Genomic DNA, 57,671 nt, shown 5'->3' on the forward strand with positions numbered 1-57,671 from the left:
TCGGTACCGATGTAGTTGTGGTTGAGCATCCTGGCCTCTTCCTGAGCCAGAACAACAACCCGCCGCGCGCGGTCGGTGAACCTCTCGAACATCTCCTCGCTCCTCCCGGGGGTGCCGGTTACTATTAGATTCTAAAGTGTTTTGCCGAGGATCGGTGGCTGTTCGCAGTGGGCGTAAGAACTCGGGGCGGCCCCGGTCCCGGCCGGTCCTCCGTCCGCCGGCCCCGACCTGGAAGGGACCCATGTCTCTCGAGAACCATCCCATGGTCGACGCGCTCGTTCCCGGATCCGCCGATCGACCCGACGACCCGTACGAGCGGCGTGGGCGTCCGCGACGTCGATCGGGACCCGGTCCGGCGGCGCGGCGGCCGTCCCGCGAGAGCGGCCGCGGCGCTGCCGCGTCCTCCCGGTGCGCCGGGTGGGCGTCGGGCATGAGCATCCCGAGCGCGATCAGTCCCGTTTGCGGATCAGCGTGACGCCGTCCCCGATCGAGAGGATGACCGCCTCGACCCGGCCGTCCGCGGCGACATGATCGTTGAAATCGCGGATCGCCCGGGTGTCGGCGTCTCTCGCGCGCCTGGTCGCGGAGACCTCCGCGGGGGGAGCGTCGGTGACGGGGTCGACGACGTGGCCGCGCCACAGGACGTTGTCCGCCAGGACGGCGCCGCCCGATCGCATGCGCGGGAGCAGCTCCTCGTAGTAGGCGACGTAGTTCTCCTTGTCGGCGTCGATGAAGGCGAGATCGACGACCGGATCCGGGGCGAGCGCCCGTAGCGTGTCCAGCGCGGGGCCGAGCCGCAGCCGGATCCGGTCGGCCACGCCGGCCTGCGCCCAGGCCTCGCGGGCGATCCGCCCCCATTCCTTGTCGACGTCGCAGCACAGAAGGTGGCCGTCGGAGGCGAGGCCCCGGGCGATGCACAGCGACGAGTAGCCGGTGAAGGTGCCGATCTCGATCGCCCGGCGGGCGCCCATGAGCCGGGCCAGCAAGGTCAGGAACGCTCCCTCGTCGGGACCGATCTGCATCCGCGCCACCGGGCCGAGCCGGGCGGTCCGCTCCATGAGACGGCGCTGCGCGTCGTCCGGGGGGAGGCTGTGCGCGGTGAGGTAGCCGTACAGTTCCGCCGTCACCGGCGTGGTCTTGAGCGCGCACATGGCCCCGGCCTCTCCGTGGTCTCCCAGAAACTTTAATAAATTATAGCAACATCCTTCTCATTTCCGGGGTGCCCATGCCGCCCTTTTCTCTCCGCCGTGCTCGCTTTGAGCTGGTCAGTTAAGTGCCCACTGAAATCCTCGACGGCGCGGAACCCCGATGGCGTCGTTCGGAGCAGGGGTTGACGACGAGGAATCGCTATATAAAACTTCAGCGACAGGGCCCCGTCATCGATCCGCGGACCAGGCAGTGGCCCACCACACGTTCTCGACAGACGCTGGAGGTGTCTGGTTTGAGCTCTCTCCGTGAGACGTACGAGTCCCTCAACCTCGAACCCAAGCCGATTCGTCCGCACATCCTCGCCGCGGCCACCGTCGTCTTCGGTGACGACTACTACGGTGGCCGGCGCGAGACCATCAACCTGTCCGGCTTCGTCCAGCTGAACAAGTGGCCGATGCCGGGCTTCGAGCACCGGGTGGACGAGAAGGGCTACGCCGAGCTCGAGACCGAGCTGATCAGCGCGCCGGAAGTCGGCATCAAGGGGTACAGCTACGAGCTGGACGACCGCATCCAGGTGCTGTCCAACCCGTTCCTCCCCAACTCCGGCCACGTGCGCCAGATCGTCCCGGGCAAGAACTTCCCGGCCGAGTTCTACATCCGGCGCTTCGGCATCCTGGAGACCAGCACCCTGCGGCTGGCCCACCGCAACGTCATCGACATCTTCGGCGTGGTCGACAGCATCCCGCCGTACAAGAAGCCGCTGACCGGCCCGTACCTGGGCAGCCCGCGCGGCGACGGCCCGTTCGACGTGGTGCAGGCGCCCAACGTCGTGCGCGGGACGACCCTGCCCGAGGCCTGGTACCCGGCCAACGACCAGAACGAGCCGGTCGGCCTGACGCCCACGGTGTTCTTCGCCGCGAGCGCCGGCCCCTGCATGTCGATGCTGGTCGACCCCTCCATGATCATGCAGGTCTCCATGGAGGGCCGGATCGAGGTCGAGGTCAACGGCAAGACCGAGGTCATCGAGCTCGAGGGCGACTACCGCAAGGCGGCCGGCACGGAGATCCTTCTGTTCGGCCCCGACAAGCACGACGAAGGCCAGGGCGTCCTCGCCCAGATGGCCCGCGTCGCCCTCGTCGGCCACAACGAGGCCCTCGGCGGCCGCGTGATGCTGCGGGCGAGCTGGCCGCGGCCGTCCGGCGGCACGCTGGGCGACGGCACCGAGGACAGCCTCAGCCGGGTCAGGTTCCCGAGCGAGCTGCACATCGACGCCGAGCTCGAGATCGTGACGCCGCACGGCAACCTGTACGCGGCCAGCCCGGCCCACATCGCCGGCAAGCTCAGGGACCTCGACGCCACGGGCAGCGAGCTGAGCATGGTCGGCGCGGACGCGCCGCTCGTCACCACCGACGGCACGGTCAAGGCACGGCTGACCGGCGTCCGGCTGGCGATGCGCGACGCCCACGTCGGCGAGACGGCGGCGGTCAACATCTGAGGTTTCCCGCGAGCCTCTTGACGTGTCCGGCGGGACTGGATCTGATGGAAATTCCGATAGTTCCAGTCCCGCCGGGACGTGCGTGCGGCCCGCGCCGCCGGCCGTGCCGGGTACCTGCGAAGGGGAGGCGTCGTGGACCAGCGACTGCTGCTGATGCACCAGGCGATGCTCGCCGACCGGCCCCGGCTGGAGGCCTACGAGCGGGCGCTCGAGGACGCGATCCCGCCCGGCGGCGTGGTGGCCGACGTCGGGGCCGGCACGCTGGCGCTGTCCATGCTCGCGCTGCGGTGCGGCGCCGAGCACGTCTACGCCGTCGAGGCCGACCCTGAGATGGCGGCGGTCGCGGCCCGGATCGCCGAGCAGAACGACCTCAAGGGGAGGCTCACCCTCGTCCAGGGAGACGCGCGCCGGGTGCTGCTGCCCGTCAAGGCGGACGTCGTGGTCTCGGAGATGATGGGCAACCTCGGGCCGGAGGAGCAGATGATGGAGGTCCTCGGCTCCTTCGCGCGGCGCAACCTGGCCCCGGGCGGCCGGGTCGTTCCGCAGCGCCTGGTCACACAGCTGGCGGCCATCGAGTTCGACGGCGAGGGCTGGGGGATCTGGAACGAGGACTTCCTCGGCTACCGGCTGGATGCGGTTCAGGAATGTACAGCCCCCGCCGCCCAGCTGCACTTCTTCCAGCGTCCGCCCACGATGCTCAGCGAGCCGGCGGCCATCGCCGACCAGCGCGGCGGCAAGGGGTCGCAGCAGCGGCCGAGCCGGCGGCTGACCATCAACCGGACCGGCCGGCTGCACGCCATCGCCGGATACTTCACCGCCACCCTCGCGCCGGGCGTGACGCTGTCCAACCTCCCCTCCTACCCGGGCTGCAACTGGGCGGTCTGGATCTGGCCGCTCCGCCACACCGCGGTGTCGGCGGGGGACGTGCTGCACGTCCGGATGCACCGGCCCGAAGACGTCCGGGTGGCCACCGACTGGCGGCTTGAGTGCGGCCTCAGCAAGAAGGGAGGGCGCTGATGCCTTACGCGGCGGGGTCGGTGCGCGACATCCCGGTTCGCGGCGGCCTGAAACTGTGCGGGCTGACCTGGTCGGGACAGTACCTGTGGTATTCGGAGGCCGTGCAGAACCAGATCGCGGCGATGGACCCTCGGACCGGCGAGGTGGTGCGGCGGATCCCGTGCCCCGGCGTCCGCACGGACCTGACCACGCTCGGCGGCAGCCTCGTCCAGGTGGTGGGCGAGCAGCGGACCCTGCGCGTCATCGACCCCGAGTCCGGGGACGTCGTCGGCGAACTGCCCAACCCGCGGCCCGGGCGGCTCCTGTGCGGGCTGGAGGCCACGAGCCAGGGCGTGTGGACGGGATACGAGGACCTCCAGGTCATCGACCTGCGAAGCGTCGAGGATCTGCGCCTGATCGCCAGCTACCCGGTGCGCCGCCCGGTCGCCGGGGTCACCGTCTCCGACGACTACCTGGCCTACGCCGACTACCGCGGATGCTCCATCAACCTGGTCGATCTGAAGCAGGGGCGCGAGGTGGCGTCGATCACGGTCAACGGCAGTCCCACCGGGATCGCCTGGGACGGCCGCCTGATCTGGTACTGCGACCACGCGACCCTCCAGCTGCGGGCGATCGAGGTACCTGGAATCACCGGAGGCAGGCAGACCCATGACGACGACAGGCGCTGAGCGACGATCGGAGACGGCCCCCGCCGAACCAAAGGCCCCCGCACCGCTCGCGCTCGCCGGCCGGGGCGCGCACGTGCTGGTGATCCTCGCCGTGACCCTGGCGCCGGCCGGGGTCGTCGGGCTCCTCCGGACGGCGTTGCGCGGCCGCGCAGCGGGACGCCGGTACCTCTACCGGCGGACGGCCGTCCTGCTGATGCGGCTCGGCCCCACCTTCATCAAGGCCGGTCAGGTCCTCGGTACCCGGCGGGACGTGCTTCCCGCGGCGCTCTGCGACGAGCTGTCGGTCCTCCAGGACTCGGTGGCGCCGCTGAACCGCGCCGAGACGCGCCGCGCCTTCGCCGAGGCCTACGGCACGCGGGCGATCGAAGGGCGCTTCGCGCACCTCGTGCAGCGGCCGGTCGCCAGCGGGAGCGTGGCCTCCGTCTACCAGGGCACGCTCGCGTCCGGCGCCCAGGTGGCGATCAAACTGCGCCGCCCCGGCATCGACCGGGTGATGAGACAGGACCTCGCGCTGATGAGGGCGGGCGCAGCGCTGGCCGCCCGGCTGCCCGTGTTCCGCGGCGTTCCGGTCACCGACGTGGTGGACAACATGTGCGCCGCCGTCCTCGGGCAGCTGGACTTCGCCCGCGAGGCCGACAGCCTGACGCGGCTGCGCGGCAACCTCGCGCCCGTGCCCCGGGTGTGGGTTCCGCAGGTGCACCAGGCCGAGTCCCGGCCGCGCTGCATCGTCATGGAGTTCATACCGGACCTGGACGTGAGCGCCGCGGCGCAGTGCCCCCTGGCGATGCGGAAGCGGTTCGCGGCGTCGGCGCTGACCGCCATCTACCAGATGCTGTTCGTCGACGGCTTCGTGCACTGCGACATGCACCCGGGGAACCTCTACTTCACCCGCCAGGGGCAGGTCGTCGTGCTCGACGCCGGGTTCAGCGTGCAGCTGACCGAGCGCCTGCGCCGGCTGTTCGCCGAGTTCTTCATGAACATGTCCACCGGCCGGGGCCGCCGCTGTGCCGAGATCGTCATCGAGAGTTCGGCGGGTGTGCGCGACGACGCGGACCTCGAAGGCTTCGTCGTGCGGATGGCCGACCTGGTCGAGCGCAGCCACGGACTGCCGGCCAAGGAGTTCAGCCTGATCGCCTTCGCCACGGAGATGTTCGACCTGCAGCGCAGGTACGGCATCCACGCCGCGCCCGAACTGATCTTCCCGCTGCTGTCCCTGCTCGTCATCGAGGGCACCATCCGCGAGCTCGACCCGGAGATCGACTTCCAGGAGACCGCGAAGCCCGTCCTGAACCGCGGTCTCTTCGGCGCCCGGTAGGCGGTCCCGGCGCACGCCGGTCTCCGGTCGGAGTTCGAGGCCGGGTTATATAAGTTTGCTATTATTGTCCCGTGCATGCGTTCGATGTTCTCGGCGATCCGGTCCGCCGCCGCATCCTGGAACTGCTGTCCGTCGGCGGTCACTCCTCCGGGGAGATCTGCGCCGTCATCCAGGAGGAGTTCGGGATCTCCCAGCCGGCGGTGTCGCAGCACCTGAAGGTGCTGCGCGACAACGGGTTCGCCTCGGTCCGGGCCGAGGGGACGCGGCGGCTGTACGCGATCGACCCGGGGCCCCTGCGCGAGGTCGACACGTGGCTGGAGCAGTTCCGGCGGTTCTGGTCCCAGCCCCTCGACGCGCTGGCCACGGAGGTCGCCAGGGGCCGGCGCGAGGGTCGCGGCACGACAGGGAACCCCGCAACGCGGAAAGCGTGATCCAGGCCGGCTACAGGCGCGCGACGAGGTCGGCGAGCTCGGCGGCGACGGCCGTGGGGGACGGCAGGCCCGCGACCTCCGTGTGGACCTCGGCGGTCGCCGTCCGCAGCGTCTCGTCCTCGAGCAGGCGCTCCAGCATCGTCGCGGTGATCTCGTCGGCCGGCGCCGTCAGCCCGATTCCCCGGTCGCGCACGTCCTGCCCGATGGCTTCGGAGGCCACGTCCTGCGGGTCGAGGGCGACCATCTGCGGGATGCCGGCCTCCACCGCGGTCAGGACGGTGTTGGCGCCGCCGTGGTGCACGACCGCCGAGCACGTCCGGAACAGCTCGCCGAAGGGGACCCAGCCGTCGGCGGGCCGGACGTTCGGCGGCAGCGTGCCGAGGGCGGAGGTGTCGACGTTGCCGAGCGCGAGCACGAAGTCGGCGTCCACCTTCGAAGCGGCCTCGATGACCGGCGGCAGGGTGCCGAGGCCGAAGAACCTGGCCGAGAAGCCGCCGCCGAGCGAGAGGACGACCCTCGGCCGCTGCGGCCGCTGCCGCCACAGCCCGCCCAGGACACCGCCGCCGTCGTAGGAGTGCCCGCCCATGAACCCGCCCTCGGGCCTGGCGTGCAGCATGCTCGGCGGCAGCCGCTCCAGGATCATCGCGGGCCGCGGGATGGCCGGGACTCCGTACTCGCCGCACAGATCCGACAGCAGGCCGGCCGTCAGCTGATGGGTCCGCCCGGTGGTGAAGGGTCCCAGGTTCCGCTGGACGGCCGGGACGCCGAGCCGGGCGGCCGCCATCGCCCCGACCGTGGTCGTCTGCTCGTAGACGACGAGGTCCGGGCGCCACTGGTCGGCCACCTCCATGGTCCCGGGGACCAGCGGGCGGTTGAACCCGGCGAACATGGGCGCCCGGGGAGAGATGTCCCTGTCCGGCCCGACACTCCGGAACCACGTCTCCGCGAACTCGGGATCGTCCTCGAGAACCTTCTGCGCGATCGCCACGGCGTCGTAGCCCGGCGCGACGTCGACCACCGGCAGGCCCGCGTCGGCCGCCCATTCGGGGCGTTCCGCGAGCGCCACGAGCACCTCGTGACCCGCCGAGCGGAAGGCCCAGGCCAGGGGCACGAGCGTAAAGACGTGACCGGCCGCGGGGACGGAGATGAACAGCACGCGCATGGTGGGATCCTCCCTGGGGCATGGACCGAGCGCCGACGAGGAAATCTCCGGTCTACTCCTCCAGGAGATTACTATATATAGTTCAAGTGTCTAGCGAGCTGGAGGAGTTCGTGACGCTGCCGATCTGCCCGCCCGACCTGTCGGCCAGGCCGTACCGCGCGATCGTGGACCACCCCGCGGACGCGCCGGCCGACGCGGTGTTCCGCGCCTGGACGGAGCGGTTCGACCAGTGGTTCGCCCAGCCGGGTGAGGTCGTGATGAAGGCCGAGGTCAACGCGCCCTACTTCTTCCAGACCTGCCACGAGGGACGGCGGCATCCGCACTACGGCCGGTTCCTGCGGGTCGACCCGGACCGGCTGATCGAACTGACGTGGCTCAACGAGGCGGGAACCCGCGGGGTCGAGACGGTGCTGACCGTCGAGATGTCGCCCCGGCCGGGCGGCTCCCTGCTGCACCTGACGCACGCGGGCTTCCCGGACGAAAGGGCGAGGGTAGAGCACGAGACCGCGTGGAGATCGATCCTCCTGAACCGCCTCGATCCCGTGCTGCGGGGGACCGCGGCCTGACCGGTGGCGACGCGCGCCACGCGTTCCCGATCCGAGGAGTGTTCCGCATGGCCACTGCCGAAGAGTACGAAGCGCTCTTCAAGGCTTTCGACCACGACGGCGACGGCATCATCGAACAGACCGACGTCGACCTGCTCGTGCAGCGGTGGTGCCGCGCGCTGCACGTGCCGCCCGGCTCTCCGCAGTGGCTGGCGATAACGCGACCGTCCAACAGGCTGTGGCAGCAGCTGAAGGGGAGCGTCGACGAGGCCGGGGACAAGAAGGTGAGCAGGGAGGAGTGGGTCGCCTCGCACGAGCAGCCGGGCTTCGTCGACAGCGTCGCCATCCCATGGGGTGTCGCCGTGTTCGACATGGGCGCGGACGCCGACAAGCGAGTGTCCCTCCAGGTATGGATGACGACGCATTCGGCGACGGGCTACCCGCAGCTGGAGAGTCTGGCCGGATTCCAGGCGCTCGATGAGGACGGGGACGGCTATCTCGACAGGGATCCCTTCGTGAAGTACATCGAAGACTTCTACCACCGAGACGGCGCCTGACCGGTTCTGGGGCGGCTCCGCCATCGCGCCTGGTGCCGGCCCCGCGAGCGCCTCGGCATGGCGCGGGCGCGACGGCCGCCGGCCATCCGGCTCACGAAGTAATTAGACTTGCCTTATATAAGCCACAGGTTTATCATTTGCCTGGACGGCTCGAACGCGGAGTGAGGGAGGCGGGCGAGATGACGACGTCCCAGCCGGTGGCGGGCGAGAGTGTGCGCGGACCCCTGCTGACGCCCGGCGAGCGCCCCCCGAGGGCGGGCATGCTCTCGGCGTCGCTGACCTTCGCGTTCCGCTCGCTTCTGAAGATCAGGCGGGCACCCGAGGGGCTGTTCGGCGCCCTGCTGCAGGCGGTCATGTTCACCCTGCTCTTCACCTACCTCTTCGGCGGCGCGATCGCGGGGTCTCCCGGCGAGTACCTGGACTTCTTCCTCCCCGGTGTATCGGTCATCGCGATCGTGCTCGCGAGCATGAACACCGGGTTCGTGCTGAACGTGGACATCGACCAGGGGGTCTTCGACCGGGTGCGGTCGCTGCCGGTGTGGCAGTCGTCGGTGCTGGTCGGGGCGATGCTGGGCGATGTCGTGCGGTACGCGGTGGCGTCGGTCGTGCCGCTGCTGCTCGGGCTGGCGCTGGGGTTCCGCCCGGACGGCGGCCTGGCCGGGGTGGTGCTGGCGCTGCTGTTCCTCCAGGTGTTCGCCTTCAGCCTCGCCTGGATCTGGGCCCTGGTCGGCGTGGCGGTGCGCCCGGCGGCGTCGGCGCAGATGCTCATCATCACGCTGGACTCGATCCTGCTGTTCGGCAGCAACATCATCGCCCCGCGCGAGACCATGCCGTCGTGGCTGCAGACCGTCATCGGGGTCAACCCGATCACGCACGCGGCGACGGCCGTGCGCGGGCTGATGCAGGGCACCGAGACCGCGGGCCAGATGGGGCGGGCGTTCCTGGCCTGCGCGATCCTCGTCGCGGTCTTCGCTCCGCTCACGGCGTACGCGTATTCGCGGCGCGGCCGAGGTTAGCGCCGAGCGGGCCGCCGCACCTCCCTTCGGAGCGGGACGGCGGGCTGTGCTACCTTATTTTAAAGTCAGTTCGGTGAGGCGGTGGCGCGACCGCACCCGGTCCGGACGGAGGGTCATGCCTGGCCAGCGCACATCGGGTTCCGCGCCCGCACCACAGGAGCCGGGCGGGCCCCGGTACGTCGCCGACTACCTGGAACGCCTCGGCATCGGCGACCCGGGCGAGCCGTCGCTCTCCGGACTCTTCGCGCTGCACCGGGCCCATGTGGAGCGGGTGCCGTACGAAGTCCTGGAGATCCAGTTGGGGCGGCCGACCACCGCGGACCCGCGTGAGGCGGCCGGCCAGGTGCTGAAGGGGCGCGGCGGGTACTGCGTGCAGCTCAACGGCGCGTTCTCCACCCTGCTGACGGCGCTCGGATACGACGTCACGTGGCACCGGGCCGGCGTGCACGCCGGCCGTAAGCTGCCGCCGGTCGGGCCGGCCGAACCGGCTCCGCACCTGGTGCTCACCGTGAGCGCCGGGGGCGAGTCCTGGATGGTGGACGTCGGCCTCGGCGACGGGCTGCACGAGCCCCTGCCGCTGCGTGCCGGGGCGTACCGCCAAGGACCCTTCACCTTCCACCTCGGCCCCTCGCGGTTCGAGTCCGGCGGCTGGCGCTTCGAGCACGACGTCGGCGGCGCGATCGCCGGGCTCGACTTCTCGATGGCGCCCGCCGGTCCGGCGGACTTCGCCGAGTGGCATCCCTACCTGGCGACCGATCCCGAATCGCGCCTGGTGCGGACGGTCGCGGTGATGCGGCGCGACGCGACGAGCGTCGACAGCCTGACGGGATGCATGCTGCGGCACATCGACGACTCCGGCAGGACGACCAGGGAGCTCGGTACCTTCGCGGAGTGGTACGGCGCGCTCGCCGAGGTCTTCGGGCTCCCGCTGGCGGATGTGGGCCCGCAGGAGCGGACCGCGCTGTGGACGAAGGTCCGGGGCGCCCACGAGGCCTGGCTCGAGGCGAGGGCCCGGCGGGCCGCCGCCCGGGCCTGAGACGCCGTCCGGGCCGGGGCACACCGTCCGGGCGGGGGCACACCGTCCGGGTGGGGACACTCCGGCCGGGCCGGGGCGCACCGATCGGGCTATGCCGGTACCTCGACGCGCGTGTCGTCGCCGACGACCAGCCGAGGCCGGGCCGAGGCGCTCACGCTGGCGTTGCGGCCGATGATCGAGTCGTGCAGGCCGGTGAAGCCGGAGATCGACGCGTTGTCGAGGACGATGGAGCCGGCCACACCGGTGTGCCGCAGGACGCACCCCCGGCCGATCGAGGTGCGGGGACCGATGTGGCTGTCCTCGATGACCGAGCCCGCACCGACGATCACGGGGCCCTCGATGCGGGAGCGCACGATCCGCGCTCCGGCCTCGACGACGACCGCGCCGTCGATCTCGCAGTGCGCGTCGACGTCACCGGCGATGCCGGGCTGCAGCGACTCCAGGAGCCGGCGGTTGCACTCCAGGACGTCCTCCGCGCGGCCGGTGTCCTTCCAGTAGCCGCCGTACTCACTGGCCCGCACGTCCGCGCCCCGGGCCACCAGCCACTGGACGGCGTCGGTGATCTCGAGCTCCCCCCGAGCGCTCGGCTCGATCGCGGCCACCGCCTCATGGATGGCCGGGGTGAAGAAGTACACCCCGATCAGTCCGAGATCGCTCCGGGGCTCTTCCGGCTTCTCCACCAGCCGCTCGACCCGGCCTTCGACGTCCAGCTCCACCACTCCGAAGGCGCGCGGGTCGGCCACCTTGTGCACCAGCACCTGGGCGTCGGGGCGCTGCGCGGCGAAGTCCAGGGCGACGTCGGCGACTCCGCCGGGCAGCATGTTGTCGCCCAGGTACATCACGAAGTCGTCGTCGGCCAGGAAGGAGCGGGCCAGGATCACGCAGTGCGCGAGACCGAGCGGCCTGTCCTGGCGGATGTAGGTGACCCGCGCGCCGAGACGGGAACCGTCGCCCGCGAAGTCGATGATCTCCTGGGCCCGGTCGCCGACGATGATGCCGATCTCCGTGACACCGAGCGCGCGGATGTTGAGAAGGACGTACTCGAGGACCGGCTTGTTGGCGATCGGCATCAGCTGCTTGGCCATGGAGTGGCTGAAAGGACGCAGCCGCATTCCCGATCCACCCGCCAGCACCAGTGCTTTCATCGGTTGCTTCCTCGCAGGCGCATTGAAGGAGCGCCGGTCTCTTGCCAAGGGGACAGGAGCCCGGCGGAGATGGTTTCGGCCATGGTGGGCGCCGCCGCGTCCCTGTCGGACAGCAGCGGCGGGTCCGTGATCCCCCAGGGAAGCGCGAGGTCGGGATCCAGCGGATTGATGGAGATCTGGACTTCGGGGGTGTAGGTGCTGGACAGGGCGTAGCAGATGCAGGTGTCGTCGGTGAGCGCCAGGAAGGCGTGGCCGGCGCCTTCCGGGACGTAGACGCTCCGGCCCGACCCGGCGTACAGCTCATTGACCGCGTGGTGCCCGAAAGCCGGGGAACCGACCCGCAGGTCGACCACGATGTCGCGCACCGCGCCTCTGACACAGGTGACGTACTTGGCCTGTCCGGGCGGGACGGTCACGCTGCGGATGCCGCGGAGCGTGTTGCGCCGCGACGTCGAACAGTTGATCTGACGGGGTACGAAAGGGCGCCCCAGCGTGGCTTCGAGGACGTCGGCGCGCATGACCTCGAAGAAGTCGCCCCGGCGATCCGCGTCGTGGTCGGAGGTGAAGACGTAGGCCCCGGGAACGGCCGTCTCACTGACGTGCATGGTGCGCCGATCGTGGCAGTCGCATCGTGGGGCCGCCTTCAGCTCCGGTCGGCGCGGTACGTCGCACGCAGGGTGGTCGAGGGGGCCAGCCAGGCCATGTCGGCGACGTTGGCGCGCGCGTGGGTCCAGTTCGCCACCAGCCGCCAGCCGCGGGCCCGCATGTAGGCCGTGACGGCCTGCCGGGTCGCCCCGCGGCGGTAGCGGGCCTCCGCGCTGCCCTCGATCACGGCCAGGTCCAGCCGGTCCAGGTCCGCGCCCGCCAGCACGTCCAGTTCCGCGCCCTGGGCGTCCACCACGAGCACGTTGCAGCCGTGCTGGACCTCGCGCACCGGAACGACCTCGGTGGTGTCCAGCCTGGTCACCGTCATCGGCGGCAGCGGCGCCAGCAGGCTGGCCTGCTGGTCGTACTCCGTGACGTGCAGGGTGGCCGTTCCGCGCTCCCGTCCCGCCGCGGCCATGACGACCTCCCGGGAGGGCGGGCCCCCCTCCGGCTCCGGCCGACCGGACAGGTGGCGCCCGAGTTCACGGGCGAGCGCCGCCGAGTGGTCCCGGTTGGGCTCCACCATGACGAGGCGCCGGAAACCGCACCGGACGAGCGCCGGCACCTCCTGCCCGACATGTGCGCCGACCTGCACCACTCCCACCGGTGCCACGCCGAGCCGGTCCATCAGCCCCGGGAGCTGCCGCTCCCATCGGACGTACACCGGGGCGGCGGACCGGTCGATCTCGGTCAGGGCGCGGCCCTGCGAGGCGGGGGAGGACCCGTGGGACATCGACGTACCTCCAGAGAAGACGGACACCACCGCGGTGTTAACTTTAGAAGCATATAGTACAGTGAGGTGGCGCGACCGGCCCGGGCGGTCCTCCCCAGGATCGCGCCGCGGCGGGCTGCAGCGGTGAGTCCGCGCGGAACGCGGGACGGACCGGGGCGCCGTCGGTTGAGGAGTCATACATGGCCTTGCGTGATGTACGTGTCCTGCTTCTGTACCCGCCGAACCAGACCGCCCCGGGGACGGTGTGCAAGCCGAACGGATCGCTCGCCTACCCCAACCTCGGCGGCGCCCTGCGCGACCACGGCGTCGACGTGCGCGTGTTCGACGCGTGCGTCGGCGACGACTCCGACGAGCTCGACGGGATGTTCGACAGGCCCGTCCAGCTGCCGAGCGGCCTCCTGCGCACGGGCGTCAGCGATCAGCGGATCCTGGAAGAGGCGGCGGCGTACGACATCGTGGGGATCACCTCGATCTTCACGGACCAGGAGACGATGGTCCTGGACTGCGCGCGGCTCCTCCGGGCGGCCTTCCCGGAGAAGGTCCTCGTCTCGGGCGGGGTCAACGCCCGGTCGCGGCTGCCGCAGTTCTTCCGGGCCGGTTTCGACGTCGTCTGCCTCTCCGAGGCCGAGGGCACGATCACCAGGATCGTCGACGAGGTGCGCAGGTCGGCCCGTCCGGACTTCGCGGCGATCAGCGGCGTCGCGTTCCTGGACGCCGGTGAGATCCGCGTCAACCCCGCGCGCCCGGACGATGTGGTGTGGGATCTGGACACCCTCCCCATGCCGGCCTGGGACCTACTGCCGAACGAGCGGTACTGGACCATCGCACGGCCGCACTCGGGCGTGTGGGAGTCCGGTACGGAGCTGCGCTATGCGGACATGATGACCTCGCTCGGCTGCCCCTTCCACTGCGCCTACTGCCACATAGCAGGGGAGCAGGAGGGGAGCATGAGCGGCCCCATCGGGCGCTACCGCGCGAAGTCGGACGACCGCGTGCTGCGGGAACTGGACGTCCTGAAAGGGCTGGGCGTGGAGCACGTGATGATCGAGGACGACTCCCTGCTCGGGAACAAGAAGCGCGCCCTGCGGCTGCTGCGGAAGATCCAGGGCGCCGGAGTCGACATCTGCGACCTGAACGGCATCAACATCATCCACCTCCTCAAGCGGTGGAAGCCCGATCACGAGGTGCTGGAGGCCCTGGCCGAAGCGGGGTTCACCCAGCTCAACCTTCCGTTCGAGTCGGGCAATCTCCGGATCCTGCGCAAGTACGCGAGCAACAAGCTGAACATCGAGATGGCCGACATCGAATCGCTGATCGTGGCATTGAAGGACTACGGGTTCAAGATTTTCGGTAACTACATGATGGGTTACCCGGATGAGACCCTGGAGGAGATCCAGAACACCGTGCAGCTGGCCCGCGACCACGTTTCCTTCGGTCTCGACGCCGCGAACTTCTTCATCGTGGTCCCGCTCCCGGGGACGCCTCTGTTCGACACGGCGATCTCGGAGGGGCATCTGCGGAGCGACTTCGACCCGGACACGATGAACATCTACCGGGCGAACATGGCCGGAACGGTCGTGCCGTCCCACGTTCTCGAGGAGTTGCGCAGCCGTGCGTGGGAGGAGGTCAACTCCCCGACATGGAAGAACGCGAAGAGGGCCTGGGCCGCGACGGAGAGCTGACGGCCCTCGGGCAGTGCCGGACCGGCGACGGTCCCGGAAGGGCGGGGCCGTGGCGCAGAAGGCGCAGGCGCCCGGCCGCGCGGCCGAGGTTCCGCGACGCGCGGGCATCCGGGTATACACTTCTAAAGTGAACCTGGGAGGCGGTACGGGTACGTGAATCAGCGTCGGAACTACGGACAGTACTGCGGCCTCGCCGGCGCGCTGGACATCGTCGGTGAGCGCTGGACGCTGCTGATCATCCGGGAACTGCTCACCGGCCCCTGCCGCTACAACGAGCTCCTGGCCAACCTGCCCGGCCTCGGGACCAACCTGCTGGCGGACCGGCTGAAGTTCCTCACCGAGGTCGGAATCATCCGGCAGCGGCCCCGCGAAGGTTCGAAGGTCCGGGTGTACGAACTCACGGAGCAGGGCGAGGGCCTGCGCGAGGCGGTGCTCGTGCTCGCGCGCTGGGGGCTCGGCGTGCTCACGGAGCCCAAGGGCGAGTACATCGTGCGTCCCCGGTGGGCGGTGCTCGCGGTGGAGGCGATGGCGGCCCCGACCGTGGAAGGCCCCGACGAGCAGTACGAGTTCCGCATCGACGACGACGTGTTCCACATCACGGTGCACGAGGGCAAGGTGTCGGTCGCCCATGGGAAGGCGACCACCGAGCCGGCGCTCGTCGTCCACACGGACGCGGTGACCTTCGTCGACATCGGTGCCGGGCGCCTGGACCCGCTGGAGGCGACGCTCACGAAGCGCATCGTCATGGAGGGCGAGGAGGACGCGATCATCCGCTGCTCGCGCCTGCTCGGCCTGGTGGCCTGAGAGCGCTCCTGCCCGGGGAGTGCCGGCGGCCGGCTTCCGGCCTTCAAAGGCAGATCTCGATAGCCGCGCACCCCGTGCCGGTAAAACCGCATGCGTCCGGGGACGCGGTCCTCGGTGCCGCGTTCTACGGCGGATCTTCCGTCGCCGCCCCGCCGGCCGCGACGGACTTGGAAGTCTTATCTTGACGCAGTCGCGGCGATAGCTTTTACTGGCGGCGAGCGCCTCTATTTCCATGACGACATGACGACGACGTTGCATCTCGGCGCAGAGTAATGAGCCCACTACGTGATCGCCATAGACATGAAGCCGTCAGCCGATTCTGATCGCCGATAGGACGGAATGCGAAGAGCGGGTCGCGGCCGTCATCGGGAAGGTGCCATCAGTGGAGCATGTGCGCATGACCAGGCCGGCTCGTCCGAACCTCAGCGCGGGTGGCCTGACATCATACGGCTTCGCCATCGAAGCCGCGATCGGTCGGCGACCCATGCGCTACCTGATCGGCCGCCGTTTTGTCGACCACTCGGCAGTGACCGCCCTATTCGTTCTGCTCCCGCAGATCCTTGCCGGAAGTCATGTCTGGATAACCGAGAACCCCGCTCGCGGTGAATGCGAAGTGGAAACGCATATACCCACGATGAGGAATTCGGTTCGCCTGGTCGAGCGCTACCTGTTCGACTGCCTTCCGCTGACCGATATCGGATATCTGGATCTCATGGCCTGGCGTTATCCGGGGCTCGGTGCCGATCCCGAGAACGTGGCGGTCGACATGTCCTGGAGCCGGTGGTCCGCGGCCGAGCCGCGGTGCTATCTGGGACCGGTCACCACGCCCGGCCTCACCGTCACCGAGGCGATCGACCACGAGACCGGCATGGTCGTCGCGCGTGCCGTCGAGCGTCTCCGGGAACCGTTCCGCCGCTGGGAGGTCGTGGAGATGGGCCGTCCGGACGTGGGCGGGCTGCCCGAGCGGGTCAGGGCCTCCCGCGCGCGGACCGGTGGTTGGACGGACTTCCGCCGTGTCGGGGAGCCGGTCCCCGTCCCGCAGGAGGCCTTCGACGCCGGGCCCGCACGACTCCGGGAGGCGCTTGAGGACGGTCTCTCCGGAACGGCGGCCTGAGGATGGTGGATCGTGCCGGCGCCCGCTCCCTGGCGACGCGAACGGTCCGGATAGGGGCGTTCGGCGGAGCGGCCGCGGCCCGCATGGCGGCCATCGCCGCGTCCTCTCCCAAGAGCACTCGCGGAACGCGGCTGGCCGCCGAACTCGCACGTCTCATGGAACGGCTTGGCGGGGCCTTCGTGAAGGCAGGGCAGATTCTCGGAACCCGCGTCGACCTCGTGGGGGAGACGGTCGCGACCGCGCTCGGCAGGCTGCACGACAGTGTGGAGCCCATGGCCCCCGAGGAGGCGCTGCGGACCATCCGCGCCGGACTCGGGCTGATACCACCCGAGTTCGTGCGGGCGGTCGGAGGGCCGTCGGTGGCCGGCGGCTCGATCGCCTGCGTGTACCGCGCGGAACGCGGGGGCCGGGCGGTCGCGGTGAAGGTGCGCCGGCCCGGAGTGGGCGCCGCGATCGCGGCGGACATGGCCGTGCTGCGGGCCGCCGCCGTTGTCGCCGCACGGCTCCCGGCCCTGCGGCGGGTGCCGTTCATGGAGATCGTCGACCAGGTCGGCGACTGCCTCATGGCCCAGCTCGACTTCGGTGCGGAGGCGGCGAACCTGCGGCGGCTGCACGACGATCTCGCCGAGATGCCGGGCGTCGTCGTCCCGAGGCCGGTCCCCGAGCTGAGCGGGGACGGGGTCATCGCGATGGAGTTCATCGAGGGCCTCGATCGCGGCGCGATCGAGGCCCTCCCCGCCCGGGTCCGCGAGGGGCAGATCACCTCGCTGGTGCACGCCGTCTACCGGATGCTGTTCGTCGAGGGTTTCATCCACATCGACCTCCACCAGGGGAACACCTACTTCATGCCCGACGGCACCGTCGTGCTCCTGGACGCCGGTCTGGTCTTCCGTATGAGCCCCGAGGCCCGGGAGAGGTTCACCGGCTTCTTCGCCGGCATGATCCGGGGAGACGGGGAGGTGTGCGCCGACATCCTGCTGTCGACGGTGCGGCGTACGGACCCGGAGACGGATATTGCGGCCTTTCGTGCCGAGGTATCCGACCTTGTCGTGCGAAATGTCGGTGTGGTGGCCCGAGACTTCGATCTCCCCGCGTTCTGCCTCGATCTTTTCGATCTGCAGCGGAAACACCGCCTCTACGCCGAGCCTGAGTTCATATTCCCCATGCTCTGCCTGCTCACATTGCAAGGTCTGGTCAAGCGTTACCATCCGATGATGGACTTCCAGTTGGAGGCCGCGCCATTCGTGATGCACGGCCTCCTGGTGATGAGCGGCGCGACCGGCTGAGGCGTGGCCCCGGCAGGAGCGCGAGGAGAGAACCGTGCGGGTGCATGGCCAGGGCTCATCGGCGGCGCGCCGGACCCATGGGGCCGGCTGTGAGTGGGAAGCCCCCTCGGCGTGATCTCAGCGACCTTAGGCGGGCGGCTTTGCCGGTCACGGAATTAGCGGCGCGGCGTGGTTTCGGCGATGTGCGCTTTCTCGGCCGGGTGAGGTCTGCCGGTGGGTGGCGCCGGGCGGTCGAGCAGAGGATTCATGGGCTCGTCCCACGGCGGTCCGCCCGCCGCCGTCACGGACCAGCGCGCCGCCGGCACCGCCTGCCGGGGCAGGTCCGCGCCCCGATCGCCGGCGTGAGGGCCGTGTCGCCGGCGCCGGCCGGGCAGGAGCCGGGCCCCGGACCGCACGAATTCCCGGGAGACATCGCGCATGGGCGTGATGAGCGAGATCACGCAGCGCCCAACGCCATTGAGCTGATCTTTTGTGGTGAGACAACTTCATAGCGTGGCTTCGTGCTGTTCGGGCCGACGCGAACCGTCCACGGGGCTTCGAGAGCTTGCCTGTCCGAGACTACTAAGAGCATGTCTCATGTGGTGTACGGACGGATGCGGCATGATCGGTGTTCGTGTTCTCGGACCTTGCGATCCGGTTGGTGCCGGACGAGCTGTGGGAGATCGTCGGCCCGCTGATCCCGGAGTTCGCGCCGCGGCGCCAGGGCGGTGGGACGGCGCCGGTGGACGATCGGATGGTGTTCACCGCGGTCGTGTACGTGCTGACCAGCGGGTGCGCCTGGCGGCATCTGCCGGCCGAGTTCGGTGTGAGCGTGCCCACCGCGCATCGCCGCTTCACCGCGTGGACCAGGGCGGGGCTGTGGCCGCGCCTGCAGCGCGCCGCGCTGGAGGAGTCCGGGACGCGCGGGCAGCTCGCCTGGGCTACGGCGATCGTGGAGGCCGCCGCCGCCCGTGCGGAACGGGCGACGAACTGACCGGCGCCCGCGCAGGGCCGTGCGGGCGAGACCCCGGGAACCAGACCTCCGGTTCCGTCGTGGTCCGAGCAGGCCGCCTGCTCACGCGGTAGTGCCGCCCTCGCCAGGTCTCAGGAAATTGATCTTATCCACGTGAGACACGCTTGAAAGGTCAATGTTCCTGGTGCATCTCGATGAGATCACCTCGGCAAGGCGTTAATAACCGATTCACCCTATTGACAAGCTGGTGAAATAGTTTGACGATGACCATCATTGCGGCTCACCTCGACGGCTGGAGACGATCGCAGGCGGCGGGTGACGGGCGTTAGGCGCGATCGAAGGGGGGCGGCCGACGGTGGTGGGCGATCGGAGGGGGCCGAAATTAAGTCTGCCGGGGAATTCGCATGCGCCACGGGCAGGGGGATCCGCAGAGGCCGTGGTCGACAAATTCATCTCCAGCCTGTGACTTAATTCGGCAACACGCAGCGCATCGCGACTGTTCGGGAGGATATTCGTGTCCGGCTCCGGAAATGGGCAGCGTTACACATCGCCTCATCGGTCTCCCATTGAAGAGGCAAACCGGGTCTCGGCGGCCAGAATGGTGATCGACCAGTCGGCGAGGCCGCGGCGAAGCGGCTTGGAGCTGCCCCCCCGACTTCCCTTCGAAACGTGGCAGCGGATCGGACGCCAGATATCCCTCATCTCGGACTGCTCGCGCTGGTGGCTCGGCGACTGGCTCATCTACGGAGAGCGGCATTACCCGAACCGGTACCGGATGGCCATAGAGGCCACGTCGCTCGACTACCAGACGCTCAAGAACTACGCTTGGATCGCGCGCCGCATCCCGAGGTCCCGCCGGCGGGACCAACTCAGCCTCCAGCACCACGCGGAGGTGGCCGCGCTCCCGCCATCCGACCAGGAGCACTGGCTGCAGCAGGCGGCAGAACTGGGATGGACGAGAAGAGAGCTCAGAAAGCGCCTGCGGGGAATCCGCAACGGTGACGACGGCAAGAAGCCGGATGAGGCTACCGTCCGCATCGATGTGCTCGCTGAGCGGCAACGCCGCTGGCAGGAGGCCGCCGAAGCGGCGGAGCTCAGCCTGGCGGAATGGATCGTGGTCATTCTCGACCAGGCCGCGGGCCAGGCCGGCGAAGGCGTTGCGAAGAACGACGAAGAGGCGTGACTTTTCGCCGAGCCGAGTGTATGTGTAGAAGGGCGTAAGGCCACTCCTGCGCACTGCGCGGAAGTTCATGGGGCGCCAGTCGGCCACCTTTCGGCCGCGATGCCCGTAGACCGTCTGACCGATGGCCACGGCGGTCGTCGCCAGTACGGCGAGAAACTCCTCGGCTGAACGCCGCCGGTCAGTATTGCCACTGTGGGGTTGAAATGGCCGCTGTAGGGAATCTGCTGACGCCGCCGTTGCGCGGCTTTCTGGAAATCGATCCCAAGACCCTCGACGTCGAGCGCCTGGGTTTTCCGCCGGGTGATCCGCAGGCTCGTGCCCGGCTGGCGGACGTGGTGCAGAGCTTCGCCACCGGATTCAACACCGCCCTCGGAGCGGATCCGGCGAGCCTGGATTTCAAGGCGCTGCCGCACGACCTACGTGGATTCGCCTTCGAGGGCGCGGCCATGGGCGTCGCCCTGGTCGACCTCGGCACGCTTTCGGGGGGCCGCAGGGTGCGCGCGCTGGCCGAAGGGGCCGGCGCGCGGTACATCCACCTGATTCACGTCGGAGTCGGGTGGGCGTACGCGCGCACGCATCTGCATCCGTGGACGGGCATTCGCTTCGGGCGGCCACTGCTGCGTTGGCTCGTGTGGGACGGCTGGGGGTTCCACCAGGCCTTCTTCAAATCCCGGCGGGTGTTGGTCCGGCACTGGGTCGAGCGGCCGGCACGCGGAACTATGCGGACGATTCGGGATCAGGGCGTCGGCCGTGCGCTGTGGTTCTACGCCGGCGGCGATCCGGTCGGGGTGGCCGGGACGATCGGGGCCTTTCCGGCCGCCCGCCGGTCCGACGTGTGGGCGGGCATCGGCCTGGCCGCCGCGTACACCGGCGCGCTGCCCCCGGAGCGGTTGGGCGAGCTGCTGGACCGGGCCGCGGGCTTCGAGGAGCACATCGCCCAGGGCGCCGCGTTCGCGGCGAAGGCGCACGTGGTGTCGCAGGAGGTGCCGGAGCGGTCGGCGGCGGCGATCGAGACGCTGACCGGAGCCGCCCCCGCGGTGGCCGCGGCGTGGACGGACGAGGCGGCGGTGACGGCCGAGCGCTGCGGCGGCGGTCCGGAGGGCTACGAGGTGTGGCGCGCGAGGGTGCGCCAGGCGTGGCGGAAGCACAACGAGGGGTGAGGGCATGACCAGAAGGGTTCGGGTGTGGCTGGCCCCGATCTGTGCGGCACTGCTCATCGTGGCGGGCTGGTACAACGCCCGGCTTCCGTCGGTGGCGCAGGCGGAGGACGAACGCCTGGCGAGCCGGTTCGCGTTCCAGCAGCAGCCGCTGAACGGCACGGCCACACCGCGCGACATACGTACGGTCGCCCCGGCCTACAAGGGAATCGACCACTGGATCTCGTCGGTCGGCGCCGCGGTGGCGCTCGCCGACATCGACGGCAGCGGCCGTGCGGACGACGTCTGCCTGGTCGATCCGCGCGACGACAGCGTCATGCTCCGCCCCGTACCGGGCACCGGGTCGCGTTTCCCGGCGACGAGCCTGGCTCCGAACGGTCTGCCGTACGACAGGACGATGGCGCCGATGGGGTGCGTGCCCGGCGACTTCAACGAGGACGGCCGCATGGACGTCCTCGTCTACTACTGGGGCCGTTCGCCGGTACTCTTCCTGCGCACTCCGGCGGCGCTCGGCAAGAACGACGCCTTCGTCCCGCAGGAACTGCTGCGCCCGTACAGGGTGTGGAACACCAACGCCGTGTCGCTCGCCGATCTGGACGGTGACGGCCACACCGACATCGTGGTCGGGAACTACTTCCCGGACCGCGCGCGGGTCCTCGATCCGACGGCGCGCCAGAGCGAACTGCAGATGCAGGGTTCGATGTCCGCGGGCGTCAACGGCGGTGTCAACCGGGTCCTGCGGTTCCGGTCCGCGGAGGGCGGCTCCCGTCCTTCGGCGGTCTACGGCGAGGAGCGCAGGCCCTTCTCCGACCATGTCGCCAAGGGCTGGACACTGGCCACCGGGGCGCAGGATCTCGACGGCGACGGCCTGCCGGAGCTGTACTTCGCCAACGACTTCGGCCCCGACCGCCTGCTCTACAACGAGTCCCGGCCAGGGAAGATCAAGCTGCGCCTGCTCAAGGGCGTGCGCCATCTCACCACGCCGAAGTCGATGCAGTTGGGCCGGGACTCCTTCAAGGGCATGGGCGTGGGGTTCACCGACATCAACGTCGACGGCGTGCCGGACATCGTGGTCAGCAACATCACCCAGGAGTACGGGCTCCTGGAGAGCAACTTCGCCTGGGTGAGCACCCGCAGGAAGGTCGTGGGGCCGGACGGGCGCGCGTACTACGACGACCACAGCGAGCGGCTGGGGCTGTCCCGCTCGGGCTGGGGCTGGGACATCAAGGCCGGCGACTTCGCGGGCGAGGGGCGCGACCAGATCATCCAGGCCACCGGCTTCGTGAAGGGGAAGGACGACCGCTGGGCCCAGCTGCAGGAGCTGGCGATGTCCAACGACGAGGTCCTGGCGCACCCACGACTGTGGCCCAACGTGCAGAAAAAAGATGATATTTCTGGCAACAACCCCAACCGGTTCTTCGTACGCGGCTCGGACGGCCGGTACCACGACGTCGCCGGCCGGCTCGGCGTCGGGGACCGCGCGGTGTCGCGGGGCATCGCGCTCGCCGACGTGGACCACGACGGGCGGCTCGACTTCGCCGTCGCGAACCAGTGGGGTCAGTCGCACTTCTACCGCAACGTCCGCAGCGCGCAGCGGCCCTATCTCGGGCTGAGGCTCCTCAGCTCGCCGGGATGCGGGGCGCGGCAGGGCGGTTCCACCGCGACGCGGCCGGCCGGCTCCGCCGGGGTACCGGCCATCGGCGCGAAGGTCGTCCTGGACTCCGGGGCCAGGGGCCAGCGGACGGGCCAGGTCTATCCGGCCAACGGCCATGCCGGCGTGTCCTCGCCGGAATTGCTGTTCGCGCTGGACGGGGCCGCGGCGCCGGTCCCCGTCACGATCACCTGGCGCGACTCCTGCGGCACCCGGCACACCGGCAAGGTCCAGGCGACCCCGGGCTGGCACAGCATGCTGCTCGGGCCCGACGGTTCGATCAGGGAGATGGCCTCGTGAACTCGGCGAACGTGGAATCCACGACCAACCCGGCGTCCGCCGCCCCGAGCGGGCCCGCCAAGGATCCGCGGATCATCGCGCTGCGCCGGTTCGCGATCTCGATCTCGGTCTTCAACATCCTCGGGCACACGGTCCTCGGGTTCGAGCCGTCTTGGGCGACCCCGCTCGCCGCTATGGCCGTCGCGTACGTGATGGAGCTGGGGCTGGAGACCCTGGACGCCTGGGCGACGCGACGGCCGGTCAAGTACGCGGGCGGGCCGGTCGCGCTCATGAACTTCCTGATGCCCGCCCACATCACCGCGCTGGCCTGCGCGATGCTCCTCTACGCCAACGCGCGGCTGGGCCCGGTCGTCTTCGCGGTCATCGTGGCCGTCGCCTCCAAGTATCTGATCAGGGTCCGGATCGGCGGACGGCCGCGGCACGTGCTGAACCCCTCCAACTTCGGCATCGCGGTCGTCCTGGTGCTGTTCCCCTGGGTCGGGATCGCGCCTCCGTACCAGTTCACCGAGTGGGTCGGCGGACCGCTCGACGTGGCGATCCCGGCGCTCATCCTCGCGGCCGGGACGATGCTGAACGCCAAGCTCACCAGGAAGATGCCCCTGATCCTCGGTTGGCTCGGCGTGTTCGCGCTCCAGGCGCTGATCCGGACGCCCATCGAGGGCACGGCGACGCTCAGCGCGCTGCTGGCGATGAGCGGCGTGGCGTTCGTTCTGTTCACCAACTACATGATCACCGACCCGGGGACCACACCGGTGCGGCCGCGCAACCAGGTCTTCTTCGGCGCGTCGACCGCGGTCGTGTACGCGCTCCTGGTCCACATCCACGTCGTGTACGGCCTGTTCTTCGCGCTCGTCATCGTGTGCGTGCTGCGCGGCGCGGCCCTGGCGGTCATGGGGGCGCGGCAGCGCGCCACCGCGCAGCCGGCGCCGCTGACCGAGCCCAAGGCCGTGCCCCGGCCGGCGCCCGCCCGCGGGGGCGTGCTGGCGACCGGCGAGGAGGCGAAGTGACCGTGGCGAACGACGCGATCGCCGTCGTCGGCCTCGGATGCCGCCACCCCGACGCCTCCACGCCGGAGCAGCTGTGGGAGACGGTGCTGGCGCGGCGGCGCGCCTTCCGGCCGCTTCCGCGCGAGCGCCTCGACCTCGGCGACTACGGCGACCCGGCAGGCGGTCCCGACACGACCGATCTGCGGTACGCGGCGGTCCTCGACGGCTGGTCCTTCGACCGGTCGCGCTACCGGGTGCCGGGACCGGCGTACCGGGTGACCGACCTCGCGCACTGGCTCGCCCTGGACGTCGCCGGCGACACGCTGACCGCCGCCGGCTTCCCCGGGGGACGCGGGCTGGACCGGCGGCGCGCCGGGGTGATCCTCGGGAACACCCTGACGGGCGAGTTCAGCCGCGCCGCGCTCATGCGGCTGCGCTGGCCCTACGTCCGCAGGAACCTGGTGCCCGCTCTCGCCGCGCGCGGTTGGGAGGCCGCGGAACTGGACGGCCTGCTGCGGGAGGTCGAGGAGTCCTACAAGGAGCCGTTCGCCGAGCCCAACGACGAGAGCCTGGTCGGCGGGCTGGCCAACGCCATCGCGGGCCGGGTGTGCAACCACTTCGACTTCCGCGGCGCGGGGTACACGGTCGACGGCGCCTGCTCGTCGTCCCTGCTCGCCGTGATCACGGCCTGCACCTACCTGCGCGACGGCGACCTCGACTTCGCGCTCGCGGGCGGTGTCGACCTCAGCCTCGACCCGTTCGAGCTGGTCGGGTTCTCCCGGCTCGGCGCGCTGGCCGACTCGGCGATGAGGGTGTACGACGCCCGGCCGACCGGCTTCCTGCCCGGCGAGGGCTGCTCGATGGTCGCCCTGATGCGCGCAGGGGACGCCGTCGCCGCCGGGCAGCGGCCGATCGCCCTGATCAGGGGCTGGGGGATGTCCTCGGACGGGAACGGCGGGCTGACCCGGCCGGACGTCTCCGGGCAGCGGCTCGCTCTGGAGCGCGCCTACGCGCGTGCGGGCTTCGGACCGGAGACGGTGGCGCTGTTCGAGGGCCACGGCACCGGGACCGAGGTCGGCGACCGCACCGAACTGCACGCTCTCGCCGAGGTCCATGACGGACGGCGGAGGCCGCGACCGGCGGCGCTCGGATCCGTCAAGGCCAACATCGGGCACACGAAGGCGGCGGCCGGCGCCGCCGGGCTGATCAAAGCGGCGCTGGCGCTGGAGCGTCAGGTCATCCCGCCGACCACCGGCTGCGACGATCCCCACCCGCTCCTGCGCGAGCCCGGCGCGCCCCTGCGCATCGTCCGCGAGGCCGAGCCCTGGCCGGACGCTCCGCTCCGGGCAGGGGTCAGCGCGATGGGATTCGGCGGCATCAACACCCACGTCGTCCTGGAGGCCGCGAGCGTCCGCCGCACCACGGCGCGGTTGGCGGCCCGGGACCGCCGGGCGGCGCGGGAGCCGCTCGACTGCGAGGTCTTCGCCCTCTCCGCCGACACGGTCGCCGACCTCACCGCCGTCCTGGAGCGCGTGGCGGTGCGGGCGAGGACGATGTCGTTCGCCGAGCACGCCGATCTGGCCGCCGGCCTCGGGGAGCGCGCGCACGGTGACGCGCCGGTGCGGGCGGCCATCGTCGCCCGCGACCCCGCCGAGCTCTCCGCGCGCGCGGAGAGGGCCGGCGGGCTCCTCGCCGGGCTCGGCGCACAGGGGTTCGCCGCCGGGCCCGGCATCTACGCCGGCCGTGGCGCTCCGGGCCGGGTCGGGCTGCTGTTCCCGGGGCAGGGCGCCCCGGTGCGGGACCGCGCCGGAGCCCTCGGCACGGTCTTCCCCGAGGCGGCGCAGTACTTCGAGGAAGGGCTCGCGTCGGACCCGATCGACACCGCCGTCGCCCAGCCCGCCGTTTTTCTCGCCTCCACCGCGGCGCTGCGCTGGCTCGACCGGCTCGGGGTCACGGCGGCCGCGGCGGTCGGGCACAGCCTCGGCGAGATCACCGCCCTGAACTGGGCCGGCGCGCTGGGCCGCCAGGACGCCCTGCACCTGGTCACCAGGCGCGGCCGCATCATGGCCGACACCTCCCAGGCGGGCACGGGGATGGCCTCCCTCGCCGCGCCGGCCGGCACGGTCACCGAGCTGATCGACGACGCCGACCTGGTGATCGCCGCCGACAACGGCGCCGTCCAGGTCGTCGCCGGCCCCCTCACCGAGGTCGACCGCGTCGTGAAGAGGGCCCGCGCGAGGGGGATCACCGCCGGCAGGCTGAAAGTCAGCCACGCCTTCCACTCCCCGGCGGTCGCCGCCGCCGAGCCGGTGCTCGCGCGCCACCTCGCCGGCCTGGCGGTGGCGGCGCCTCCCGGTCGCGTGTACTCCACGATCACCGGCCGGGCGCTCACGGCCGCCGATGACATCCGCACGCTGCTCGCCCGGCAGCTCACCGCGCCCGTGCGGTTCCGCCAGGCGCTGGAACTCCTCGCCGCCGACTGCGACCTGCTCGTCGAGGCCGGCCCCGGCCACACCCTCATGGCGATGGCCCAGTCGATCACGGACGTGCCGGTCCGCGCGCTGGACGCGGGCGCCGGCTCGGCCGCCGCGCTCGGCGACGCCACCGCCGCGCTGTTCGCCGTCGGCGCCGTCTCCGATCTCACGGTGCTCTTCGCCGAACGCTTCCACCGCCCGTTCGACCTCTGGCGGGAGCCGGAGTTCCTCGCCAACCCCTGCGAGAGCGCCCCGGCCGACGGCCTCGGCCACCGGTCCGGCCGTTCCGCCGTGGCGGTGGCCGCGGAACCGGCCGCCACCGCCGATGCCACGGCGCCCACGGCGGCGACGCCGCCGGGGCCGGACTTCGACGTGCCCTCCGTGGTGCGCGGGCTCATCGCCGACGCGCTGGAGCTTCCCCCCGACGTGATCGGCGACGGGGACCGGCTCCTCGGCGACCTCCATCTCAACTCGCTGCGCGTCGTCCAGCTCGCCGCCGAGGCCGCCGAGCGGACGCGGCGGGCTGTACCGGCCGCCCCGCCGCTCTTCGCCGAGGCCACGGTCGGCGCGTTCGTCCAGGCGATCGAGGAGCTGCCAGCCGCGGAAGGGGAGGCCGGTTCGCAGGGCCCGCCGGCGGGGGTCGGCGACTGGCATCGCGTACTGGTCGAATACGCCCGTCCGGTGGAGCTGGACGCCGAGCCCGGGTCCCGCGACTGGCGCGTCTTCGGCGGCGGACGGCTGCGCGGGCTCGTCGAGCCCGGCCTGACCACCCGCCCGGAGAGGGACGCGCGAACCGACTCCCCGGGGGAAGCCCGCCCGGCGGTCGTGGCGTTCCTCCCCGAGAACCCGGACGACCGCGCGATCGAGGCGCTGCTCGAAGCCGCCCACCTCGCGGTGGACACCGATGCGCCCTTCACCGTCGTGGACTCGGGGGACACGGCGTCGGGCTTCGTGGGCACGATCGCCGCCGAGTACCCCTCCCTGCCGGTCCGCTGGGTCCGGGCCCTGGCGCCCGCCCCCGCGGACGCGGTCGGCGCCCTGCTCACGGGCTCATGGGAGGGTCATGCCGAGCTCGTCGTGGACGGGGAGGGCCGCACCCGAATTCCCGCGTTCCGCGCCGCCGGCTCCGGCGCGCCGGCCGGACAGGTTCCGGAGGCGGCCGCGCCCCCGCTGTCCGCCGGGGAAGTGCTCGTGGTGACCGGAGGCGGGAAGGGCATCGGCTTCGCGAGCGCGTTCTTCCTGGCGCGGCGCTGGGGGGTGCGGCTGGGACTGATCGGGCGTAGCGGGGCGGACACCGACGCCGAGCTGCGCGCCAATCTCTCCCGGCTGGGGGAGGCCGGCGTCGACTTCTGGTACCAAACCGCGGACGTCACCGATCCGGAGTCGCTCCGCCACGGCGTCGCCGCGATCGTCGAGCGGCTCGGACCGGTCAGAGGAGTGATCCACGCCAGCGGCCTGAACCGCCCGGCGCGGTTCAGCGAGATCGGCGCCGCCTACGCCGAGCACGCGGCGCCCAAGCACCACGGGCTCCGCGCGCTACTGGACGCCCTCGACGCGGAGGGGCTGCGGCTGCTCCTCACCTTCGGCTCCGTGATCGGCCGTTTCGGCCTTGCCGGGGAGGCGCACTACGCCCTGGCCAACGGCCGCATGCGGGAGCTGGTCCGGACCCTCGCCCGGGACCTGCCGGACTGCCGGGTCGCCAACCTCGACTGGACGGTCTGGTCGGGAGTCGGCATGGGCGAGCGCCTCAAGGTCCTCGACGACCTCGCCCGCGCCGGCGTGGCGCCGGTGCCCCCGGACCGGGGGACCGAGCTCCTCGCCCGGGCGGCCGAGGCGCGGCCGCCGTCGCACTCCATGGTGATCAGCGGGCGGCTGCCGCAGCTCGGCCGCGCCGGGGAGGCGGCCCCGGACGGGCACCGCTTCCTGCGGCGGGTGCGCGCGTGGACCCCGGGCGTCGAACTGGTGGCCGAGGCCGAGCTGAGCCTGGCCGACGACCCGTACCTCGACGACCACCGCATCGACGGTGTGGCCGTGCTGCCCGCGGTGTGCGTGCTCGAAGCGATGGCCCAGGCGGCGGCCGCGCTGACCGGCCGGCCCGTGATGGGGGTGGCGGACTCCCGCTTCGACCGCCCCGTGGTCGTCCCCGAGCACGGCACCCGTACCGTCCGGGTGTGCGCGCTCGCCCGCGAGGACGGGGACGTGGACGTCGCGGTGCGCAGTGACGAGACGGGCTTCGCCGTCGACCACTTCACCGGGACCGTCACCCCGGCGGACGCGGAGCCTCCGGGGAACCCGGCCGGGACGGCGCGGGTACCGGCCCACACGGGTGACGACATGTACGGGCCGCTGTTCTTCCACGGCGGGCGCTTCCGCAGACTCCGCCGCTACGCCCACCTGGAGGCCACCGCGTGCACGGCCGTGCTGGACGGCGACCGGCCCTGGCGGTTCGGGGAGGGCCTTCCGGCGGACCTCCTGTTCGGGGACCCCGCCCGCAATGACGCCTCGATCCACGTCCTCCAGGCGTGCGTGCCCCATCGGCGGCTGCTGCCGGTCGGGTGCGCGCGGTTCGCCGTCCACCGGAGCGCAGCCGAGGAGGGCGAACTGACGCTCGCCGCCGTCGAACGCGAGCACTCCGGCGCCGACCACACCTACGACGTGGTCGTGCGCGACGGCTCCGGCCGACCGGTCGTGAGCTGGACCGGGCTCCGCCTTCGCGACGTCGGCCCGCTACCGGTCACGACCCTGCACCCGGTGCTCGTCGGGCCCTACCTGCAGCGCACCCTCACCGCCCTGCTCCCGGAGCGCGACATCCGGTTGGCCGTCGAGACCGGCGGGCCGGGCCACGACCCGCCCGCCGGCCGCCGCGCGAACGGCCGGCCCTGGGCCGTCATGGTGGAAGGGGAGCCGGTCGCCTGCGCGCGGACCTCCGATCCGGCGCCGGAACCCCCCGCGCACTGGACCGGTCTCGCCGACCGGCTCGGCCGCCTCGTCGGTGAGCCGGACCGGCACATCCGGACGCGCCTGCAGACGGTCGGCGCCTGCCTGGCCGGTCCGCCGGGCCCGCCCGGACTCGCCGTCCAAGGGGTCTACGAGAATGGATGGGTGGTCCTCCAGGCCGGGGGAGCCGACATCGTCTCCGTGGTCCTCTCCATCGAAGGCGAGGCCGGGCCGGTGGCGATGGCGATCCCCGTCAAGGGGGCCTCGTGAAGGCGTACTTCGAATACCGGCACCTCGTGACGTTCGCCGATACCAATCTCGTGGGGAACGTCTATTTCACGAACTATCTGTCCTGGCAGGGCACGTGCCGGGAGAGGTTCCTCGGCGAGAAGGCGCCGAAGACCGTGGCGCGCCTGAACGACGACCTCGCGCTCGTCACCTCGTCATGCTCGTGCGAATTCTTCTCCGAGCTCTATGCGCTCGACACCGTTTCGGTGCGGATGTCCCTCGTCGGCATCGACTTCAACCAGATCACCATGGGTTTCGAGTACTACCGGACCACCGACGGGCCTGCCCGGCTCGTGGCGCGCGGCGAGCAGACCGTCTCCTGCACGCTGCGGTCGGAGGCCGGCGGCCTGACGCCCGTCGAAGTCCCCGACGAGCTCCGGGCGGCCCTCGACGCCTACGCGCCCGACCCGCACGGAGCCCGCCGGCCGCGATCGGGGACGCCGCCGCGATGAGGTTCTCCGAACCCGCCGCGGGCCCGCGGGCCCGCGCGCCGGTCATCGGCATCGTCGGCTGCGGACGGATGGGCACGGCGCTCGCGGAGACCCTCGCGGCACAGCGGCGGCCGCTACTGCTGGCCAGCCGGGGCGGCGGTTCCGCGAGCGCCCTCGCCGAACGGCTGCCGGGCGCCCGCGCCGGCAGCCTGGAACGGGTGGCCCGCGAGGCCGACATCCTGGCCCTGGCCAGCCCCCTCGCCGCCATCCACGCCGAGATCGCCCCGCGCATCCGCGCCCACGTGGCCGGCAAGCCGGTCATCGACATGTCCAACCCGTGCGGCCACGACCTACTCGGCCACGGCTCCGCCGCCGAGCTGATCGCCTGCATGCTCCCCGGCGGCGCCGTGGTAAGGCGTTCAACTGCCTCTCCGCGCGCCAGCTCGCGGGCGCCGCGCACGACGGCGCCACGCTGACGGTCCCCATCGCCGGAAACGATCCCCGCGCGAAGGCGGCGGTCCGGTCGATCATCGAGCCCGCCGGACTCGACGTCGCCGACGCGGGCGACCTCCCCGGCAGCCGCTGGATCGAAGCCCTGGCGCGCCTGCTCATGCGCCTCGAAAGGCAGCCCGGGCTCGGCGACGCCGTGGGCTTCCGGCTGCTTCGCCTCACCGCGTGCGAGGCCACCTGGACCAGGCCGTGACCCCACGGCGGCGGATCAGCACCGGCGCGGGCGCCCTCTAGCCGACCGCGATCGGGAAGTGGTCGATGCCGCGGCCCACCCATGAGTCGCGGCGGACGGGCTCTCCGGCGAGCCGGATGCGAGGGAAGCGACGCAGCAGCCGGGGAAGCGCGATCCGCGCCTCCAGCCGCGACAGCGGCGCCCCGAGGCAGAAGTGGCCGCCGGCGCCGAAGGTGAGCGGCGCGGTGTAGGGGCGGTCCGGGTCGAAGCGGTCCGGCCGGCGGTAGCGGCGGGGGTCCCGGTTGCCGGCGGCCAGGATGGCGACCACCTTCGTGCCCGCCGGGATCGTCGTCCCCAGCAGCTCCACGTCGGCCCCGGCCCAGCGACTGGTCGCCTGCACGGGCGGCTCGAACCGCAGCACCTCCTCGGCGTAGGCCGAGGCGAAGCCGGGTTCGGCGCGGAGGCGGTCGGCGAGGCCCGGATGCTCGAAGGACAGGAGGAGCGCGTGCGCCATGAAGAAGTTCGTCGTCTCGAACCCGGCCGTCAGGAGCAGCATCATGTTGCCGACCAGCTCGTCGCGGCCGAGCCCGCCTCCGTCGTCGTGCACCCGGACCAGGGAGCTGACGAGGTCCGCCTCGGGACGGCGGCGACGCCGCTCGATCAGCTCGTCGAAGTACACCGCCAGGTCGTCCATGGCCGCGTCCGCCGGGGCGAGCCGGGAGGCGTTCGTGATCCCCTCCAGGGCGGTCGTCACGTCGGCCGCGATGGCCCGGAACCACGCCTGGTCGCGCTCGGGCACACCGAGCAGCCCGCTGATCACCGCGATCGGGAGCCGTGAGGCGAACTCGGCGATGAAGTCGACCGCCGTCCCGCCCGCGCCCGCCTCCGCCAGCGAGTCCAGGAGCCGGTCGGTGATCTGCTCGATCGCCGTCTCGTAGCCCGCCACCCGCCGGGGCGTGAACTCTCCCCGCAGCAGCCGCCGCAGCCGGGTGTGCGCGGGCGGATTGCTGTAGAGCGCGGAGTCGGTGTACGCGCGCAGCGAGGAGTGCGCCCGCCACTGCGGGTAGAAGAGGTCGAAGCTCTCCCCGTCCTGGACGCGCAGCCGCGGATCCCGGAGCACCCGGTCGCACTCGTCGTACCCGACGGCGGCCATCACCCCTGGTTTGATCTTCACCAGGTCGCCGTGCGCCCGTATCTCCTCGTACAGGGGATACGGATCCCGGAGTTCCCCGCCCACCAGCGCCGCGAGCGCCTCACGCGGCTGCATCGTCCCCGTGGCCATCGCCTCGTCCCTTCCGCGAGATTCCTCCTGGTCGCCGCTGCGCGGGAGTCCTCGGCCCGCCGCGGCCCGCCGCGCTGCGGCGGCGGTCACCTGCCGGGGTGGAGCTCGACGATCGAAACCGCTCCGGCGGGATGGACGGAGGCGACACCGAGCCCGGCCTCGGCGGCGAGCGCGGACAGCTCCGCCAGCGACCGCACCTTGCCTCCGCAGTAGGCGAGCATCCGCAGGTCCAGCCCGGTCGGCCCGCCACCGTCCGCACTGACGTTCTCCACGACGAACACCGAGCCGCCCGTGGCCGCGGCCTCCGCGCAGCGGGCCAGGATGGCGCGCGCCGGATCGTCGCCCCAGTTGTGGACGACCAGGGAGAGGACATAGCCCCCGGCCCCCGGCGGGAGCGGGCCGAACATGTCGCCGGTCTGGACCTCGGCGCGGTCGGCGACGCCCGCCGCGGCCAGCGCCTTTCGCGCCACGTCGGTGGCGGGGGGCCGCTCGACGAGTACGGCCCGGAGCCCCGGATGCGCGGTGAGCAGCGCGACCAGGAGCGTGCCGTCCCCGCCGCCGACGTCCACCACGCGGCCCAGCGACGACCAGTCGTACGCCGATGCGATCCGGCGCGCCCGGTCCATGCCGCCCGGGCGCAGCACGGCGCGGAAGGCGGCCTCGTGGCGGGGCTCGGCGGCCAGGTCGTCCCAGAAGGAGAGGCCGAAGCGCCGCGGGTAGGCGGGCTCGCCCGTGCGCACGCTGTGCAGCAGCTCGACGTAGCACAGCTCGGCCCGGCCGCCCTCCTCGATGTCGAGGCAGGCGCGCAGGCCGCCCGGGTGGCCGTCGCGCAGCGGCTCGCCCAGCGCGGTCAGACCGTACCGGCCGGAGTCGTCCAGGCTCAGCACCCCGCGCACCGCGAGGTAGCGCATCAGCCGGGCGAGCCCGTCGGTGTCGGCGCCGGTGGCCTCCGCCAGTTCGGGCGCGGTCCGCCGCCCGGACGCGATGTGGTCGGCGATGCGCAGCGTCGCGGCCACCCGCACCGCCATCGGGGTCGCGAGCTGGGCCAGCGCCCACAGCGCGGGGACGGCCTCGTCCGCCGCCGCCGACACGAGGCCGGCGTCGTGACGCGGTCGTGCGGGGTTCCCGGAGCGGCCGTCCGGCTCGTCAGGCTTGACCATGCGGTTCATCGATCTCCCCGGTGCGCGGCTACGGACGGAACAGGTCGGCGGCCATGGTGGTGAGGCCGGCGGCGGGACGGACCGGGAAGCCGATCTGTCCCAGGACGTCCCGCCGGACGTCGACGCCCGGCGCCACCTCCGTCAGCACGAGTCCTTCGGCGGTCATCTCGAACACGGCGCGTTCGGTGACGACGAGGGCCTGCTGGCCGCGCCGCAGACCGGCGCGGACCGCGTAGGTGACGTGGTCGGCCTCGGGCACGAACTTCTGGATCTCGCCTTCCCGCAGGATGCTCAGCCTTCCGCCGTCGCAGGAGACGTCGAGGCCCCTGGTGGTGAGGGTGCCTCCGAGGACGATCCGCTGCGCGTTGTGCGCGATGTCGACGAATCCGCCGCCGCCCGGGCTCGTGCCCCCGAACCGGCTGACGTTGACGTTCCCGGCGGCGTCGAGCTGGGCGAAGGAGAGCGCGGCGAGCGCGCAGCCGCCGCCGTCGATGAAGTCGAACTGGTAGGCGCCGTCGACGAGCGCCTCGGGGGAGTAGTTGGCCGAGAACTGCCAGCCGCCCATGACGACGCCGCCGAAGGAGCCGTGCTCGGTGGTGAAGGTGTAGTCGTCCAGCCGGCCGTCGGTGAAGGCGCCGTCCTCCGCCATGGCCAGGATCGCGCTCGACGCCGCGCCGAACCCGAGGATCGTGGTCTCAGCCGGGCGGATCTCCCGCGCGACACGGCGCGCGATGACCTTCCCCGGACCCGATCGCAGGCGCGGCAGGCGCCCGACCGGGTGCGGCACCGGCCGCAGGTAGCCGGGGTCGTTGCGCACCTCGGTCCCGATCAGCTCGCCCGCCGCGACGACGACGCGGTCGACGAGCACGCCGGGGACCTGCACCTCGCGCGCGGGCCGGGACCCGCGCGGCACGGTCCGCGACACCTGCGCGATCACGGTGCCGCCGCTCGCCTTGACGGCGAGGGCGAGGGCGAGCGCGGCGGAGGTGAGCGGCAGGTCCTCGAAGGACAGGTTGCCCTGGGCGTCGGAGCTGCTGGCCCGGATGATCCCCACGTCCAGCGGCCAGGTGGGGTAGAGCAGGAGCTCCTCGCCGCGGAGCTCGACCACCTCCACCAGGTCGCCCTTGGCCCGCCCGGTGAGGCGGCCGCCGCCGTGGCGCGGGTCGGCGAAGGTGCCGAGGCCGATGCGGGTGAGGTAGCCCGGGCTCCGCCGCGCGACCTCCCGCAGCCAGTGCATGGCGGCGCCGATCGGCCAGCTGTAGGCCTCGACGAGATCGTCGCGGATCAGCTCCGTGAGCGCCGGGCGGGTGCCCGTGCGCGGATGCCTCGGATTGATGTAGGAGCCGGCGACGATCCGGCGCATCAGCCCCTCGCGGGCCACGCCGTCCATGCCGCCGATGTCCATGGCGTCGCCGGTGGCGCAGGGGAAGAAGAAGGTCAGGTCCCGGGGGGAGCCGAGCCGCTCGAAGCGCTCGCCGATGGCGCGCAGGACCGCGTCGGGCGTGATCCAGCCGATGACGCCGGTGCTCGCGACGGACTGCCCGTCCTCGATGAGGGCCGCCGCGGTCGCCGCGTCACAGACCTTGCCCCCCACGGCAGCAGCCGCGACATCGTCCATCGCGTCCCCTCGGCGTCGCACCGATCCCGGTCGCCCCGTCGCGGAACTGGTTCCCTCCGCACCGGACGGCCTCGAACATCAATGCTATCAAAAACTATAGTTACCGCCCAGATCGGCGGAATGAGTCCCCCCAAGCTTTGTGGGAATCGGCGTTCGCAGTCGGCTTTTGCAACGCGAGGCAATATGTTTTTCTAGTAGCACGTGCTCGGGTGTGGAAAGTGAGGCAGCGTGCGACGTGGTCTGGACGCCTCGTTCTCCGCCCTCCCGCTGGACTCCCTGGCCGGTGCGGCCCTCGGCCGCGCGGCCGAGCTCGGGGCCGGGCACGCGTCCTTCCGCCTCGACCGCGTCCGTACGGCGCGGCTGCTGCTGCGCGACGGCGTCCTCGGCGGCGGACAGGACGCCACGGACACGGGACTGGCCGTGCGCCTGTGGCACCGGGGCGTGCCCGGCTTCGCCGCCGCCCCCGAGCTGACGGCGAGCGCCGCCGCCGGAGCCGCCGAGCAGGCGGTGGCCGTCGCCCGCGCGTGCTCGGCGCTCGGCGGCGGCTCCGGTGAGCCGGTCGGCGAACCGGTCCACCGCGACACGGCGTGGTTCTCGTCGTACCGGGTCGATCCGTTCGAGGTGCCCGAGGAGGAGCGCATCGCCCTCATGGCAGGCTGGAGCCGCCGGCTGCTGGCCGCGCCGGAGGTCGAGCACGTGCTGGCCTTCCTCACCGTCGTCCGGGAGAACAAGTACTACGCCGATCTCGCGGGGACGGTGACCGCTCAGCAACGGGTCCGGATCCACCCGCTGTTCTTCGTCCAGGGGGCGGACCCGCGCGGCGGCGGGACGGCGACCCTGCGAACCCTCGGGCCTCCCACGGCCCGGGGCTGGGAGTACCTCGCCGGCGACGGCTGGGACTGGGAGCGCGAGCTGGCCGAGCTGCCCGCGCACCTCGCCGCCAAGCTGCGCGCCCGCCCGGTGCGGCCGGGCCGCTACGACCTGGTCATCGACCCCTCCAACCTCTGGCTGACCGTTCACGAGTCGGTCGGCCACACCACGGAGATGGACCGCGCGCTGGGCCACGAGGCGTCCTCGACCGGCACGACGTTCCTCACCCCGGACGGGGTCGGCTCGCACCGGTACGGCTCGCCGCTGATGAACGTCACCGCGGACCGCACGGCCGAACACGGCCTCGCGACGGTCGGCTTCGACGACGAAGGGGTGGCGGCGCAGTCCTGGAGCCTGGTGCGGGACGGGGTGCTCACCGGCTTCCAGCACGACCGGCGCACCGCGGGCCTGACGGGCCTCGGACGGTCCAACGGCTGCTCGTTCGCCGAGTCCGCGATGCACGTGCCGCTGCCGCGGATGCCCAACGTCGGGCTCCGTCCCGCGCCCGGCGGCCCGTCCGCCGACGGCCTCATCGCGGGGATCGAGGACGGCATCTACCTCGTCGGCTCCGACAGCTGGTCCATCGACATGCGGCGCCAGAACTTCCAGATGACCGCCCAGCGATGCCATCGGATCCGCAACGGCAGGTTGGACGGTCAACTGAGCGGGGTCGCCTACCAGGCCTCGACCACGGAGTTCTGGTCGGCGCTGACCGCACTCGGCGGGGAGGCCACCTACCGGCTCTTCGGCGCCGACCTGTGCGGCAAGGGCCAGCCGATGCAGGTGGCCGCGGCCAGCCACGGCTGCCCCGCGGCCGTGTTCAGGGGCATCGAGGTCATCGACACCGGCGCGGACGGGCTGCCGTGACCTCCCGGGCGGCGCCGCGCCGGCGCACGGTTCCCGGTCCGCGGGACACGATCGAGGAGGGCAGCGGAGATCGGTAGCGCAGCACGGCTCGCGGAGCTGGCCGTCCAGGTCGGCAAGGACGCCGACGCCTACGTGGCGATCGTCGACGAGGCCGCCACGGCGCACGCGCGGTGGGCGGGCAACGCGCTGACGTCGAGCGGTCTCACCGCCGACACGAGGCTGACGGTGATCGCCGTGACCCCGGGGGCCCGCGGCGCCGCGGCGGGCGTCGTCTCGCACCGCGGCGCGGTGGACGAGGACGCGGTGCGGGCCGTCGTGGCGGCGGCCGAACGCGCCGCGCGCACGGCGACGCCCGCCGCCGACGCGCGTCCCCTGCTGACCGGCGGCGACGTGCCGTCCTCGGCGGACTGGGCGGAGCCCGCGCCCGCGGCGTCGGCCGGCGTCCTCGCCCGGTTCGCCGCCGGCCTCGCCGCGACGTTCGAGCGGGCCCGCGCGGAGCGCCGCCTGCTGTACGGCCACGCCGAGCAGCGGCGGCACGCGAGCTGGCTGGCCTCCTCCACCGGCCTGCGGTTGCGCCACGTCCAGACCGCGGGCGTCGTGGACCTCACCGCCAAGACCGGGGACGGCGCCGCCTCGACGTGGAGCGGCACCGGGGCGGCCGACCTCGGCGAAATCGATCCGCTTCCCCTGTACGAGGGGCTGGGCGAGCGGCTCGACTGGGGACGCAGGCGCGTCGGGCTCCCCGCGGGGCGCTACGAGGTGCTGCTCTCCCCGTCGTGCGTCGCCGATCTCATGCTGCGGCTGTACCGCGCGGCCGGGGCGAAGGACGCGGTCGACGCGCGCACCGTGTTCCGCGGCCCGGACGGCGGGACCCGGATCGGCGAGCGCCTGACCGCCGCGGCGCTCACGCTGCGGAGCGACCCGCACGAGCCGGGCCTGCGGTGCGCGCCGTTCGTCGCCGCCCGGGGCTCCGCGGACGTCGCGCAGGTGTTCGCCGACACCGTGTCGGTGTTCGACAACGGGTTGCCGCTCTCGGCGACCGAGTGGATCCGCGACGGCGTCCTCACCGGTCTGGTCCAGACCCGCCACTCCGCCGACCTCACCGGGCTGCCGGTGACGCCGCAGGTCGGCAATCTGGTGCTGGAAGGCCCGGGGGAGGGCCGGTCGCTTCCCGAGCTGGTCGCGACCACGAGGCGCGGGCTCCTGGTCACCTCGCTCTGGTACGTCCGCGACGTCGACCCCCGGACGCTGCTGCTCACCGGGCTCACCCGCGACGGCGTCTACCTGGTGGAGGACGGCGAAGTGGTGGGGGAGGCCAACAACTTCCGCTTCAACGAGAGCCCGGTGGACCTGCTGGGCCGGGTGACGGAGATCGGCCGCACCGAACGAACCCTGCCCCGGGAGAGGGACGACTCCACGCCCCGGACGGCCATGCCCGCGCTCCGGGTGGGCGACTACACGATGTCGGCGGTCAGCGAGGCGATCTGAGCATCGGCCCCGGCCGCTCCCGGAGACCGGCTCTCAGGGGCTCCCACCAGGCGCGGTTCTCGCGGTACCACTCGACGGTCGCCTCCAGCCCGTCCTCGAAGCGCACGCGCGGGACGAAACCGAGCCGTTCCTCGATCTTGGTGGTGTCGAGCGCGTACCTGCGGTCGTGCCCCTGGCGGTCGGGGACGTGGTCGACCGCCTCCCAGCCGGCGCCGCACGCCTCCAGCAGCAGGGCCGTCAGGTCCTCGTTGGACAGTTCCTTCCCACCGCCGATGTGGTACACCTCGCCCGGGCGGCCGGACCGCAGCACCAGGTCGAGCGCGCGGCAGTGGTCCGCCACGTGCAGCCAGCCCCGCCGGTGGCGGCCGTCGCCGTAGAGCGGCACCCGCCGGCCGTCGAGCAGGTTGGTCACGAACAGCGGGATCACCTTCTCCGGGAACTGGTAGTGGCCGTAGTTGTTGGTGCACCGCGTCACCATGACCTCGAGGCCGCGGGTCCGGTGCCAGGCCAGCGCCAGCAGGTCCGACCCGGCCTTGGCCGAGGCGTAGGGCCCGTTGGGCAGCAGCGGAGCGTCCTCCGTCCACGACCCCTCGGCGATCGATCCGTAGACCTCGTCGGTGGACACGTGCACGAACCTGCCGACGCCGTGCCGCTGGGCCGCCTCCAGCATGTTCTGCGTGCCCAGCACGTTGGTCCGCACGAAGGGCGTGGCGGTGTCGATCGAGCGGTCCACGTGCGATTCGGCGGCGAGATGGACGATCGCGTCCTGCCCGGCCACGGCCGCGTCGACCGCGTCCGGATCGCAGGTGTCGCCGTGCACGAACCGGTAGCGGGGGTGCCCGGCGACCGGGGCCAGGTTCTGCAGGTTCCCCGAGTACGTGAGCGCGTCCAGCACGGTGACGTACGCGCCCGCCGTGCCCGGCAGCTCGCCGCGCAGCGCGGCCCGCACGAACTCCGAGCCGATGAAACCGGCGCCCCCGGTGACCAGGAGTCTCATCGCCCCGCCTCCTCGGCGTTCCCTGGTGGTCTCCACGCCCGCGGCGGGCGAGACGTGCCGGGGCATCGTCTCGCCCGCCGCGGGCGTCGATCAGGCTTGCGCGTCCCGGGGGGCGCGCACCGCGCGCGCCGTGGCGGGCGCCTCGGCGGGGGTGCCGCTGACGGCGACGCTCAGCTCGACCGGCGCCTTGCCCAGCCGCGGCCGGAGCATGTGGAACGGCTTTTCGACGACGATGTAGCTCGCGTAGCCGACCATCACGCACAGCGCCAGTTCGACGCCCAGGACTTCCCAGTAGCCGCCGACCTCGGGTGCGAAGAGCGGACCGACGAACTTGGCGTAGATGAAGATGTGCCAGAGGTAGACGCTGTAGGAGATGCGGCCGAAGAACCGCAGCAACGAGTTGTCCAGCATCGCGCCCGCCAGCCTGAACCGCACCCCCGGCACGGTCAGCGGCGCGAAGACGGCCACGGAGAAGGCGAGGAAGAGCCAGTAGTCGGCCGCCGCCGCCGGCGCCGCGACGTAGTCCACCAGGCGGTAGTCCGCGAGCGGGGAGAGGCAGGCCAGGACGAAGATGAGGAGCGCCCCCAGCCAGAGTTTGCCCGGATGCCGGCCGACCAGGCGGTACACCCGCGGCACCGCGTCGGGGCGCGTCTCCGCGGCGGCGGACAGCACGGCCAGCATCATGCCGACGGAGAGCCAGCCCATGTAGCTCATCGGCCAGAAGTACTGCGTCGGCCACAGCTTCATCGGGTCGTCCCTGAACTGCGGGAAGTGCAGCCAGGTGAAGAAGCCGAAACCGATGAACACCGGGACGGCCAGCGGCACGAGCAGCCGCCGTATCCGGGCCTCGTGGGTCTCGGCGCGCCGCGCGTACCGGTGCAGAAGCCATGCGAACAACGGCATGGCCAGGTAGAACAGGAAGTCGTTGGCGTTGCTCCAGGTGTGCATCATCCCCATGGGAATGGCGCCGTGCTCCCAGATCTGCAGCAGGAGCAGCGGGCGGATCCATTCCCAGGCCCCGTGGACGGTGTCCCGGTTGAGCACGAGGAGAGCGGTGATCGTCAGTACCCAGTAGGCGGGCAGGATCCGCAGCGCCCGGCGCCAGAGGTAGCGCTTGACGTTCGGCTTCCGTTCGCCGGTGAGCGTGTACAGCGCGAACGCGCGGTACAGCAGGTAGCCGGTCATCACGAACCAGATCGGGAAGGCGACCGCCACCCGGTTCAGCATGATGGCCCAGATGCCGTTCCCGGTGGAGTGCATGTAGCTCCAGCCCTGCACGCTGGTCGCCACTCCGGTGTGGCCGAGGACGACGAGCAGCACGACGGCGCCGCGCAGTCCTTCGAGCTCCGGGATGAACTTCCGGGGCCGGTCCGATGCGGGATCGGGTGCGGCGGCTCCCACAGCATCCCCGCCGGATGCCTTCGTTACCATGGGCGTTCTCCCATCTCGCACGACCCTTGGATTCGACGGGTCGAAGCAAACAGCGGATCGGATCAGACGGTCCATCGGGGTCGGCCGCGGCCTCGCCCCGGCAGAAGTCGGCCGCGTCACGACGGCGTGCGGGGACGATCAGCAGTCCGGCGCCGCCGGATGAGGCGGCGCGTTCCCCGTCACCGTGCTGTGCTCACGCGTGGGATGCCGTCGGAGTCAATGACGATCCCCCACCCCCCGGTGTCCTCGGTGGGGTCACCGAGGATCTGTCGCCGGAAATGCTCGGCGGGTCGTCCGCCGTGGACCGGATCGCCGTCCCGCGCCGATGCGGTACCGCCCTCGGGGCCATGTGGACCACCTTTACCCGCCAAAGGTCCTACACTTGAGAAAACGATAGCATTGACGTCGCAGGACGCGATAGTAGGGGACATAGGGGAATCTGACTTGAATAACTAGTATCGTGAAAAGCCGGTCGAGAGCCTGAGGAGGCGGTCGATGCCCCATCCCGTAGAGTTCCGCGCGTCGCTGGGTTCCACCGGTCTGCGGACCAGCCGCCTCGGCCTCGGCACCGTGAACTTCGGCGGCCGTGTCGACGGGGCGGACGCGTACCGCCTCATGGACCACGCGCTGGCGAGCGGCATCGACCTCGTCGACACCGCAGACATCTACGGCTGGCGCGTCTACAAGGGCCACACCGAAGAGGTGATCGGGAACTGGCTCGCGGCGCGTCCGGGCCGCCGGGACGAGGTCGTCGTGGCCACCAAGGTCGGGGGCCCGATGAGCGACGACCCGGACGACCGCGGCCTGTCGGCGCGGCACATCGTCGCGGCGTGCGAGGCGTCCCTGCGCCGGCTGAACACCGACCGGATCGACCTGTACCAGATGCACCAGGTGGACCGGTCGGTCCCCTGGGACGAGATCTGGTCGGCCATGGAACTGCTGATCGGCCAGGGCAAGATCCGCCACGTCGGCTCGTCCAACTTCGCCGGCTGGGACATCGCCCTGGCCCAGGAGGCCGCCGCCCGCCGCCGCGTCCCGGGGCTGGCCTCGGAACAGTGCGTCTACAACCTCGTCACCCGGCACGCGGAGCTCGAGGTGATCCCCGCGGCGACCGCTCTCGGGCTCGGGGTGCTGGTCTGGTCGCCCCTGCACGGCGGCCTGCTCGGCGGCGTGCTGCGCAAGAAGGCGGAGGGAACCGCGGTCAAGTCCGCGCAGGGGCGCGCGGTCGACGCGCTGAAGGAGCACGAGGCCGCCATCGCCGACTACGAGCGGTTCTGCGCGGACATCGGGCGGGACCCCGCGGAGGTCGGCCTCGCCTGGACGCTGTCCAGGCCGGGGGTGACCGGAGTCCTCATCGGCCCGCGCACCCCCGGCCACGTCGACGGCGCGCTCAGGGCACTCGACAAGCCCCTGACCGAGGAGGAGGCCGACCGGCTGGACGCCCTCTTCCCGCCCATCGGCCGCGGCGGACCGGCACCCGCCGCGTGGATGAGCTGACCCGCCTTGACACGATCTCTGCCGCCGGGAGGACGAGACAGGTGACCCCGCCGAACCACAGGGACCCGCGCTCACTGGCGCGCGAGTCGGACCAGGAGCGCGACGTGCGCGAGCGGCTCACCCGGCTGCTGCGCGACACCCCCGTCCCGCCCGAGTACCTGATCGACAACCTGGCGCTGTACCTGCGGCGCCAGCAGCTCACCGACCTGCTGTGCATGGACGCGCTGTACCGCATGATCCTCGACGTCCCCGGAGTGATCATGGAGTTCGGCGTGCTCCACGGGCGGCACCTGGCCACGCTGACCGCGCTTCGCGGGTGCCACGAGCCGTACACCTCGGTGCGGCGCGTCATCGGCTTCGACACCTTCACCGGTTTTCCCGACGTCGCCGACGTCGACCGGGCCGGTCCGGGAGCGGTGGCCGGCCGGTTCGCCGTGGGCGAGGGCTACCCCGACCACCTGCGCGAGGTGCTCGACGCGCACGAGTCCGGCGAGCCCTTCGCGCACGTCCGGCGGACCGCGGTGGTCCAGGGCGACGTCCGCGAGACCCTGCCGCGCTACCTCGCCGACAACCCGGAGACCGTGATCGCGCTGGCCTATTTCGACCTCGACATATACGCGCCGACCCGCGCCGCGCTGGAGGCGATCCGGCCGTACCTGACCAGGGGCAGCGTGCTCGCCTTCGACGAGATCGCCTATTCCAAGTGGCCCGGGGAGACGGCCGCGCTGCGCGAGGCCGTCGGCCTCGGCGCGGTGACTCTGCGCACCCTCCCCGGCCGGGAGCCGCCCATCACCTACCTGCGCTGGGGCGAATAGCGCCCGCCGGCCGCGGCTCCGGTTCAGCCGCGGCGGACTCCGACGAAAAGGCCGTACCCGCTCAGGCCGGTCTCCTCGTGCTCGACGTCGCATCCGGAGTCGTGGAACGCCGCCAGGAACTCGTCCTCGGTGAACATGGTGAAGGTCTCCACGGTGCGGAACTCGCGGAGGCCGGCGGGACGGCCCACCACCCAGCGCACGTCCATGTGCGCGGCCCGGTCCCGCCGGGTCGAGTGGGAGACCCGCGCGACGACCGTGTCGCCGTCCCGCGCCAGGTCGGCTCCGACGAACCCCTCGATGAACCTTTCCGGCGGCCACCAGGGTTCGATGACGAGGACCCCGCCGGGGACGAGATGGCCGGACATGGCGCCGACCGCGGCGCGCATGGCGGCGACGGTCGGCAGATAGGCGATCGCGGTGTAGAGGCACGTCACCGCGTCGAAGGCGCGGCCGAGGGCGAAGGCCCGCATGTCGCCGTCGTGGACGGTCACTCCCGGCAGCCGCCGCACGGCCCGCTCGCGCATCGCGCGCGAGATCTCCAGGCCCTCGACGTGGTCGAAGTCCGACCGGAACGTCTCCAGGTGGGCCCCGGTGCCGCAGGCGACGTCGAGCAGGGACCGCGCGCGGGGACGGCGGGCCCGGATGCGCCGCGAGACCTCCGCCGCCTCATCGCCCCAGTCCTTGCCGCGGTGCCGGTACGTCAGCTCGTAGACCTCGGCGTGCTGCGGGCCGAAGGCGACGTCGCGCTCCGAGGCGGACACGGGGTCTCCCTTCCTGCCGTCTAATGCTATATGTAATTTAAGTAGATGGTACAGCCGGGCGCGAACGGCAGCCGGATCCGGCGGCCGCGGACGGAGGCGGGCATGGCGGGTATGAACGCGGGCTCTCAGCTGAGGGCGGCGCCGAGCGAGGAGTCCGAGCTGGGCCGGCGGCTCGCCGAGTCGGCCGCGTTCCGGCCCCGTCCGGCCGAGGACGTGGTCGAGTGGCTGGCCGAACGCCGCCGGCACGTCCCGGTCCAGGTGACGCGCATCCCGTTCGAGCGCATGGCCGGATGGTCCTTCGACCCGGAGTCGGGCGACCTCGTGCACGAGAGCGGCCGCTTCTTCACCGTGGGCGGCATCCACGCCCGTACCGACTACGGCGCCACCCCCGAATGGCGGCAGCCGATCATCTACCAGCAGGACGTCGCGATCGTGGGCATCCTCGCCAAGGAGATCGACGGCGTCCTGCACTTCCTGATGCAGGCCAAGATCGAGCCCGGCAACGTGAACACGGTGCAGCTGTCGCCGACCGTCCAGTCCACGTCGAGCAACTACCTGCGGGCGCACCGCGGCGCCCGGTCCCGGTTCGTCGAGTACTTCACCGAGCCCGGACGGGCCCGGGTGCTGGTCGACGTCCTCCAGTCCGAGCAGGGGGCGTGGTTCTGGGCCAAGCGCAACCGGAACGTGGTCATGGAGGTCACCGGCGAGGTGGAGCCGCACGACGACTTCGCCTGGATGACGCTCGGCCAGATCCTCGACCTCCTGCACCATCCCAACGTCGTGAACATGGACTCCAGGACCGTCCTGGCCTGCCTGCTGTCCTCGGCCCCGTCCATGGGCGCGCGGCCGGACGACGGGACTCCGGCGGCCTTCGCGGAGCCGTACGCCTCCGGCGGGGACGCGCTCCTCTCGCCGGTGCAGGTGAGGAGCTGGCTCACCGAGCGCAAGTCCGCGTACACGCTCACGACGCGCGCGGTCCCCCTCGACTCCGTGGACGGATGGGAGCGGGGCGCCGAGGCGATCCGCCGTCCCGACGGCAGGTACTTCAGCGTCGTCGGGGTGGAGGTCCACGCAGGCAACCGGGAGGTGTCCGACTGGTGCCAGCCGCTGCTCGCACCCAGCGGCATCGGGCTGGCCGCCCTCGTCGTCCGCCGCATCCACGGGGTCCGGCACATCCTGGCCCGCGCCGACCTGCGCCCGGGATGCCGCGACACCGTGGAGCTCGGCCCCACCGTGCAGTGCACACCCGAGAACTACGAGGAGGCGACCGGCGAGCGGCGCCCCCGGTACCTCGACCTCGTCCTCTCCAGAGCCGTCAAGGTGCGGTACGACGTGGTCCAGTCAGAGGAGGGCGGCCGGTTCCGGCATGCCCTGACCCGCCATCTCGTGGTCGAGGTCGGCGGCGGCTTCCCCCTCCGACCGCCCGCGGACTTCTGCTGGCTCACGGTGCCCCAGGCGATGGCACTGGCACGCCAGAGCTACCAGGTCAACATCGAGGCCCGGAGCCTCCTGCTCTGCCTGCACGCACTGTGAGGGCGCTCAGTGACGGGCGCGGCCGTACCGGTACATGGTCAGCGGCGCGAAGACCGCGACGAGGACCGCGCAGGCCAGGAACGCCCAGCCCATCTGGCCCGCGGTCACGGTGCCGTCCATCAGGCCGCGCATGGCGGTCGTCACGACGCTGATCGGATTGACCTTGATCAGCGCCTCCAGCCAGCCGGGCATCGTCTGCTGCGGCACCATGACGTTGCTGGCGACGACGAGGATGAACAGGAGCGTCCAGCTCAGCGTCTGCGCCGCGGTCGGCGTCCGTACGCTGACCCCGACGAAGGTGCCGATCCAGGCGAGGCTGAAGGCGAACACCTGGAGGAACAGCAGCGCCAGCACCACCCCGGCCAGGCCGCCGTCCGGGCGGAACCCCAGCGCCAGCCCCAGCAGCAGCGGCACGACCGACGCCACCGCGTACCGCACGACATCGCCCAGCATCGCCCCGACCAGCACCGACGACTGCCACACCGGCAGCGACCGCACCCGGTCGAAGACCCCCTGGTCGACGTCCTGGTTCAGCACGATGCCGGTGTACGCCGTCGTCAGGGCCACCGCCATGACCATGACACCGGGCAGGAAGAAGTGCAGGTAGCGGCCGGGTGACCCGGCGATCGCGCCGCCCACCAGGTAGGTGAACGAGAGCGTGAAGATGACCGGGAGCATGAGGGCATCCACCAGCTGGTTCGGTGAGTGCTTGATCTTCAGAAGCGCGCGCCACCCGAACGTCATCGACGCCGACAGCGCGCCGGCCCTCGGCGGACGCTCGCCGCGCGGTGCCAGCGGCCCCCGCGCACGCGTCATCGGCTGGGACGTCGTCATCTCGCCCGCCTCCTCACTTCACCGTCTGCGTGTCGTCGTCCTTGGCCTCGTCGGGCTCGTCGGGCTCGGCCCCGACCTTCTCGGCCTCGTCCTTCTCGGCCTCGTCCTTCTTCGCACGCCCGTCGTCGGCGACCGGGTGGCCGGTCAGGGCGAGGAAGACGTCGTCCAGGCTCGACTGGGCCATCGAGAAGTCGTCGAGGGCGATACCGGCGTCGGCCAGTGCCGTGACCGCCCGTGCCGCCTGCTGGGCGTCGGCGACCCGCACCGACAGCCTGTGCGGATCGGAGTCCGCGCCCGGCTCCACGGCCAGCATGCGGGAGAGCATCTCCTCCGCCTGCGCGCGCTGCCCGGGATCCTGGAGCCGCAGCTTCAGCGCGCCGGTACCGACCTGGGACTTCAGCTTCCCGGGCGTGTCCTGTGCGATGACCTTGCCGTGGTCCAGGACCGCGACCCGGTCGGAGAGCCGGTCGGCCTCGTCGAGGTACTGCGTCGTCAGCAGCACGGTCGTGCCCCCGGCGACCAGGGTGCGGATGATGCCCCACACCTGGTTGCGGGCCCGCGGGTCGAGGCCCGTGGTCGGCTCGTCCAGGAAGAGCAGGTCCGGGGTGATGATGATGCTGGCGGCGATGTCGATCCGGCGCCGCTCGCCGCCGGAGCAGGTCTTCACCGGACGGTCCGCCACCTCCGACAGCTCGAAGGCGTCGACCAGGTCGTCGGCCCGCTGCCGCGCCGCGGCGCCCCGGTGCCCGAGCAGCCGCCCCACCATCGCGAGGTTCTCCCTCCCGGTGAGGTCCTCGTCGATCGAGGTGGACTGCCCCGTGACGCTCACGCGGGACCGCACGGCGTCGGCCTCCCGCACCACATCGTGGCCGAGCACCCTGGCCGTGCCCTCCGTCGGGCGCAGCAGCGTCGTCAGGATCCGGAGGAACGTGGTCTTGCCGGCGCCGTTCGGCCCCAGCAGGCTCTGGACGATTCCGGTGGGGACGGCCAGATCGACGCCGTTCACCGCCCGGGTATCGCCGAAGGTCCTGACCAGCCCGGACGTCTCGACAGCGAGGGTCGATTTCGATCCCACGGTTGTGCCTCCCGTCGCCACCAGAAGATCAAGCTCATCTTAAAGTAGCAGCTTATATAAGTCAATGCCTAAGAAGCGCCGGAGGCGCGCGCCGTCCGGCCGTCGCGGCTGCCCGGCTCCCCGGTCTCGGGCGCGCCGGTCGCGCACCGGACGGCGGGCGCAAGCCGATGATCACTCCCTTGCTAACTTGAAAAAAACATAGTAGCGTCCGTTTTCATGGCTCATCTCGTTCGGTTCGGGGAATCGTGATGCGACCACGCCACATTCTTTTCGCCGTCACCGGCGGGTCCGGTCATATCCGCCCGACCTTCGGCGTCCTCGACGAACTCTCCGCCCGGGGATACGACATCAGTTTCGTGACTTCCGGCGACTATTTCGACGACCTCGCGCAGGTCGGGGCCCGGCAGATCCGCCACCGATCGATATTCGAGGACGGTGTCGACCTGCCGGAGATGGTCGAGCAGGAGGACGCCGAGGCGCTGACGGTGAGGGCGTTCATCAACGAGAACCTCGCGATGCTCAGGGCGGCGGAAAGCGCTCTGGACGAGAACCCGCCGGACCTGGTCGTCTACGACATATTCCCGCTGATCGCCGGGCGCCTGCTGGCCGCCAGGTGGCAGCGGCCCGCCGTGTGCATCAACGGAGGCTTCGCCTCCAACGAGCACTATTCGGTGTGGGAGGCGCTGAGCGCGGTGCACGGGCACCGGCCGATCGTCGAGACCGAGACCTTCCAGCAGATGATCTCCGAGCTTCTCCCGGAATATGGCATCGACCGGTCCCCGACGGAGTTCTGGAACGCGATCGAGGACCTCAACGTCATCTTCCTGCCGCGATCGTTCCAGGTGAAGAGCGACACCTTCGACGACCGTTTCGTGTTCGTCGGGCCGAGCTTCTCGCAGGGGCGGCTCCAGCCGGGATGGCGCCCACCCGAAGAGGACGGCGATGTGCTCCTCGTCTCCCTGGGATCGACGTTCAACGGGCATCCGGAATTCTTCCGCAGCTGCGCGCAGGCATTCGCCGGCACGCCGTGGCACGTCGTGATAGCGACGGGCAACGGCACCGACCCGAAAGCACTCGAGCCGTTGCCGCCCAATGTCGAGGCGCACCAGTACATCTCGTTCATGGAGGTCCTCCGCCACGCGAAGGCGTTCATCCTGCAGGGCACCCTCGGCGCCACGATGGAGGCCGTCCACTGGGGCTGCCCGATGCTCTACTTCACCGAGTACGCGGTCGAGGCCAGGCCGTTCGCCGAGCGGTCCGTCGAACTCGGCCTGGGCCATGTGCTCCGGCCCGAGCAGGTCGAGGGCGCAGGGCTCGTCTCCGCGGTGGAGAACCTGGTCGCCGACGACGCCGTCCGCCGGCGGATCTCGCGGATGCGTGCGGAGGCCCGCGACGCCGGCGGCGCCGTCCGGGCGGCGGAGGCGATCGATGCGTACGCGCGGCGGGCCGTGTCCCGGTCGGACGGCGCGTTCGGCGCCGTCCGCTGACATGCCGATGGTCGCCTCGTTCGAGCCGGCCGTAGCGGGGAAGGGCGGATGACCGATGGCGGTCGTGGTCACCGGCGGCTGTGGCTTCATCGGCAGCCACCTCGTGGAGCGCCTCGCGCGCCAGGGCGAGGACGTGGTCGTCTACGATCCCGCGGCACTGCCGCCCGACCTGGACTGCGGCGGGGCCGCCGTCCGCCACGTCAGGGCCGACATCCGCGACGAGCGGGCGCTCGCCGGCGCCATCGGCCCGGACGTACACACCGTCTACCACCTCTGCGCGCTGGTCGGGGTCGACCAGTACCTCGACGACCCGCTCGAAGTGATCGACGTCGCGGTCTCCGGCACCCGCAACGTGCTGCGCGCGGCGTCCGCCGCCGGGGTCAAGGTGGTGGTCTCCAGCACCAGCGAGATCTACGGCAAGAACCCCGACGTCCCCTGGTCGGAGGACGCGGACCGGGTGCTGGGCAGCGTCACCGCCGACCGGTGGTCCTACTCCGCGAGCAAGGCCGTCGCCGAGCACATGGTCGTCGCCTACGCCCGCCATCGGGGCCTGCGCGCCTCGGTCGTGCGGTACTTCAACGTCTACGGGCCGCGGCAGCGCCCGGCGTACGTGATCAGCAAGACCGTGCACCGGGTGCTGCGCGGCCTGCCCCCGCTGTTGTACGACGACGGCACCCAGACGCGCTGCTTCACCTTCGTCGAGGACGCGGTGGACGCCACGTTGCGGGTGGGCGCCGGCGAGATCGCCGACGGCCGGTGCTTCAACGTCGGCAGCGACCGGGAGACCTCCGTGGCCGACGCGGTCCGGCTGGTGACCCGGCTGGCCGGGGCGGAGTTCGCCCCGATCCGCGTGAGCACGGACTCGGCGCTGGGCAGCGCCTACGAGGACATTCCCCGGCGCGTCCCGGATGTCGGGAAGGCCAGGGAACTGCTCGGCTGGCGCAGCCGTACCCCGCTGCGGGCCGGACTCGCCAGGACGATCGCGTGGGCCAGGCAGAGCCCGTGGTGGCTGGACGCCGTCGCGGGCGCGCCCCGGCGGTCGCTGGTACCCACAGGCGTCACGACGGCCGCGGACGGCCGGAAAGCGAGGGGACATGACATCGGGTGAGACGGCGGCGACGGCCGCGGGCACCGGCGCCCTGCCCGCCCCGGCCGCCTACATGTGCGGGCTGACCTGGGACGGAACCCGGCTGTGGCATTCGGACCAGGACGCGGAGAGGATCTTCGCGATCGACCCGGCGACCGGCGGGGTGATCAGGACGTTCGCCTGCGACAGGGTGCGGGCGGACCTCGCTTACGACGGCGCCCGCCTGTGCCAGGTCGGCGGCCGTCCGAAGCGGATCGTACTGATCGATCCGGACGACGGCCGGATCACCGGGGAGAAGGAGGTGCTTCCCGCGAGCGGCAGGCTGACCGGGATCGAACTCGGGCCGGAGGGCATGTACATGTGCCTGCGCGGTCCGACCGTGGTGCAGCTCCGGGACTACGACACCATGACCGTTCTCCGGGAGTTCCCGGCGGCGGGGGAGTCGCCCTCCGGGCTCACGTACGCCGACGGCGTCGTCGTCTACGGCGACTTCGACGACGCCGTGCTCCGCGCGATGGATCCGAGCACCGGGGAGCACCTGGGGGCTCTGCCCGTGCCGGGCCGCCCCACCGGGCTGACCTGGGACGGCCGCCGCCTCTGGTACTGCGACTTCCCGGCGCGCGCCATCCGCCCACTGGAACTGTCCGCGGTTCTCTCCGCCTGAGTGGACCCCCGGAGGCGCGCGGACCTCCTACTTGCTCTTCTTCCGGCCCACCACTTCGTTGATCCAGATCGGCACGAACGGGGACGTGCAGTTCGGGGGAGTGGGGTAGTCCTTGAGCACCTCCAGGCGCTCACCGATCTCGATCGCGCGGGCGCGGTGCTCCTCGTGTTTGATCCCGATGTTGCCCAGGCAGTCGTTCATCGCCCACTGCAGGCGCTCCGGCGCGCCCTTCATCTCGGCCTCGATGACGTCGAGCAGCTTGTCGAGGTCGAGGCCGTCGGGCCTGCGCATCACGCGCTCGGTGGTCAGCGCCCAGCCGGCGCTCGCGATGACCGGATCCGCGTCGTCGAGCCAGGCCAGGCGCAGCTCCTCGGAGTGAGGGCTCTTCTTCACCACGTAGTTCACGAGCCAGTCGTGCACTTTGGGGGTGCGTGCCTCGCGGAGCATGGCGTCCAGTTCGTCGCGCTCGAACGCCTTCGGGCGGCAGATCAGTGTCGCCAGCAGCCTCGCCGAACTGTCGTCGGTCTTCCAGAGTTCGCGCGCGAGGTCCTGCTGCGTCTTCAGCCGTTTGGCCAGCGCCCGCAGCTTGCCGAGGTTCACGCCGTGGTCGTCACCCCGCTTCGCGTTCACCTCGCGGGCCTTCGGGTCCTCAAGTCCGGCCAGCTCGGCCATCACCTCGGCCACCGCCGTCTCGGCCATCTCAGCCTCCTGTGCCTCGTATTACGAGGGTCTGAGAATATAGGCTTAGTTGACAATTGTCGCAATATCGAGCTTAACATGCAGTGCGTTTCCATTCAACTCTCCCGGTCTTCACCGAGAGGGCTTTCGTCTTGTTTATGTTAACCAGTTGCTATGCGGCAGATAGCGGCGTATCGGCCGATCTCATCCTGTATTCGAGAGCGCCGAGGCCGTCGCGGAGGAGCGTCCCCCGGCCGCCATGCCGCCGGACAGGGCCGAACCCGGCACGTCGGCGGGGCCATTGTCGTAGAGTCCGATGTCGAATCGACCCGTGCCGCCGACGGACTCGAAAGGGCCAGCGATGAGCGACGACGAGCCGGAGATCCCGCCGATGTGGCCGGTGGGGACGAGCCAGGAGTACATCGACGCGCGGATCGAACTGGCGAAGGCCGAACGGCTGCTGCGCGACCGGGTCGAGGAGGTCGCCGCCGCGCGGCGCCGGATGCCCCGGGGCGCGGTGCTCGGCGACTACACCCTCACCGGGGGACCTGCGGCCCTGGAGAAGGACGAGCCGACCGAGCCGGTGTCCCTCCGCGACTTGTTCGGCGACCACGAGACCCTGGTCGTCTACCACCTCATGTACCACCCCGACGCCGAGGCGGCGTGCCCGATGTGCTCGATGTGGGTGGACGGCTTCAACGGGGTCGCCGCGCACCTGGCGCAGCACACCGCCTTCGCCGTCATCGGCAAGGCGCCACTGCCGATGCTGCGGGCCTGGGCGCGGCGGAGGGGCTGGGAGGGGGTGCGCATCCTGTCCAGTCACGGCACGGCGTTCAACGCCGACATGCACGCCGAGCGCCCGGACGGGGCGCAGCGCCCCATGATCAGCGTCCTGGCCCGCGAGGACGGGCGGGTCCGCCACTTCTACACGCTGCCGGCCGACTTCCTCGACGGCGCCCAGCGCGGCATCGACCTGCTCTCCCCGGTCTGGAACGTGCTCGACCTGCTGCCCGGCGGCCGCGGCGACTGGTACGCCGGAAACGCCTACGCCGGGCGCGACTGAGCCCCGGCCGCCCGCAGGGCGATCGGAGCGTGCACGCCCGACCCCCGGACGATTCGGTATATATTTTGATAGTACCGAGCTGACCCCCGGGGGCCACGATGACGACGCAACCCGCGGACGCCGCCGGCACCTTCCCCGTTCCGCGCGCGTGCCCGTTCCGCCTGCCTCCGGAGTACGAGCGGCTGCGAACGGGAAAGCGCGCGGTCCGTGCCCGTATGGCCGGGGGGAACTCGGCGTGGCTGGTCGCGCGGCACGAGGACGCGCGGAAGGTCCTCAGCGATCCGAGGATGAGCGTCGATCGCCGCCGCGAGGGGTTTCCCCGGTTCGCCCCCGTCACCGAGGAGGAGCGGCAGGCGTCCTTCCGCGCCTTCCGGCCGCCGCTGAACTGGATGGACCCGCCCGAGCACACCGCCGCCCGGCGGTCCGTCCGCGCCGAGTTCTCGCCCGGGCGGACGGAGGCGCTGCGCCCGCGGGTCCAGGAGATCGTCGACCGGCGGCTGGACCTGATGGCGGCCGCCGCCCGCCCGGTCGACCTGGTGCGCGAACTCGCGGTTCCGGTGCCGTCACTGGTGATCTGCGAGCTCCTCGGCGTGCCCTACTCCGTGCACGGCCACTTCGAGGAGCGCACCGGGCGGATGTTCAGCCACGCCACCCCGGCCGCGGAGCGCGCCCGGGCGGCGCACGAGATCCGGTCCCTGCTGGCCGGGCTGGTGGCCGACAAGGAGCGCGACCCGCCCGACGACCTCCTCGGCCGCCTCATCGTCCGGGGGCGGCAGGAGGGCGCGCTTGATCTCGATGCGGTCGTGAGCATGGCGTTCGTGCTGCTCGTCGCCGGGCACTCCACCACCGCCGACATGATCGCGCTCGGTGCCCTGACCCTGCTCGAACATCCGGGCCAGCTCGCCTCGATGGTCGCCGACCCCGCCAGGACGCCGCTCGCGGTCGACGAACTGCTGCGGTACCTGACGGTCGTCAACGCCTCGACCGCGCGCACGGCGCTGGCGGACGTCGAGGTGGGCGGCGTCACGGTGCGTGCGGGGGAGGGCGTGGTCGTGCTGGGCCCGGCCGCCAACCGCGACCCGGAGGTGTTCGAGCGCCCGGACGAGTTCGACGTCGGGCGCGGCGGCGGGCGGCACCTGGCGTTCGGTGTCGGCCGGCACCGGTGCCTCGGGCACCACCTCGCGAGGATGGAGTTGCAGATCGTGTTCGACACCCTCTTCCGGCGCGTCCCGGGCCTGCGGCTGGCGGTTCCGTTCGGCGCGCTGTCGTTCAAGGAGAAGGCGAACATCTACGGGGTGCGCGAGCTCCCGGTCACCTGGTGAGGCCCCATCGCCTCCGCACCGCCGCGGATATTGAACGGGAGAAGATCATAGTTTAAGTTCATATAGTGATGTCCGCGTGCCGCGGTGCCCGAACCGGGGCGCCGTCCGGTCCCGTCGCGGGCGAGGGCACGGGGTAGGAAGGGCTCTTCCGGATATGCGTGTGATGTTCTGCTCTCATCCAGGTCTTGGTCACTTCTTCCCGCTCGTTCACCTCGCCTGGGCGTTCCGCACGGCGGGCCACGAGGTGATCGCCACGATCGCGGGGCCCACCGAAGGCGCGGCGGGCTCCGGTGTGGAGATCGTCGACGCCGCGCCCGGCTTCAGCATGGAGGCCGTCAACGAGCGGCTGGCCCGCGAGCACCCGGAGTTCGTGCAGACGGTCGCGACCAAGCCGGCGATCAACCTCGACGAGTGGGGGCCCGGGTTCGCCGCGATCAACCGGCCCCTGATCGACGGGATCATGGCGTTGACCGACGACTGGGGCCCGGACCTGGTGGTCTACGACCAGGGGACCACTGCCGGCCTGTTCGCGGCGGCCCGTGCCGGGGCGCCCGCCGTCCAGCGGAACGTGAGCGCCTGGCGCACCCGGGGCATGCACGAGGCGGCCGCGGCCCACCTGCCCGACGTCTGCGAGCGGTACGGCGTCTCCATCTCCAAGCCGGCGGTCACCATCGAGGAGTTCCCGCCCAGCATGCTCGCCGGCGAGCAGCCGGAGGGCTGGTTCATGCGCTGGCTGCCGCACAGCGGGGGATCGGTCATCGGGGACCGGCTGCTCCGGCCTCCCGAGCGGCCGCGCATCGCCGTGAGCATGGGCACGGTCGAGCTGCAGATGCTGGGAACCGGGACCATGCGCACGATCATCGACGCGGCCGGCGACGTGGACGCGGAGTTCGTGCTGGCGCTCGGCGGAGTCGACATCGGCTCGCTCGGCCCGCTGCCGGACAACGTCAGCTCCGTCGGCTGGATCCCGCTGCACTTCCTGCTGGGCACGTGCACCGCCATCGTCCACCACGGCGGCGGGGGAACGGCCCTGACGGCGATCGACGCCGGCATCCCGCAACTGATCACGCCCGACCCCAGGGACCTGTTCCAGCACACGACCCTGGAGGCGGTGCGCAGGCGGGGCATCGGGTTCGTGAGCGAGCGCGAGGACGTCGACGCCGGCCTGCTCACCCGGCTGATGACCGACGAGGGCATACGCGCCGCCACCGCGGAGGTCCAGCGGGAGATGGCGACCCTGCCCACGCCCGCCGCCACCGTCCAGCGCCTCACCGAGTACCTGTTCTGAGGCTCGCCGGGCGACACCCCGCCCCCGCCCCCGCTCCCGGTCACGGGTGGGGGCGGGGGCAGGTCCGTCAGGCTTCGGCGGCCGTGTCCGCGGGCACCGTTTCCGGCTCCGGCCGCGCCTCCTTCCGGCCCGCGGCCTCCAGGTCCGCGCGGAGATCGGACGGCAGCAGCGGCTCGTCGAGGAGCCGCTGGTAGCGCTCGACGAGGGACGTCCGGCCCGCGCCGGCGTTCAGCCACGCCCCCACCAGCCGCGGGCCCTCGATGTAGGTCACCGAGTAGGCCCGCCAGAGGGGGTCGGTGAGGAACCTCGTCATCCGCCGGGCATGGTCGGGAGGCACCAGGAGCCAGCGTTCCAGATACCCGGTGACCTGGTCGGGGTCGGCGCCGCGGTCGTGGATCATGATGGCCGCGTCTTGGCGCGCGGGCATCAGCAGCCGGATCAGCCGCAGGACCTCCTCCACCAGCTCGCCCTCCACCCGCACTCCCGCGCCGGCCAGGACGTCGGCGGTCCAGCGGCCCCAGCCCGGACCCGGCACCGCCGCGTCGGCCATCTCGGCGGCGCCCTCGGCCATGAGGCACTGCGGGGTGTTGACCAGCGAGATCAGGTGCTCGCCGTGGCCGGCGCCGGCGACGAGGCCGGCCTCCTTGCGGCAGTGCTCGGTGTGGTGCCCGGGGTAGGACTCGTGGATCGCCAGCAGCGGAAGGGCGGCGATGGTGCGGCCCGCCTCCGCGTTGAGCTCCACCCTGGAGCGGAACCCGCCGAGGTAGCGGTTGTAGGCGTTCCAGGGCTTGTCGCGCACGACCACGTACTCGACGCTCTCCCGCTCCGGCAGGCCGAACACCGTTCTGGTCATGGCGCGCAGCTCGCCGGACACCGCCCGCACGGCGCGCGCCAGCCGGTCCGGGGGGACGGCGTTGCGCTCGTAGAAGGCCGCCGTCCGGGCGCGCAGGTCCCCGGCGCCCGGCAGCAGCGCGCCGATCGCGTCGTGGATCTCCGCGTAGCGGTCGGGTTCGCCGAGTTCGATGTCGACCTCGAAGTACGTCCGGACCTCGTCACCGAACGGGATCTCCTCCCCGGCCATCCGGCGGGCCGCGCAGTTCAGCGCGGCGAGCTGCGCGGACAGGAACCGGCGCCTGGGCTCGGCCAGGCCGCTGTCGGGGAGCGCGGCCAGCAGCCGGGCCGACCGGGCGGCCAGCCCCGACGCGTCGGGCCGCGGTTCGGCGTCCACCCGGCGGGACAGCTCCGGGTCGCCGTACCAGGAGTCGACGAACCCGTCGGCGAGCCGGCCGAACCGCAGCCCGAGGCTGAGGTACTCGGTCACCACCTCTTCGTGCATCCGCGCTCCCTGGATCGCCGCCGTGTGGTCCGCCGCGGTCACCCCGCGGGGTCGTCGGGCGGGTCGAGCCAGACGCCGGCGAGGTCGTAGGCATGGCCGAGCGCGGGCATCGGGACCGCGTTCCGCACCCGCGGGCCGCGCAGTTGCGGGACCACCGGCCGCTGGAACAGGACGGGCACGACCGCGGCGTCCTCCAGCACCGTCCGCTCGGCCAGGTTCCAGGCCGCGGTCGACCGCGCGGGCTCCTCGATCGTGTCGAGCGCCCGCTCGATCAGGCGGTCGACCTCCGGACGGCGGTAGCGGCCGTGGTTCGCGGAGTTGCGGGAGTCGCTCGACTGGAACATCGGCTGCAGGAAGACCCGGCCGTTGGCCGGGTGCCAGTCCGGCGACCACGACGCGGCCGCGACGTCCCACGCTCCCGCCGCCGCGCGCTCCGGATCCCCGAGGAGGGCGTCCCTGGCGTCGTGGTCGAGCGCCACCAGGCGGACGGTGACGCCGGCCTTCTCCAGGTCGGCCGCGTACGAGCGCGCGACCGCGGCGTCCAGGCCGGTGTCGAGATGGACCGCGGTGAGCGCCAGCCCGCTCCCGCGGCCCGCCTCGGCGAGCAGCGCCCGGCACTTCTGCGGGTCTCCCCGGCCCCCCGGGGTCGCGTGGAGGTCGAGCTCCTGGTGCGCGTCGTTGCCCGGCGGCACGACGGAGCCGGCGATCCGCACCAGCGCACCGCCGCCGGACCGCCGGTACAGGTCGGCGATCGCCGCCTTGTCGATCGCGTACGAGAGGGCCCGGCGCACCCTGGCGTCGGCCAGCGCGCCGCCCGCGGTGGGACTCTGCACGTTGAAGACGAGGTACGGGTCGAGGGAGAGGCCGAGCCCGTCGCCCGGATCGGCCGGCTCGGCGCCGTGCGGCTCGGCGACCCGCACGCCCCACGGCAGGTCGGCCGCGCCCGACGCGACCCGCGCGGCGAGGTGTGCGGGCGCCGCGTCCTCGACCGTGACCTCGACCCCGTCGAGGTACCGGTGCCGGAGCGGATCGGACTCCTGCCGCCAGACGGGATTGGGTTCGAGCCGCAGCTCGCGGCCCGGCTCGAGGCGGGCGGGCCGGTACGGCCCGTTGCTCCGGAGGTTGCGGTGCAGTTCCGGGCTGCCGGGCAGGAACGCGTCGTACTCGACCGGGGCGGGCGAGGCGCAGGGCAGGGCCATGATGGCGGCGAAGTCGATGGCCGGCCGCATGAGCTCGATGACCAGCGACTCGTCGTCCAGGACGAGAACGCCGGGGATGTCGTGGGAGTTCTGGAAGGCGGCCAGTTCCTCGGCGGTCGGGCGGTCGCGGCGGATCGCCGCGGCGTAGTCCTCGCAGTACTGCGCCATGCCTCTGACCGTGCTGGTGAAGTAGGGCAGGGCGGCGGGCCTCGTGAGCGGGTTGGCCAGCCGCTTCAGCCCGCGCACGACGTCGTGCGCCGTGACCTCCCGCGCGGGCGCGGTGTCCCACAGCACGCCGCGCCGCAGGTGCACCACGTAGTTCGTGTGCCGCGCGCCCATCCCGGTGTTGTAGGTGGACGGGATGTCGGTCGCGAGGTCGGGCGCCGGGGCGACGGCCCGCCAGTCGCGCAGGTCCGGTGCGGGGGCGTAGCCGAACAGCTGCCGGGCGAACAGCCTGATGAGCCGGCCTTCGGGCGCC

48 protein-coding genes (1 of these 48 running past the window's edge) are annotated in these 57,671 nt (G+C 71.8%); 32 read left to right on the forward strand and 16 right to left on the reverse strand.

Going from position 1 to position 57,671, the window contains the following annotated elements:
- Positions 1-449: 449 nt before the first annotated feature.
- Positions 450-1,151 carry an O-methyltransferase gene (locus CHC11_RS34050; RefSeq protein ID WP_089315996.1) on the reverse strand — a complete coding sequence of 234 codons (702 nt, stop codon included), beginning with the start codon at positions 1,149-1,151 and terminating at the stop codon, positions 450-452.
- A 290-nt stretch (positions 1,152-1,441) separates the two neighbouring features.
- Here CHC11_RS34050 and CHC11_RS34055 point away from each other — a divergent pair, with 290 nt between their 5' ends.
- From CHC11_RS34055 to CHC11_RS34075, 5 genes are all read left to right on the forward strand, one after another.
- Positions 1,442-2,644, forward strand: coding sequence for a DUF6004 family protein (locus CHC11_RS34055; RefSeq protein WP_089315997.1), 1,203 nt, complete (start codon positions 1,442-1,444; stop codon positions 2,642-2,644).
- Between the two features lie 132 nt (positions 2,645-2,776).
- Positions 2,777-3,661: a class I SAM-dependent methyltransferase gene (locus CHC11_RS34060; RefSeq protein ID WP_089315998.1), complete on the forward strand. Its 885-nt coding sequence runs from the start codon at positions 2,777-2,779 to the stop codon at positions 3,659-3,661.
- Positions 3,661-4,329 carry an NHL repeat-containing protein gene (locus tag CHC11_RS34065; protein ID WP_089315999.1) on the forward strand — a complete coding sequence of 223 codons (669 nt, stop codon included), beginning with the start codon at positions 3,661-3,663 and terminating at the stop codon, positions 4,327-4,329. Before CHC11_RS34060 ends, CHC11_RS34065 begins: the two co-directional genes overlap by 1 nt.
- Positions 4,310-5,644 (forward strand): ABC1 kinase family protein, encoded by a 1,335-nt coding sequence (locus CHC11_RS34070; protein ID WP_089316000.1) that lies wholly within the window; start codon positions 4,310-4,312, stop codon positions 5,642-5,644. Before CHC11_RS34065 ends, CHC11_RS34070 begins: the two co-directional genes overlap by 20 nt.
- Before the next feature lie 71 nt (positions 5,645-5,715).
- Positions 5,716-6,075, forward strand: coding sequence for an ArsR/SmtB family transcription factor (locus CHC11_RS34075; protein ID WP_089316001.1), 360 nt, complete (start codon positions 5,716-5,718; stop codon positions 6,073-6,075).
- 10 nt (positions 6,076-6,085) lie between these two features.
- On the opposite strand, the gene CHC11_RS34080 is transcribed toward CHC11_RS34075, so the two are convergent.
- Positions 6,086-7,237 (reverse strand): nucleotide disphospho-sugar-binding domain-containing protein, encoded by a 1,152-nt coding sequence (locus CHC11_RS34080; protein ID WP_089316002.1) that lies wholly within the window; start codon positions 7,235-7,237, stop codon positions 6,086-6,088.
- A gap of 86 nt (positions 7,238-7,323) precedes the next feature.
- Here CHC11_RS34080 and CHC11_RS34085 point away from each other — a divergent pair, with 86 nt between their 5' ends.
- The 4 genes from CHC11_RS34085 to CHC11_RS34100 all read left to right on the forward strand — a co-directional run bounded on the left by CHC11_RS34085 (position 7,324) and on the right by CHC11_RS34100 (position 10,391).
- The gene (locus CHC11_RS34085) at positions 7,324-7,803 is read left to right on the forward strand and encodes an SRPBCC family protein (RefSeq protein ID WP_218826360.1); all 480 of its coding nucleotides are present in this window, start codon (positions 7,324-7,326) and stop codon (positions 7,801-7,803) included.
- A gap of 47 nt (positions 7,804-7,850) precedes the next feature.
- Positions 7,851-8,339, forward strand: a complete 489-nt coding sequence (locus tag CHC11_RS34090) for an EF-hand domain-containing protein (RefSeq protein ID WP_089316003.1) — start codon at positions 7,851-7,853, stop codon at positions 8,337-8,339.
- A 179-nt stretch (positions 8,340-8,518) separates the two neighbouring features.
- Positions 8,519-9,355 carry an ABC transporter permease gene (locus CHC11_RS34095; RefSeq protein ID WP_089316004.1) on the forward strand — a complete coding sequence of 279 codons (837 nt, stop codon included), beginning with the start codon at positions 8,519-8,521 and terminating at the stop codon, positions 9,353-9,355.
- Positions 9,356-9,470: 115 nt separating this feature from the next.
- Positions 9,471-10,391 carry an arylamine N-acetyltransferase family protein gene (locus CHC11_RS34100; RefSeq protein ID WP_089316005.1) on the forward strand — a complete coding sequence of 307 codons (921 nt, stop codon included), beginning with the start codon at positions 9,471-9,473 and terminating at the stop codon, positions 10,389-10,391.
- A gap of 89 nt (positions 10,392-10,480) precedes the next feature.
- On the opposite strand, the gene CHC11_RS34105 is transcribed toward CHC11_RS34100, so the two are convergent.
- The 3 genes from CHC11_RS34105 to CHC11_RS34115 are packed head-to-tail and all read right to left on the reverse strand — an operon-like array spanning position 10,481 to position 12,914.
- A complete protein-coding gene (locus tag CHC11_RS34105; RefSeq protein WP_089316006.1) occupies positions 10,481-11,536 on the reverse strand; it encodes a glucose-1-phosphate thymidylyltransferase in 1,056 nt (351 codons plus the stop codon).
- Positions 11,533-12,141, reverse strand: coding sequence for a dTDP-4-dehydrorhamnose 3,5-epimerase family protein (locus CHC11_RS34110; RefSeq protein ID WP_089316007.1), 609 nt, complete (start codon positions 12,139-12,141; stop codon positions 11,533-11,535). The genes CHC11_RS34105 and CHC11_RS34110 overlap by 4 nt, the downstream gene beginning before the upstream one ends.
- 38 nt (positions 12,142-12,179) lie before the next feature.
- Positions 12,180-12,914: an FkbM family methyltransferase gene (locus tag CHC11_RS34115; RefSeq protein ID WP_179279144.1), complete on the reverse strand. Its 735-nt coding sequence runs from the start codon at positions 12,912-12,914 to the stop codon at positions 12,180-12,182.
- Positions 12,915-13,093: 179 nt separating this feature from the next.
- Between CHC11_RS34115 and CHC11_RS34120 the strand changes: the two genes are divergently transcribed.
- The 12 genes from CHC11_RS34120 to CHC11_RS34175 all read left to right on the forward strand — a co-directional run bounded on the left by CHC11_RS34120 (position 13,094) and on the right by CHC11_RS34175 (position 30,635).
- On the forward strand, positions 13,094-14,596 hold the full coding sequence (locus CHC11_RS34120) for a B12-binding domain-containing radical SAM protein (protein WP_089316009.1): 1,503 nt from the start codon (positions 13,094-13,096) through the stop codon (positions 14,594-14,596).
- Positions 14,597-14,749: 153 nt separating this feature from the next.
- A complete protein-coding gene (locus tag CHC11_RS34125) occupies positions 14,750-15,400 on the forward strand; it encodes a winged helix-turn-helix transcriptional regulator (protein ID WP_089316010.1) in 651 nt (216 codons plus the stop codon).
- A gap of 382 nt (positions 15,401-15,782) precedes the next feature.
- Positions 15,783-16,514 carry a hypothetical protein gene (locus CHC11_RS34130; protein ID WP_143227427.1) on the forward strand — a complete coding sequence of 244 codons (732 nt, stop codon included), beginning with the start codon at positions 15,783-15,785 and terminating at the stop codon, positions 16,512-16,514.
- A 2-nt stretch (positions 16,515-16,516) separates the two neighbouring features.
- Positions 16,517-17,800 (forward strand): ABC1 kinase family protein, encoded by a 1,284-nt coding sequence (locus CHC11_RS34135; protein ID WP_089316012.1) that lies wholly within the window; start codon positions 16,517-16,519, stop codon positions 17,798-17,800.
- A gap of 613 nt (positions 17,801-18,413) precedes the next feature.
- Positions 18,414-18,773, forward strand: a complete 360-nt coding sequence (locus tag CHC11_RS34140) for a transposase (protein ID WP_179279145.1) — start codon at positions 18,414-18,416, stop codon at positions 18,771-18,773.
- A 577-nt stretch (positions 18,774-19,350) separates the two neighbouring features.
- Positions 19,351-19,935: an LmbU family transcriptional regulator gene (locus CHC11_RS34145; RefSeq protein WP_089316014.1), complete on the forward strand. Its 585-nt coding sequence runs from the start codon at positions 19,351-19,353 to the stop codon at positions 19,933-19,935.
- Between the two features lie 203 nt (positions 19,936-20,138).
- On the forward strand, positions 20,139-21,095 hold the full coding sequence (locus CHC11_RS34150; protein ID WP_089316015.1) for a DUF1702 family protein: 957 nt from the start codon (positions 20,139-20,141) through the stop codon (positions 21,093-21,095).
- A gap of 4 nt (positions 21,096-21,099) precedes the next feature.
- Positions 21,100-23,043 (forward strand): FG-GAP repeat domain-containing protein, encoded by a 1,944-nt coding sequence (locus CHC11_RS34155; RefSeq protein WP_089316016.1) that lies wholly within the window; start codon positions 21,100-21,102, stop codon positions 23,041-23,043.
- Complete coding sequence (locus tag CHC11_RS34160; protein WP_179279146.1) at positions 23,040-24,050, forward strand: enediyne biosynthesis protein UnbU; 1,011 nt, start codon at positions 23,040-23,042, stop codon at positions 24,048-24,050. The genes CHC11_RS34155 and CHC11_RS34160 overlap by 4 nt, the downstream gene beginning before the upstream one ends.
- A complete protein-coding gene (locus CHC11_RS34165) occupies positions 24,047-29,710 on the forward strand; it encodes a type I polyketide synthase (protein ID WP_179279147.1) in 5,664 nt (1,887 codons plus the stop codon). The genes CHC11_RS34160 and CHC11_RS34165 overlap by 4 nt, the downstream gene beginning before the upstream one ends.
- On the forward strand, positions 29,707-30,180 hold the full coding sequence (locus CHC11_RS34170) for an acyl-CoA thioesterase (RefSeq protein WP_179279148.1): 474 nt from the start codon (positions 29,707-29,709) through the stop codon (positions 30,178-30,180). The genes CHC11_RS34165 and CHC11_RS34170 overlap by 4 nt, the downstream gene beginning before the upstream one ends.
- A complete protein-coding gene (locus tag CHC11_RS34175; RefSeq protein ID WP_089316019.1) occupies positions 30,177-30,635 on the forward strand; it encodes an NAD(P)-binding domain-containing protein in 459 nt (152 codons plus the stop codon). The genes CHC11_RS34170 and CHC11_RS34175 overlap by 4 nt, the downstream gene beginning before the upstream one ends.
- A gap of 264 nt (positions 30,636-30,899) precedes the next feature.
- Here the strand turns inward: CHC11_RS34175 and CHC11_RS34180 are convergent, their stop codons facing one another.
- The 3 genes from CHC11_RS34180 to CHC11_RS34190 form a co-directional block, all read right to left on the reverse strand.
- On the reverse strand, positions 30,900-32,123 hold the full coding sequence (locus tag CHC11_RS34180) for a cytochrome P450 (RefSeq protein WP_218826361.1): 1,224 nt from the start codon (positions 32,121-32,123) through the stop codon (positions 30,900-30,902).
- A gap of 86 nt (positions 32,124-32,209) precedes the next feature.
- On the reverse strand, positions 32,210-33,292 hold the full coding sequence (locus tag CHC11_RS34185) for a methyltransferase (protein WP_245920137.1): 1,083 nt from the start codon (positions 33,290-33,292) through the stop codon (positions 32,210-32,212).
- Positions 33,293-33,311: 19 nt separating this feature from the next.
- A complete protein-coding gene (locus tag CHC11_RS34190; protein WP_089316020.1) occupies positions 33,312-34,901 on the reverse strand; it encodes a CoA-transferase in 1,590 nt (529 codons plus the stop codon).
- 228 nt (positions 34,902-35,129) lie between these two features.
- On the opposite strand from CHC11_RS34190, the gene CHC11_RS34195 reads away from it, so the two are divergent.
- Both CHC11_RS34195 and CHC11_RS34200 read left to right on the forward strand, forming a co-directional pair.
- The gene (locus CHC11_RS34195; protein ID WP_089316021.1) at positions 35,130-36,638 is read left to right on the forward strand and encodes a TldD/PmbA family protein; all 1,509 of its coding nucleotides are present in this window, start codon (positions 35,130-35,132) and stop codon (positions 36,636-36,638) included.
- Positions 36,639-36,770: 132 nt separating this feature from the next.
- Complete coding sequence (locus CHC11_RS34200) at positions 36,771-38,126, forward strand: metallopeptidase TldD-related protein (protein ID WP_245920139.1); 1,356 nt, start codon at positions 36,771-36,773, stop codon at positions 38,124-38,126.
- Here the strand turns inward: CHC11_RS34200 and rfbB are convergent.
- On the reverse strand, positions 38,110-39,123 hold the full coding sequence (gene rfbB / locus CHC11_RS34205) for a dTDP-glucose 4,6-dehydratase (protein ID WP_089316023.1): 1,014 nt from the start codon (positions 39,121-39,123) through the stop codon (positions 38,110-38,112). The two genes, CHC11_RS34200 and rfbB, sit on opposite strands and share 17 nt — an antisense overlap.
- Before the next feature lie 90 nt (positions 39,124-39,213).
- Positions 39,214-40,554, reverse strand: a complete 1,341-nt coding sequence (locus CHC11_RS34210) for an acyltransferase family protein (protein WP_179279149.1) — start codon at positions 40,552-40,554, stop codon at positions 39,214-39,216.
- A 495-nt stretch (positions 40,555-41,049) separates the two neighbouring features.
- Here CHC11_RS34210 and CHC11_RS34215 point away from each other — a divergent pair, with 495 nt between their 5' ends.
- Entirely contained in the window at positions 41,050-42,051 is a 1,002-nt protein-coding gene (locus tag CHC11_RS34215; RefSeq protein ID WP_089316025.1) for an aldo/keto reductase, read from the forward strand.
- 41 nt (positions 42,052-42,092) lie between these two features.
- Positions 42,093-42,866, forward strand: coding sequence for a class I SAM-dependent methyltransferase (locus tag CHC11_RS34220; RefSeq protein ID WP_089316026.1), 774 nt, complete (start codon positions 42,093-42,095; stop codon positions 42,864-42,866).
- Between the two features lie 23 nt (positions 42,867-42,889).
- Here CHC11_RS34220 and CHC11_RS34225 read toward each other — a convergent pair whose 3' ends face one another.
- Entirely contained in the window at positions 42,890-43,627 is a 738-nt protein-coding gene (locus CHC11_RS34225; protein ID WP_089316027.1) for a class I SAM-dependent methyltransferase, read from the reverse strand.
- 102 nt (positions 43,628-43,729) lie between these two features.
- On the opposite strand from CHC11_RS34225, the gene CHC11_RS34230 reads away from it, so the two are divergent.
- The gene (locus CHC11_RS34230; protein ID WP_245920140.1) at positions 43,730-45,160 is read left to right on the forward strand and encodes an NDP-hexose 2,3-dehydratase family protein; all 1,431 of its coding nucleotides are present in this window, start codon (positions 43,730-43,732) and stop codon (positions 45,158-45,160) included.
- A 6-nt stretch (positions 45,161-45,166) separates the two neighbouring features.
- Here the strand turns inward: CHC11_RS34230 and CHC11_RS34235 are convergent, their stop codons facing one another.
- Both CHC11_RS34235 and CHC11_RS34240 read right to left on the reverse strand, forming a co-directional pair.
- Positions 45,167-45,994: an ABC transporter permease gene (locus CHC11_RS34235; RefSeq protein WP_089316029.1), complete on the reverse strand. Its 828-nt coding sequence runs from the start codon at positions 45,992-45,994 to the stop codon at positions 45,167-45,169.
- A gap of 13 nt (positions 45,995-46,007) precedes the next feature.
- Entirely contained in the window at positions 46,008-47,069 is a 1,062-nt protein-coding gene (locus CHC11_RS34240) for an ATP-binding cassette domain-containing protein (protein ID WP_089316030.1), read from the reverse strand.
- 248 nt (positions 47,070-47,317) lie between these two features.
- Between CHC11_RS34240 and CHC11_RS34245 the strand changes: the two genes are divergently transcribed.
- Genes CHC11_RS34245 through CHC11_RS34255 form a run of 3 tightly spaced genes read left to right on the forward strand, consistent with a single transcriptional unit; the run spans position 47,318 to position 50,307 of the window.
- On the forward strand, positions 47,318-48,556 hold the full coding sequence (locus CHC11_RS34245; RefSeq protein WP_089316031.1) for a macrolide family glycosyltransferase: 1,239 nt from the start codon (positions 47,318-47,320) through the stop codon (positions 48,554-48,556).
- Between the two features lie 55 nt (positions 48,557-48,611).
- Entirely contained in the window at positions 48,612-49,664 is a 1,053-nt protein-coding gene (locus tag CHC11_RS34250) for an NAD-dependent epimerase/dehydratase family protein (protein WP_089316032.1), read from the forward strand.
- Positions 49,651-50,307: a YncE family protein gene (locus CHC11_RS34255; RefSeq protein ID WP_089316033.1), complete on the forward strand. Its 657-nt coding sequence runs from the start codon at positions 49,651-49,653 to the stop codon at positions 50,305-50,307. Before CHC11_RS34250 ends, CHC11_RS34255 begins: the two co-directional genes overlap by 14 nt.
- A gap of 27 nt (positions 50,308-50,334) precedes the next feature.
- Here the strand turns inward: CHC11_RS34255 and CHC11_RS34260 are convergent, their stop codons facing one another.
- Entirely contained in the window at positions 50,335-51,006 is a 672-nt protein-coding gene (locus tag CHC11_RS34260; protein WP_089316034.1) for a DNA alkylation repair protein, read from the reverse strand.
- A 340-nt stretch (positions 51,007-51,346) separates the two neighbouring features.
- Between CHC11_RS34260 and CHC11_RS34265 the strand changes: the two genes are divergently transcribed.
- The 3 genes from CHC11_RS34265 (at position 51,347) to CHC11_RS34275 (ending at position 54,658) form a co-directional block, all read left to right on the forward strand.
- Complete coding sequence (locus CHC11_RS34265) at positions 51,347-52,048, forward strand: DUF899 family protein (protein WP_089316035.1); 702 nt, start codon at positions 51,347-51,349, stop codon at positions 52,046-52,048.
- Positions 52,049-52,146: 98 nt separating this feature from the next.
- Positions 52,147-53,370: a cytochrome P450 gene (locus CHC11_RS34270; protein ID WP_089316036.1), complete on the forward strand. Its 1,224-nt coding sequence runs from the start codon at positions 52,147-52,149 to the stop codon at positions 53,368-53,370.
- Between the two features lie 154 nt (positions 53,371-53,524).
- A complete protein-coding gene (locus CHC11_RS34275; RefSeq protein WP_089316037.1) occupies positions 53,525-54,658 on the forward strand; it encodes a nucleotide disphospho-sugar-binding domain-containing protein in 1,134 nt (377 codons plus the stop codon).
- A gap of 67 nt (positions 54,659-54,725) precedes the next feature.
- Here CHC11_RS34275 and CHC11_RS34280 read toward each other — a convergent pair whose 3' ends face one another.
- Both CHC11_RS34280 and CHC11_RS34285 read right to left on the reverse strand, forming a co-directional pair.
- Positions 54,726-55,994 (reverse strand): DUF885 domain-containing protein, encoded by a 1,269-nt coding sequence (locus tag CHC11_RS34280; RefSeq protein WP_089316113.1) that lies wholly within the window; start codon positions 55,992-55,994, stop codon positions 54,726-54,728.
- 38 nt (positions 55,995-56,032) lie between these two features.
- Positions 56,033-57,671 carry the 3' portion of an ABC transporter substrate-binding protein gene (locus CHC11_RS34285; RefSeq protein WP_089316038.1) on the reverse strand. It continues 122 nt past the right edge of the window, so the window shows 1,639 of its 1,761 coding nt (coding positions 123-1,761); its start codon lies off the right edge, out of view; it ends in the stop codon at positions 56,033-56,035.

This window comes from Actinomadura mexicana (assembly GCF_900188105.1).
GTDB lineage: Bacteria > Actinomycetota > Actinomycetes > Streptosporangiales > Streptosporangiaceae > Spirillospora > Spirillospora mexicana.

Coding starts and splice junctions, on each gene's coding strand:
- CHC11_RS34215 (WP_089316025.1), top strand. CDS start 41,050: ATGCCCCATCCCGTAGAGTTCCGCGCGTCGCTGGGTTCCACCGGTCTG.
- CHC11_RS34235 (WP_089316029.1), bottom strand. CDS start 45,994: ATGACGACGTCCCAGCCGATGACGCGTGCGCGGGGGCCGCTGGCACCG.
- CHC11_RS34180 (WP_218826361.1), bottom strand. CDS start 32,123: ATGGCCACGGGGACGATGCAGCCGCGTGAGGCGCTCGCGGCGCTGGTG.
- CHC11_RS34280 (WP_089316113.1), bottom strand. CDS start 55,994: ATGCACGAAGAGGTGGTGACCGAGTACCTCAGCCTCGGGCTGCGGTTC.
- CHC11_RS34150 (WP_089316015.1), top strand. CDS start 20,139: ATGGCCGCTGTAGGGAATCTGCTGACGCCGCCGTTGCGCGGCTTTCTG.
- CHC11_RS34155 (WP_089316016.1), top strand. CDS start 21,100: ATGACCAGAAGGGTTCGGGTGTGGCTGGCCCCGATCTGTGCGGCACTG.
- CHC11_RS34070 (WP_089316000.1), top strand. CDS start 4,310: ATGACGACGACAGGCGCTGAGCGACGATCGGAGACGGCCCCCGCCGAA.
- CHC11_RS34230 (WP_245920140.1), top strand. CDS start 43,730: ATGGCGGGTATGAACGCGGGCTCTCAGCTGAGGGCGGCGCCGAGCGAG.
- CHC11_RS34145 (WP_089316014.1), top strand. CDS start 19,351: ATGGTGATCGACCAGTCGGCGAGGCCGCGGCGAAGCGGCTTGGAGCTG.
- CHC11_RS34100 (WP_089316005.1), top strand. CDS start 9,471: ATGCCTGGCCAGCGCACATCGGGTTCCGCGCCCGCACCACAGGAGCCG.
- CHC11_RS34050 (WP_089315996.1), bottom strand. CDS start 1,151: ATGTGCGCGCTCAAGACCACGCCGGTGACGGCGGAACTGTACGGCTAC.
- CHC11_RS34105 (WP_089316006.1), bottom strand. CDS start 11,536: ATGAAAGCACTGGTGCTGGCGGGTGGATCGGGAATGCGGCTGCGTCCT.
- CHC11_RS34115 (WP_179279144.1), bottom strand. CDS start 12,914: ATGTCCCACGGGTCCTCCCCCGCCTCGCAGGGCCGCGCCCTGACCGAG.
- CHC11_RS34080 (WP_089316002.1), bottom strand. CDS start 7,237: ATGCGCGTGCTGTTCATCTCCGTCCCCGCGGCCGGTCACGTCTTTACG.
- CHC11_RS34245 (WP_089316031.1), top strand. CDS start 47,318: ATGCGACCACGCCACATTCTTTTCGCCGTCACCGGCGGGTCCGGTCAT.
- CHC11_RS34265 (WP_089316035.1), top strand. CDS start 51,347: ATGAGCGACGACGAGCCGGAGATCCCGCCGATGTGGCCGGTGGGGACG.
- CHC11_RS34250 (WP_089316032.1), top strand. CDS start 48,612: ATGGCGGTCGTGGTCACCGGCGGCTGTGGCTTCATCGGCAGCCACCTC.
- CHC11_RS34260 (WP_089316034.1), bottom strand. CDS start 51,006: ATGGCCGAGACGGCGGTGGCCGAGGTGATGGCCGAGCTGGCCGGACTT.
- CHC11_RS34095 (WP_089316004.1), top strand. CDS start 8,519: ATGACGACGTCCCAGCCGGTGGCGGGCGAGAGTGTGCGCGGACCCCTG.
- CHC11_RS34270 (WP_089316036.1), top strand. CDS start 52,147: ATGACGACGCAACCCGCGGACGCCGCCGGCACCTTCCCCGTTCCGCGC.
- CHC11_RS34185 (WP_245920137.1), bottom strand. CDS start 33,292: ATGAACCGCATGGTCAAGCCTGACGAGCCGGACGGCCGCTCCGGGAAC.
- CHC11_RS34175 (WP_089316019.1), top strand. CDS start 30,177: ATGAGGTTCTCCGAACCCGCCGCGGGCCCGCGGGCCCGCGCGCCGGTC.
- CHC11_RS34065 (WP_089315999.1), top strand. CDS start 3,661: ATGCCTTACGCGGCGGGGTCGGTGCGCGACATCCCGGTTCGCGGCGGC.
- CHC11_RS34275 (WP_089316037.1), top strand. CDS start 53,525: ATGCGTGTGATGTTCTGCTCTCATCCAGGTCTTGGTCACTTCTTCCCG.
- CHC11_RS34190 (WP_089316020.1), bottom strand. CDS start 34,901: ATGGACGATGTCGCGGCTGCTGCCGTGGGGGGCAAGGTCTGTGACGCG.
- CHC11_RS34255 (WP_089316033.1), top strand. CDS start 49,651: ATGACATCGGGTGAGACGGCGGCGACGGCCGCGGGCACCGGCGCCCTG.
- rfbB (WP_089316023.1), bottom strand. CDS start 39,123: ATGAGACTCCTGGTCACCGGGGGCGCCGGTTTCATCGGCTCGGAGTTC.
- CHC11_RS34120 (WP_089316009.1), top strand. CDS start 13,094: ATGGCCTTGCGTGATGTACGTGTCCTGCTTCTGTACCCGCCGAACCAG.
- CHC11_RS34210 (WP_179279149.1), bottom strand. CDS start 40,554: ATGGTAACGAAGGCATCCGGCGGGGATGCTGTGGGAGCCGCCGCACCC.
- CHC11_RS34090 (WP_089316003.1), top strand. CDS start 7,851: ATGGCCACTGCCGAAGAGTACGAAGCGCTCTTCAAGGCTTTCGACCAC.
- CHC11_RS34110 (WP_089316007.1), bottom strand. CDS start 12,141: ATGCACGTCAGTGAGACGGCCGTTCCCGGGGCCTACGTCTTCACCTCC.
- CHC11_RS34135 (WP_089316012.1), top strand. CDS start 16,517: ATGGTGGATCGTGCCGGCGCCCGCTCCCTGGCGACGCGAACGGTCCGG.